The sequence below is a fragment of the Mycobacterium sp. 852002-40037_SCH5390672 genome, assembly GCF_001665875.1.
Taxonomy (GTDB): domain Bacteria; phylum Actinomycetota; class Actinomycetes; order Mycobacteriales; family Mycobacteriaceae; genus Mycobacterium.
Map to the genome: position 1 here is coordinate 1 of NZ_LZTA01000072.1, position 48,910 is coordinate 48,910.

56 protein-coding genes are annotated in these 48,910 nt (G+C 65.7%); 32 read left to right on the top strand and 24 right to left on the bottom strand.

Annotated features, from left to right (window positions below):
* Positions 1 to 393: 393 nt before the first annotated feature.
* The 8 genes from A5782_RS12555 (at position 394) to A5782_RS12590 (ending at position 5,607) form a co-directional block, all read left to right on the top strand.
* Positions 394 to 666: a WhiB family transcriptional regulator gene (locus A5782_RS12555; protein WP_067099980.1), complete on the top strand. Its 273-nt coding sequence runs from the start codon at positions 394 to 396 to the stop codon at positions 664 to 666.
* A complete protein-coding gene (locus A5782_RS12560) occupies positions 642 to 1,052 on the top strand; it encodes an NUMOD4 domain-containing protein (protein WP_067099983.1) in 411 nt (136 codons plus the stop codon). The genes A5782_RS12555 and A5782_RS12560 overlap by 25 nt, the downstream gene beginning before the upstream one ends.
* Positions 1,049 to 1,432, top strand: coding sequence for a helix-turn-helix domain-containing protein (locus tag A5782_RS12565; RefSeq protein WP_156623905.1), 384 nt, complete (start codon positions 1,049 to 1,051; stop codon positions 1,430 to 1,432). The genes A5782_RS12560 and A5782_RS12565 overlap by 4 nt, the downstream gene beginning before the upstream one ends.
* Positions 1,433 to 1,943: 511 nt before the next feature.
* On the top strand, positions 1,944 to 2,462 hold the full coding sequence (locus A5782_RS12570; protein WP_156623906.1) for a hypothetical protein: 519 nt from the start codon (positions 1,944 to 1,946) through the stop codon (positions 2,460 to 2,462).
* Between the two features lie 285 nt (positions 2,463 to 2,747).
* Entirely contained in the window at positions 2,748 to 3,269 is a 522-nt protein-coding gene (locus tag A5782_RS12575) for a P27 family phage terminase small subunit (RefSeq protein WP_082942901.1), read from the top strand.
* Between the two features lie 2 nt (positions 3,270 to 3,271).
* Positions 3,272 to 3,601 (top strand): hypothetical protein, encoded by a 330-nt coding sequence (locus tag A5782_RS12580; protein WP_067099993.1) that lies wholly within the window; start codon positions 3,272 to 3,274, stop codon positions 3,599 to 3,601.
* A 362-nt stretch (positions 3,602 to 3,963) separates the two neighbouring features.
* Complete coding sequence (locus A5782_RS12585) at positions 3,964 to 4,449, top strand: hypothetical protein (RefSeq protein ID WP_156623907.1); 486 nt, start codon at positions 3,964 to 3,966, stop codon at positions 4,447 to 4,449.
* An 84-nt stretch (positions 4,450 to 4,533) separates the two neighbouring features.
* A complete protein-coding gene (locus tag A5782_RS12590; protein WP_067099997.1) occupies positions 4,534 to 5,607 on the top strand; it encodes a hypothetical protein in 1,074 nt (357 codons plus the stop codon).
* A 1,545-nt stretch (positions 5,608 to 7,152) separates the two neighbouring features.
* On the opposite strand, the gene A5782_RS12600 is transcribed toward A5782_RS12590, so the two are convergent.
* The 10 genes from A5782_RS12600 to A5782_RS12640 all read right to left on the bottom strand — a co-directional run bounded on the left by A5782_RS12600 (position 7,153) and on the right by A5782_RS12640 (position 13,990).
* Entirely contained in the window at positions 7,153 to 7,644 is a 492-nt protein-coding gene (locus A5782_RS12600) for a hypothetical protein (protein WP_156623908.1), read from the bottom strand.
* A gap of 105 nt (positions 7,645 to 7,749) precedes the next feature.
* A complete protein-coding gene (locus A5782_RS12605) occupies positions 7,750 to 7,983 on the bottom strand; it encodes a hypothetical protein (RefSeq protein WP_156623909.1) in 234 nt (77 codons plus the stop codon).
* On the bottom strand, positions 7,983 to 8,408 hold the full coding sequence (locus tag A5782_RS12610; RefSeq protein ID WP_067100087.1) for a hypothetical protein: 426 nt from the start codon (positions 8,406 to 8,408) through the stop codon (positions 7,983 to 7,985). Before A5782_RS12610 ends, A5782_RS12605 begins: the two co-directional genes overlap by 1 nt.
* 31 nt (positions 8,409 to 8,439) lie before the next feature.
* Complete coding sequence (locus A5782_RS26815) at positions 8,440 to 9,648, bottom strand: hypothetical protein (RefSeq protein WP_231986671.1); 1,209 nt, start codon at positions 9,646 to 9,648, stop codon at positions 8,440 to 8,442.
* Complete coding sequence (locus tag A5782_RS12620; protein WP_067100004.1) at positions 9,649 to 9,945, bottom strand: hypothetical protein; 297 nt, start codon at positions 9,943 to 9,945, stop codon at positions 9,649 to 9,651.
* 77 nt (positions 9,946 to 10,022) lie between these two features.
* Entirely contained in the window at positions 10,023 to 10,691 is a 669-nt protein-coding gene (locus tag A5782_RS12625; RefSeq protein WP_156623910.1) for a hypothetical protein, read from the bottom strand.
* Between the two features lie 361 nt (positions 10,692 to 11,052).
* On the bottom strand, positions 11,053 to 11,688 hold the full coding sequence (locus A5782_RS12630) for a hypothetical protein (RefSeq protein ID WP_067100008.1): 636 nt from the start codon (positions 11,686 to 11,688) through the stop codon (positions 11,053 to 11,055).
* Positions 11,689 to 11,875: 187 nt separating this feature from the next.
* The gene (locus A5782_RS27270; protein ID WP_082942903.1) at positions 11,876 to 12,175 is read right to left on the bottom strand and encodes a DUF3761 domain-containing protein; all 300 of its coding nucleotides are present in this window, start codon (positions 12,173 to 12,175) and stop codon (positions 11,876 to 11,878) included.
* 270 nt (positions 12,176 to 12,445) lie between these two features.
* Positions 12,446 to 13,144, bottom strand: a complete 699-nt coding sequence (locus A5782_RS26175; RefSeq protein WP_156623911.1) for a hypothetical protein — start codon at positions 13,142 to 13,144, stop codon at positions 12,446 to 12,448.
* Between the two features lie 57 nt (positions 13,145 to 13,201).
* A complete protein-coding gene (locus tag A5782_RS12640; RefSeq protein WP_067100012.1) occupies positions 13,202 to 13,990 on the bottom strand; it encodes a TIR domain-containing protein in 789 nt (262 codons plus the stop codon).
* 153 nt (positions 13,991 to 14,143) lie between these two features.
* Between A5782_RS12640 and A5782_RS12645 the strand changes: the two genes are divergently transcribed.
* The gene (locus A5782_RS12645) at positions 14,144 to 14,383 is read left to right on the top strand and encodes a hypothetical protein (protein ID WP_067100013.1); all 240 of its coding nucleotides are present in this window, start codon (positions 14,144 to 14,146) and stop codon (positions 14,381 to 14,383) included.
* A gap of 117 nt (positions 14,384 to 14,500) precedes the next feature.
* Here A5782_RS12645 and A5782_RS12650 read toward each other — a convergent pair whose 3' ends face one another.
* Positions 14,501 to 14,770: a hypothetical protein gene (locus tag A5782_RS12650; RefSeq protein ID WP_156623912.1), complete on the bottom strand. Its 270-nt coding sequence runs from the start codon at positions 14,768 to 14,770 to the stop codon at positions 14,501 to 14,503.
* A gap of 306 nt (positions 14,771 to 15,076) precedes the next feature.
* Between A5782_RS12650 and A5782_RS12655 the strand changes: the two genes are divergently transcribed.
* A complete protein-coding gene (locus tag A5782_RS12655; RefSeq protein ID WP_156623913.1) occupies positions 15,077 to 15,472 on the top strand; it encodes a hypothetical protein in 396 nt (131 codons plus the stop codon).
* A 119-nt stretch (positions 15,473 to 15,591) separates the two neighbouring features.
* Here the strand turns inward: A5782_RS12655 and A5782_RS12660 are convergent, their stop codons facing one another.
* From A5782_RS12660 to A5782_RS12670, 3 genes are all read right to left on the bottom strand, one after another.
* The gene (locus A5782_RS12660; protein WP_067100019.1) at positions 15,592 to 16,110 is read right to left on the bottom strand and encodes a hypothetical protein; all 519 of its coding nucleotides are present in this window, start codon (positions 16,108 to 16,110) and stop codon (positions 15,592 to 15,594) included.
* A complete protein-coding gene (locus A5782_RS12665; protein ID WP_067100020.1) occupies positions 16,107 to 16,487 on the bottom strand; it encodes a hypothetical protein in 381 nt (126 codons plus the stop codon). Before A5782_RS12665 ends, A5782_RS12660 begins: the two co-directional genes overlap by 4 nt.
* Before the next feature lie 295 nt (positions 16,488 to 16,782).
* Positions 16,783 to 18,600 (bottom strand): hypothetical protein, encoded by a 1,818-nt coding sequence (locus tag A5782_RS12670; RefSeq protein WP_197694208.1) that lies wholly within the window; start codon positions 18,598 to 18,600, stop codon positions 16,783 to 16,785.
* Here A5782_RS12670 and A5782_RS12675 point away from each other — a divergent pair.
* Positions 18,566 to 19,510 (top strand): NAD-dependent epimerase/dehydratase family protein, encoded by a 945-nt coding sequence (locus A5782_RS12675; protein WP_156623914.1) that lies wholly within the window; start codon positions 18,566 to 18,568, stop codon positions 19,508 to 19,510. The genes A5782_RS12670 and A5782_RS12675 overlap by 35 nt on opposite strands.
* Here A5782_RS12675 and A5782_RS12680 read toward each other — a convergent pair.
* Genes A5782_RS12680 through A5782_RS12690 form a run of 3 tightly spaced genes read right to left on the bottom strand, consistent with a single transcriptional unit; the run spans position 19,507 to position 21,870 of the window.
* Positions 19,507 to 19,848, bottom strand: coding sequence for a DUF2304 domain-containing protein (locus tag A5782_RS12680; RefSeq protein WP_067100024.1), 342 nt, complete (start codon positions 19,846 to 19,848; stop codon positions 19,507 to 19,509). The genes A5782_RS12675 and A5782_RS12680 overlap by 4 nt on opposite strands.
* A gap of 13 nt (positions 19,849 to 19,861) precedes the next feature.
* The gene (locus A5782_RS12685) at positions 19,862 to 20,566 is read right to left on the bottom strand and encodes a glycosyltransferase family 2 protein (RefSeq protein ID WP_067100026.1); all 705 of its coding nucleotides are present in this window, start codon (positions 20,564 to 20,566) and stop codon (positions 19,862 to 19,864) included.
* A 35-nt stretch (positions 20,567 to 20,601) separates the two neighbouring features.
* Positions 20,602 to 21,870: a hypothetical protein gene (locus A5782_RS12690; RefSeq protein WP_067100028.1), complete on the bottom strand. Its 1,269-nt coding sequence runs from the start codon at positions 21,868 to 21,870 to the stop codon at positions 20,602 to 20,604.
* Positions 21,871 to 21,998: 128 nt separating this feature from the next.
* Here A5782_RS12690 and A5782_RS12695 point away from each other — a divergent pair, with 128 nt between their 5' ends.
* Complete coding sequence (locus A5782_RS12695; RefSeq protein ID WP_067100030.1) at positions 21,999 to 23,069, top strand: DUF475 domain-containing protein; 1,071 nt, start codon at positions 21,999 to 22,001, stop codon at positions 23,067 to 23,069.
* A 10-nt stretch (positions 23,070 to 23,079) separates the two neighbouring features.
* Here the strand turns inward: A5782_RS12695 and A5782_RS12700 are convergent, their stop codons facing one another.
* Entirely contained in the window at positions 23,080 to 23,772 is a 693-nt protein-coding gene (locus A5782_RS12700; RefSeq protein WP_067100032.1) for a hypothetical protein, read from the bottom strand.
* A gap of 89 nt (positions 23,773 to 23,861) precedes the next feature.
* Entirely contained in the window at positions 23,862 to 24,350 is a 489-nt protein-coding gene (locus tag A5782_RS12705) for an inorganic diphosphatase (RefSeq protein WP_067100034.1), read from the bottom strand.
* A gap of 122 nt (positions 24,351 to 24,472) precedes the next feature.
* Between A5782_RS12705 and dacB the strand changes: the two genes are divergently transcribed.
* Genes dacB through hpt form a run of 4 tightly spaced genes read left to right on the top strand, consistent with a single transcriptional unit; the run spans position 24,473 to position 28,531 of the window.
* Entirely contained in the window at positions 24,473 to 25,858 is a 1,386-nt protein-coding gene (gene dacB / locus A5782_RS12710; RefSeq protein WP_067100037.1) for a D-alanyl-D-alanine carboxypeptidase/D-alanyl-D-alanine-endopeptidase, read from the top strand.
* A complete protein-coding gene (locus A5782_RS12715; protein ID WP_067100040.1) occupies positions 25,855 to 26,916 on the top strand; it encodes a zinc-dependent metalloprotease in 1,062 nt (353 codons plus the stop codon). Before dacB ends, A5782_RS12715 begins: the two co-directional genes overlap by 4 nt.
* Positions 26,895 to 27,869 (top strand): tRNA lysidine(34) synthetase TilS, encoded by a 975-nt coding sequence (gene tilS / locus A5782_RS12720; protein WP_067100042.1) that lies wholly within the window; start codon positions 26,895 to 26,897, stop codon positions 27,867 to 27,869. Before A5782_RS12715 ends, tilS begins: the two co-directional genes overlap by 22 nt.
* Positions 27,870 to 27,919: 50 nt before the next feature.
* A complete protein-coding gene (hpt, locus tag A5782_RS12725; protein ID WP_067100044.1) occupies positions 27,920 to 28,531 on the top strand; it encodes a hypoxanthine phosphoribosyltransferase in 612 nt (203 codons plus the stop codon).
* A 22-nt stretch (positions 28,532 to 28,553) separates the two neighbouring features.
* Here the strand turns inward: hpt and A5782_RS12730 are convergent, their stop codons facing one another.
* Positions 28,554 to 29,291, bottom strand: coding sequence for an SIMPL domain-containing protein (locus A5782_RS12730; RefSeq protein WP_067100046.1), 738 nt, complete (start codon positions 29,289 to 29,291; stop codon positions 28,554 to 28,556).
* 343 nt (positions 29,292 to 29,634) lie between these two features.
* On the opposite strand from A5782_RS12730, the gene A5782_RS12735 reads away from it, so the two are divergent.
* Entirely contained in the window at positions 29,635 to 29,934 is a 300-nt protein-coding gene (locus tag A5782_RS12735) for a PE family protein (RefSeq protein WP_067100048.1), read from the top strand.
* Positions 29,935 to 29,942: 8 nt separating this feature from the next.
* The gene (locus A5782_RS12740; RefSeq protein WP_067100050.1) at positions 29,943 to 31,184 is read left to right on the top strand and encodes a PPE family protein; all 1,242 of its coding nucleotides are present in this window, start codon (positions 29,943 to 29,945) and stop codon (positions 31,182 to 31,184) included.
* A gap of 33 nt (positions 31,185 to 31,217) precedes the next feature.
* Here the strand turns inward: A5782_RS12740 and A5782_RS12745 are convergent, their stop codons facing one another.
* From A5782_RS12745 to A5782_RS12760, 4 genes are read right to left on the bottom strand one after another with little or no spacing between them, the layout of a single operon-like run.
* On the bottom strand, positions 31,218 to 32,801 hold the full coding sequence (locus A5782_RS12745) for an HNH endonuclease signature motif containing protein (protein WP_067100052.1): 1,584 nt from the start codon (positions 32,799 to 32,801) through the stop codon (positions 31,218 to 31,220).
* A 32-nt stretch (positions 32,802 to 32,833) separates the two neighbouring features.
* On the bottom strand, positions 32,834 to 33,847 hold the full coding sequence (locus A5782_RS12750) for a zinc-binding dehydrogenase (protein WP_067100054.1): 1,014 nt from the start codon (positions 33,845 to 33,847) through the stop codon (positions 32,834 to 32,836).
* Positions 33,847 to 35,034 carry an LLM class flavin-dependent oxidoreductase gene (locus A5782_RS12755; RefSeq protein ID WP_067100057.1) on the bottom strand — a complete coding sequence of 396 codons (1,188 nt, stop codon included), beginning with the start codon at positions 35,032 to 35,034 and terminating at the stop codon, positions 33,847 to 33,849. The genes A5782_RS12750 and A5782_RS12755 overlap by 1 nt, the downstream gene beginning before the upstream one ends.
* On the bottom strand, positions 35,031 to 35,996 hold the full coding sequence (locus A5782_RS12760; RefSeq protein ID WP_156623916.1) for an alpha/beta fold hydrolase: 966 nt from the start codon (positions 35,994 to 35,996) through the stop codon (positions 35,031 to 35,033). The genes A5782_RS12755 and A5782_RS12760 overlap by 4 nt, the downstream gene beginning before the upstream one ends.
* Positions 35,997 to 36,108: 112 nt before the next feature.
* On the opposite strand from A5782_RS12760, the gene A5782_RS12765 reads away from it, so the two are divergent.
* The 14 genes from A5782_RS12765 (at position 36,109) to A5782_RS27275 (ending at position 48,906) form a co-directional block, all read left to right on the top strand.
* A complete protein-coding gene (locus tag A5782_RS12765) occupies positions 36,109 to 36,522 on the top strand; it encodes a VOC family protein (RefSeq protein ID WP_067100060.1) in 414 nt (137 codons plus the stop codon).
* Between the two features lie 208 nt (positions 36,523 to 36,730).
* On the top strand, positions 36,731 to 39,157 hold the full coding sequence (ftsH, locus tag A5782_RS12770; RefSeq protein WP_067100061.1) for an ATP-dependent zinc metalloprotease FtsH: 2,427 nt from the start codon (positions 36,731 to 36,733) through the stop codon (positions 39,155 to 39,157).
* A gap of 16 nt (positions 39,158 to 39,173) precedes the next feature.
* Positions 39,174 to 39,776, top strand: a complete 603-nt coding sequence (gene folE / locus A5782_RS12775) for a GTP cyclohydrolase I FolE (protein ID WP_067100062.1) — start codon at positions 39,174 to 39,176, stop codon at positions 39,774 to 39,776.
* Positions 39,773 to 40,624 carry a dihydropteroate synthase gene (folP, locus tag A5782_RS12780; RefSeq protein ID WP_156623917.1) on the top strand — a complete coding sequence of 284 codons (852 nt, stop codon included), beginning with the start codon at positions 39,773 to 39,775 and terminating at the stop codon, positions 40,622 to 40,624. The genes folE and folP overlap by 4 nt, the downstream gene beginning before the upstream one ends.
* Positions 40,617 to 41,018, top strand: a complete 402-nt coding sequence (folB, locus tag A5782_RS12785; RefSeq protein WP_067100066.1) for a dihydroneopterin aldolase — start codon at positions 40,617 to 40,619, stop codon at positions 41,016 to 41,018. The genes folP and folB overlap by 8 nt, the downstream gene beginning before the upstream one ends.
* 64 nt (positions 41,019 to 41,082) lie before the next feature.
* Positions 41,083 to 41,631 carry a 2-amino-4-hydroxy-6-hydroxymethyldihydropteridine diphosphokinase gene (gene folK / locus A5782_RS12790; protein WP_067100068.1) on the top strand — a complete coding sequence of 183 codons (549 nt, stop codon included), beginning with the start codon at positions 41,083 to 41,085 and terminating at the stop codon, positions 41,629 to 41,631.
* A complete protein-coding gene (locus A5782_RS12795; RefSeq protein WP_067100070.1) occupies positions 41,631 to 42,107 on the top strand; it encodes a DUF3180 domain-containing protein in 477 nt (158 codons plus the stop codon). The genes folK and A5782_RS12795 overlap by 1 nt, the downstream gene beginning before the upstream one ends.
* Positions 42,108 to 42,230: 123 nt before the next feature.
* On the top strand, positions 42,231 to 43,727 hold the full coding sequence (locus A5782_RS12800; RefSeq protein WP_067100072.1) for a DUF6779 domain-containing protein: 1,497 nt from the start codon (positions 42,231 to 42,233) through the stop codon (positions 43,725 to 43,727).
* Between the two features lie 115 nt (positions 43,728 to 43,842).
* A complete protein-coding gene (locus A5782_RS12805; RefSeq protein WP_067100074.1) occupies positions 43,843 to 44,754 on the top strand; it encodes a Rossmann-like and DUF2520 domain-containing protein in 912 nt (303 codons plus the stop codon).
* On the top strand, positions 44,751 to 45,683 hold the full coding sequence (panC, locus tag A5782_RS12810) for a pantoate--beta-alanine ligase (protein WP_067100076.1): 933 nt from the start codon (positions 44,751 to 44,753) through the stop codon (positions 45,681 to 45,683). Before A5782_RS12805 ends, panC begins: the two co-directional genes overlap by 4 nt.
* The gene (panD, locus tag A5782_RS12815) at positions 45,683 to 46,102 is read left to right on the top strand and encodes an aspartate 1-decarboxylase (protein ID WP_067100078.1); all 420 of its coding nucleotides are present in this window, start codon (positions 45,683 to 45,685) and stop codon (positions 46,100 to 46,102) included. The genes panC and panD overlap by 1 nt, the downstream gene beginning before the upstream one ends.
* A gap of 2 nt (positions 46,103 to 46,104) precedes the next feature.
* A complete protein-coding gene (locus A5782_RS12820; protein ID WP_067100080.1) occupies positions 46,105 to 46,920 on the top strand; it encodes a type III pantothenate kinase in 816 nt (271 codons plus the stop codon).
* Positions 46,921 to 46,998: 78 nt separating this feature from the next.
* A complete protein-coding gene (lysS, locus tag A5782_RS12825; protein WP_067100082.1) occupies positions 46,999 to 48,495 on the top strand; it encodes a lysine--tRNA ligase in 1,497 nt (498 codons plus the stop codon).
* Positions 48,496 to 48,621: 126 nt separating this feature from the next.
* The gene (locus tag A5782_RS27275; RefSeq protein WP_067100084.1) at positions 48,622 to 48,906 is read left to right on the top strand and encodes an Lsr2 family protein; all 285 of its coding nucleotides are present in this window, start codon (positions 48,622 to 48,624) and stop codon (positions 48,904 to 48,906) included.
* Positions 48,907 to 48,910 lie beyond the last annotated feature (4 nt).

Here is a 48,910-nt window from a genome sequence, read left to right on the forward strand (position 1 = left end):
CTTTAAAGGAGGGGGGCACGCGCCGTGCCCTCACCAAAACCCCAGCTCAAGCTCCCGTGCCCCCGTGCCCCCCTCCTTTAAAGGAGGGGCACGGGGTCGGGCACGCAGGATGGGGGGTGCCCCGATGAGGCGGCCGGTAGCGATCTGGGAGGCCTACATCCAGACCGATGCGCTCGACATCCCGTGCATGCACTGCTCGGCCCCGGCCGGGACTTGGTGCAGCCTCCCCGACGGAAGGGTCAGAAGGGTCCCTTGTGTGTCCCGCGTGGCCGACGCCGCGCGGAGTGGTCAACACAATGTGGTGAGAAATTTGCAGAACTCGAATTCCTCACCACCCGACCCCAGCCGCGGTCGCGACTTCTCCGAACCATTGGTGGCCAGGGAGACCACCTCATGACCACCGCCGCCGATCTGATGGCGGATGTACAAGCCCAGCCGGATTTGAGCGCCGGGTTGTGCGTCGGCGACCCCGAGCTATGGTCTGCCCCTGACGATCCCGGCATGACCGAGCGCGCCATCGCATTGTGCTTGTCGTGCCCGGTCTTCCAGGCATGCTCGGACTGGGCCGCCACGTTGCCCGAGGGCGCCGTCCACGGCGTTGTTGGGGGCCGCGTGCACGAGTGGTTATCGCCCAACCAACGATGGCGCAGGCGGCGAGCAGCATGACCTTCCTGTCCATGGCCGCGGACGATACCGAGGTCTGGTTGCCGGTCTGCGGCTACGAGTCGCACTACGAAATCAGCAACCTTGGGCGGCACCGGGGCCTGCCGCGGCAAGTGCGCGCCTGCCCCAACGGCGTGGAGCGGACGCGCATTGTGCCCGGCGGCATCCTGGTCCCAATGCGCCGACGCGAGAGCGACAGGTGGCGCATCAAGTTGTATCGCAGCAACACTCCTCAGCACTTCGATTTGGCCGCGGTGGTTTTGGCAACATTTCGCAGCCCAGCACCCACGCCTGACCATTACGCGCAGCACATCGACGGCAACTTCGACAACTGTCGGCTGGAGAACTTGCGCTGGGCGCTCCGGGACGCGGCGGAAGCCGCCGTATGACGCCGACAGGAGTACGGCACCTGCCTGGCGTCACGGTGCTTAGCCCCGAGGTCGTCGCTGAACTCTGCGGTGTGCTCGCGTTTGTAGATACCGAATTGGGTGGGCGTAGTCGGGTGATCAGCGCGCGGCTCGTGGATCTGCATACGGCCCTGGCACCCGGTGTCGCGCCGCACGTGACGAATTTGGATGTAGAAACTCTGCGCGCGTTAATCTTTCGGAATGAATTCGATCCGAAGACGGTGGCGAAATTGATCGGCGTCGAACAGGACACTGTCCGAAAGTATCTGCGGCTCGGCACGATGCGTGGCCGCAAAGTCGGAGACCGTTGGCTCGTGCCGCTGTCGGAGATCGAGAACTATCACAGGAAGGCGGTTTCGTGAAATGTCCTATCGAGTCAGCGATTCCGCGGCTCTGGTCATAGTCAGAGGCCAAGATGGCGAGCTGCGGTACCACAGTGCCGGCGGCCCCGAAATACCCTGGCTTTCGGCGCAACAAGCGGCGAGTTACTTAGAGCTAGGCGTCGTCGAGCGCGTCGACGACGCCTAGCCACGTAGGAGCGGAGATGGGGCGTTCACGAGTTTGGAATGGAGTGAGTGAGATGGCCAACAAAGTTCAAAGGTGCCACCGGTGTGGCAAGAGGCTTCGGAATCCGCACAGCGCCCACGCCGATGGGTGGATCAGTGTGCTCCGCGAAGGCGTCATCGCCGAGACTTTCTGCCCCAGCTGCACCACGCCTGTGGAGCGGGCTGAGTCGGTGATGGCCGCGGCTACCACCGAGCTCGCGTTATCGGGAGAGTTTTTTATGCAGCGTACGAAGTTTGGGGCACCGGCATGAGTGATCGACATGAACGGGTTGACCGATGGCGGCAATTGACTGAGGTGAGCGCGCGGGTGCATGCCGAGATGATGGCGATCGCCCGAGCCAAAAACTTTGAGTCTCGGGGATTTACGCCGGAGGAGGCATCGCGGATTGACTGGCTGAACTCAGAAGGTAATCGTCTTTTGGCCGAGCGTGAGGCCATCGACCGGGAGATGCTGGCCGAGCTGCGTAGCGGGCCGTCCGATCCCGGCGCCGAGGCGGACCAGAAGTTGGCCGAGCTGCGGGCACTGCCGTACGCCCCCGTACCCCCGACAGTGCGCCAGAAGCAGCTGGAGCTGGCGCGGCAGCCCATCCGCGACCCTCAGCGGGCGCTGGAAATTTTGGAACGGAAGAAGCGCGAGGGTGACACCTACCGCCATATTCTTCGTGTCATAGCTGAACGCGCCCACGCCGACCGGCCGTACACCTCGTGGGCATCCTCTCGCCCTGGTGTGAACTGGCGGCCGCAGGTTCGCGACCGAAGCCGCGCCCAACGGGTACGGACGCCGTGGATAGCGGTCACCGCACGAAAAGCACGAAACAACACCTAAATTCCACCGAGCAGATGACAGCACATCCCCAAATCTCCGAGCGCGGCAATGGTCTGATCTTCGCCGGAGCCGCGTCGGACTGGCACTCTCGTACCCGCAGCGGAGGCGCGCGACTCCCTGGGTACGGGAGCCGCCGCCTCGCTCGCCAAAGGTCAAGGAAGGGCCCTGCGCGAGAGGGTAACTAAGTGCCTCCGGGGAGCTGCCTATCCCTCGTCCGGTCGCTCCCCGGAGGCCTAGGTAGGGCACAGACCGAACAAACGTGAGAAAACGACAGGGGGTAACGCCATGGGACATCGACCCGCACATCGTATTCGGGCGCTGCCTACGGTCCCACCGGAACCGCGGCTTGTGCCCGAACCACCGCCGGGCCTGGCTGACGCCGGCAAGGGGGCCTGGACCAGGATTTGGTCGCTGCATTGGATTGTGCCACAACGTCATTGGCAGACAGTGCAGCGATACTGTGAAATGACGGACATGCTCGCTGCATCTCTGGCTCAGGTCCGCGTCGATGGGTACATGATTGAGGGCAGTCACGGCCGGAAGCGCGCTCACCACGCCCTCACTGAAATCCGGCATTTGGCAACCGAATTGCGGCGCACCGAATCGGAACTCGGGATCACCCCAGCCAGCGAATCGAAGGCCGGTGTCACATCGCATGTAGATGAAGCAGAGCGGAACCGGCAGATCGCGCTCCGGAAGAACCCCGGCATCGTCCTCCAGGACAACGACGAAGAGGCTTACGATCCCCGACTATCTTGGGCCGAGGACTTCAAGCTGGCCGCGGCGCCCGATCCGAAAGGCGCGTGATTATGCAAGATTCCTTCGCCGTGCACGAGACAGGCGGCCAACCCCACGACCGCTACACCCCCGAGGAGACCAAGGAGGCGAACCGGATCGCCTGCGGATTCATCCGCTGTTTCCTCGACTCAATCGGCAAGGACGACGAGTTTGTCTGGGCCGTCGGCCACCACGCGCTTGCCAAAGCGTCATCTCTACTCGTCGGCGAAGACCTCGGACCCCGGTGGCGTGGCGTGCTCGCCGCCATCGCCGCCGAGGCCGCCAGGACCCGATTGATCGCGGCCGGAGGCATCGACCACGCGATTGCCGAGCTGGACCGAAAGATCGACGGCAGTAGCTGAACGCAGCACATCAGACCGTTCGCCTTCTCCGCACAGAAATGTTTGCTGGCGGTGCGCAAGCGCGGCGGCATGCTCCGTGTCGCCCGCACTCACGCCCGACTTGAAGCAGCCGGATACGTTCCAGTGCGCACCCAAGCCCGCCTATTTCCGCACGTCAAACAGGTAACGATTACCGGACCTGACCTATGGAAGTTTCCGGCCATTGGCGCGCGAGAGGGGTTACGCGGGTCGGCGCGCCTGAGCCGTTACAAAAAATCGGATTAGTGTAATGACAGATGGTTTGCCGGGGTGGGACGGCGCGGTTGCGAGGGCGGGGAGGGCGTCGGGCGCGGCGTGGTTAGCCGGGTAGGTGCGCGCGGTCGGTGGCCGCGGTTGCAGTCGTCGTGCTGGTCCACTTCATCGACTCCGGGCACCGTCGTCATGGCCCAGGTCCCAAGGCATTGGACGTTGAGAAGGCCCTGCCAGACGCCGGGGAGCCAGGAGCGGCGCCCGCCGATCCGGCAATGGTTAATAACGTCGTCACCTATATCTATGGCCATGGAAATGCTGTGGCCGTCGATAGCTCGAATGGTGTTCAGCTTGCTGGTGTCCATGATGGTGATCTCGATGGCTTGGTCCGAGCTGTGGCCGATGCGGGACTGGAGCCCAACGAAATTGCCGAACTCGAAGATGCGATCAAGGGTTATGAGGCCGACCGGGAAACCCCGCCGGGGCAGCCGGGGAGTCGCGTCCGGCAGTTCCTCGGCAAGGCGGCGCTTGGGAGCTTGAAGATGGTGGGAGAGGAAGCCGTCAGGGAGGGCGGCAAGTTAGTGGGCGATTTGGTTCGCGCCTACTACGGAATCCATTGACGCCTATCCCGCTTCGCCGTGCTCGCGGTGCGAGGGCCAGAAATTCGTTCGACGGCATCGCGTCGATGCCCGTAGCATCGCGGCGTGCTTCCAGCCGATGCTGAGGATTACGAGCGGCGCGTCTCTGTGGCGACGGACCCGCTCGACTCATTTTTCGTCCAGCTTGTCGGTGAGCTGGACGACCAGGCCGGCGGATTTAGTTGGTGGTCCGGCTACCTTGCCAACTGGAAGATGCGGACGCTGTTGTCCGACTACCTGATTCAATCAGTCCACGGAGTCTCGGAGGCGTTGATCTCGGCATCGTTCGGGGCTCGAAATCACCGCCAAATGACCGTTGCGGACACCGAAGCGGCGAAGAAGGCGCACAGCGAAGGCCGGATTCCGTTCCCGCTGGACGCCCAGGGGAGGCGCCGGCACCTCAACATCACGCAGTCCGCTGAATCCTGCTTCTACCACCTCGGCCAGGCGCTCGACCGGTTGTCCGCAACGATGATCGTCGTCGGCGGCTTTGGTATGGAGGTCGTCAGAGTCGACTGGGGTGACGTGGAGGATCTTGCCGAAGGCGTCACCAAGCAATCAACGAAGATCCGGCTGCAACCGCTGGGCACGCCCGGACGGGCGGCGCAGGATGCTCTCATGGACCCGGTGTTGAATTGGCATACATTCGGACCTGACGACTGGCTTCCCTGGATGCGCGACACCCGAAATGGCATGACCCATCGCGCTGGCGGCAAGAAAATTATCGCCATGACCACCGCCAACCGGCTAGCCCGGCTGTTCTACAGACAGCCACGGTGGAGCGAACTGCAGTCACTGGTCTTCGGTGCGCGCCCGCCGAAGACACCGTTCTACGACGCCTTCATCATGTCGGCCAGTGAGGATGTTCTCGAGGGCCTATGTGAGTCGGTTGCCACCCTGGTCGGAGAGTTGACCAAAGCGATAGTGACTTGCTGGGACGCCCGTGCTGCGAATCCACAACTGATTGCGCAACCCGATAAGCAGTGGCAGGTCGTCGAACCGGCCGAGTCAATATGGAATTTCCCAGGCTACGGCACCCCCGTCGTCATTCGACCTGGTGTCCTCAGACTCAGCCCACCAGACGGCAAGCGGTGGACCGCAGCCCGCGTGATGGACGACCGACGCAGTGCTTGGTACTAACCGGTTTCCCGGACCATCAACACGAGGTCAGCGGCAAGAGCAGCAAGGGCTGTTCGCGGAACGCGAAGCCCAGGTCGTTAATCAATGACCACCAGAGCGCTCCGCTTCCGCCTGCCGCAATCGGTTCTCCGCATCGTTGATGCGCGCATCCACGTTGGGCCGCCCGGCGTTGGTCATTCCGTTGACGGCGCTAATCGAGCGCGGGCGGTACGGAGGATGGCGGCAGTGATCATCGCAGCGCAGCTTAGCTGCCTGGGCACGCACAAAGGGTAGTTACTTGCTCGCTGGCATGCTTATAGGGATTAGTGAGTAGTGACTCATCTGACCCGCCCGGCATTGATCCGGGTGCGGGAATGAGGCGCTGAGAAGTGACGTGCGGCACCGCCGCACCACAGGTTCCACGCGACCCTGGAAGCCCACCGCCTGCAGCTAGCCGCGGGTAGTGACGTTACATCTTCCTCAGTCGGGCAGCTCGTGCTCGACTAACGAGTGGAGACCTGTTCGCTAACTCGACGGCGATGTCTTTAATCTGAGTTGTAGCGTCGCGCAACGTCGAGAGTGCTGTGGTAGGGCGTAGCACCCGAACCCGATAGGCCAACGGGGCGGATCGGCTGCGAGCGAACGCCTCGATGTGCAGACGCGACAGGTCAGAACCATCTTTCCAGTCGGGGTACTCCGCACTCGAGGCCACAGACAACTCGGAGAGCAACTTAGCTAGCTGCTCGTCTTCCGGTTCTAGCTGCTCGTCACCCGGTTCACGAGTAGTCATCGAGGATCACCTCCACATATCCCCTTCGCGGTAGCGCACAAGCTCTGGTGGGCGCGGCACCCTTTGCGACGGTCCTCTGCCTGGCCCAGAAGTCGTCCCAGTATCCGCGTGCGTGCAAATACCCCTCATCAGCTGGTCCGGGAGCCGTGTCTGGCCGCGCCCGCCAGGCCAGGATGTACACGTCAAGCTCCAAACCAAGCGTTCCTACGAGGGACCGCAGCCCAAGGGGAGTTACCAGCCTCCTCGCCCCTAAGTCAGTGAGCTGAATTAACTGATCCTCGTCCAACAACAAGACTACGTCAACGTCGCCCGGAGCCGCTTTATCGGTAAGGAAACTGCCCGATATCCACATTGCGCATATGGGCACCACCCGCCTGACGGCCGTAGTGAAGACATCCAGATGTTTAAGCAGATCTTTTCGACGCTGGTTAAACCCTGCGATGTGGTCAAGTTGCTCTAGCGTGACGCGATATCGACCGGGGTCGGGGTAGAGCGGCGTGTCGCCAAACGGTGAACTCACAGTAGACCCCCTGAAGTGTTCTCCAAAAGCAACAATAGACGGCTGCCGCGGGTACGCAGATAGAAAACTGTGAAAATTCCTGTAGCGAATTTGAGCCGCCACTGGCGGCTTCTGCGGAATCCAAGGCAACAAATATGAGACGAGCGTGGCTGCGCTGAATCATGCTCGTCATCTTCCGCGCCTCCAGTGGGCGATGGCCACCTCGACGGCCGCGCGATGGACGGTGCGGATCGTTTAGATCAAGCGGTCGGCAGCGTCACGCACCGTAGCGTCTCAGCTGCTGCCGCAGCTCTTCCGCTTCCGCCTCCAGTTTCTTGAGCCGGCGTTGCAGTGTGGCTTTTGACGGCTGCTTGGGCTGCTTGACCGGCTGTGACGGCTCCCCGCGAAGCCCTATGGGTTCGTAGGCCACGATATGCGCCGGGTCCATTGCGCACTGCGGACAGCGCATCGACACTGAGCCATGGTTAGTCGGCTTGTCATTTTCGCAATGACGACTTGTCTCGACGACGTGGCCGCAGTAGAGCCGAACACGCCAACGCATGATCTCGTAATCGGGTTGGGGTTGTAGAAGTTCACGCAGGCGGGCCGTTTGGTGGTCGCTCAGCGGTGGGGGCGGGTTCTCTTTGAACATCCGCTCGACAGCCTCATGGGTGTCCTCACACTGCTTCTGACGTCGATGATCCTCGCGGGTCAACTCGTAACTTTCCAGCGGAATGCCCTTGCTGCCGTGGGTCACCTCTTTCATCACGGGCACCGATCTTATTCACGGATCCATATCTGGGAGGCCCCCGGTGGGCGCAGAAAGTTCACAACTTGCACCCCGATGGATCCGAGTCCTAGTGGTGCGAGATGCTCAGTCTTCCGGTCGATAGCGGACGTGGTCGTCGTCGTATTCTCCACGTTCGCCCATGATGGTGTTGGGATAAATCAAGGGGCGCGGTGACGCCGGTCCGGTGACCGACGTCCATTCTGGGTCGGTGTACAGGTCGATTCGACGGTCTCGGATCCAGCGGCAATAGCAGTAGAAAAAGATGGTGAACAGAGCCATCAAGGCCACCATCGCGACCAATGCGAGAATCGCGGTCATCATGCGGGGCATGCCGCTTGCAGTGCTTGGCCGGCTTTTTGGCTCTGTGCGGCGTAGTCGGTGTAGGCGCGCTGGAAGTTCTGACTTGCTGCTGAGCTGTCGTCCGATCCGTTCTGTGACTGTCCCGGAATCGTCTGGTGCCACACGGCGAGCATCTTGTCATCGAGATTCACTAGAGCATAGGCCTTTTCACGCAAACCAGGATCGTGGATCTGGTCGGCGTACTGTCGCAGGCGGGTTTCGCGAGTTTGGTACGCGTCCACTAGTTTCTGCGGGTCGTCGATGCTGGTGGGGATGAGATCGCGCATTCGCGCGCTCTCGGATCTCGAGTACTTGAGCATGTCATTGACGGTGGTGCAATCCGAGTTCGGACTTGGCCTCAGATACAGCCACACCGAAACCCCGGCTATGGCCAAGACCAGCACGGCAGCGGCCGCCGCGGTGACAATGGTGCGCCTAGTTGCCACGGGTCATCACTGGAGGTGTTGGGATGCCCGTGGAGGGTAGGCCGCCGGCCCACCAGCCGTTCTTGATGTCGATGCTGCCGCCGTTGAGGTCGGGTAGGTGGATGGTCGCTTCGGGATAGACGGTAGACGTTTGCATGAGTTGTCCCAGGGTGACCGGCTTCCATGTGTGGGCTTGGCTCATGTCTGGCATTGTCAAATCGCCGAACGGTCCTCCGACCCCTTGAACGACCGGAATGGTGTTGAGTTCGTACTGGTATTCCTGCCATTGCGCCTGATACCAGCGGCCGTTGATCTGAACCGCCTTAGTGATGCCGTTGAATTCAGTACCACTGACCCGCACCTTTGATGTGCCCTGGAGATCTATTCCCCAGGCCTTCGCCTTCTGCGGATTGTCCGATCCGCCACCGATTGACGTCACGCCGGTCGATCCTCCGGTCAGCAGATCCGGGCGCACGCAGGGCGGACCCGATTGATACAGCGAGGGGTCTGGCAACCCGTTAGGGCTGTCCGCTGGGTGATCTGGGTCCAGCGTCCAGTAGCCGGTGCCGGGATGCCAGCCGGGCGGCGGCGGTCCGTCCCACCTGCCGGCGGGCGGATCGTGACGCGGCAGTTGCGGAATGCCACCGTTAGAGTCGCCGCCTTGGGTGTTGTCCACGAGTCGGATACCGCTGCCTTTGCCGTTGTGTGCAAAAGTGGCGTTCCCCAGACCGGTCGTGGCGGCGGTGAGTTGACCCGCGACCTTGACTTCGGTTCCGTCGAGTTGTTTCGCGCGAGACCAGATTTCACTAGCCATCGTTTCTGCTTGCGCTTGGAGAGCGGCCTGCTGTGCCGGTGTGCCGCCATGGTCGGTGTAAGAGACTGACAGGTCTTCTCCGACATCGAATCCCGCATTCTCGGCGTCCGAGACGGCGTTCAACACACTTCGCTGGGCTGCGCTGATGTCGCTCGCGCCGTTGCGTGCTATCCCGGCTGCCTGCCGGAGCTGGTCAGCTCTACTACTGACGGTGGATAGATCGGATGTGGTGCGTTGCCGCAACGCATCACCCCCGGCGCCTTTCCACGCGATGGAGTGGGACTGGTTACGCATCTGAAGAAAGGCATCGTCCCATTGGTCGGCCGTCTTGCTCCAATAGCCGGCAGCGTCGGTTAGATGCTGGGTGCTCCATGCTCGGATTTGTGAGAGGGTGGTGGCGGCCATCTAAACCACGGTCACCTTTGGTACGTCAGCCATTTCGTCGGCGGACGTAGCCTCTTGGTTGCCGTAGCCTGCGGCGGCATTGGTCACTTGGGTGGCAGTCTCCTGAGTCCGGGTTGCGAACGTTGCCGCATCCGTAGTGATCATCGCGTGAATGCTGCTGACGGCGGCGGTCGTGGGTTGAAATGGTTGCCCTGGCGACGGTGGCGTGGTCGCCGTGAGTTGGGCGCTCAATCCCTGCCATCGTCCCGCCATGGCACCTAACTGGTCCAGAACGACCTGCAATCCGTTCGATCCCATCCGGCGATCTTAAGCCGATCACCGGTTGGAGACTATTCAGTCCGAACAAGGGACGGCCAAGAAGGTGGTCGCAGCCTTTATTCACCTTGAGGGTTCTCGGTGATGGCGTCAAACAGAGCTTTGTTCCAACGCATCAAGACACCCAGCGCCAGCAAGCAGAGCCAATCGATCCCTAAGAACGTCAATTCCAACCCATGAAATTCGGCTCGAAAACTTCTCCACAATGGCAGACACGTCAGGACGACGGTCAAGATAATGCCCGGCATTGCCGGAGTGCTTGTCCCAATGGCTACCAGGAACCGCGGAACGACCGATCCCCGGTACAACCGCTGCGCGCGGAAATCTTCCCAGGTAAGAACCAAGTCGGTAGAGACTGCTCCACTCAGCGAGCGCAGGCGTGGAGCCACCCGTTGGTTCACGTACGCTGCCGCTACCGCGATCGACGACTCCTGCGCGAAATGAAGGAACGCCAGAACAAACGACAGAAGTGGGAGTCCGCAGAATAGGGCGAGCTTCGGGGTGGAGGACTGACCCAACAGGGTTGCCGCAGCACCCGTCAACGTCGCACTTGCAGTGACGAGGACGAACTCGTTCTTGACGCGATCCTGGATCTCAGAGCGAGCCGCTTTGTATTCTTCGAGTGCGATCGCGCCCGCCAACTCTGCGCTGGTGACGCCGGTTCGATCGGTGGGCGAATGCTCGATCGAAACGTTCGGACGAAGTAACTCCGCGACCCGTGTCCTCAACGACCTGTGCCTTCCAGCCCGTGGTGACATGTGCATAGATGAACTATCCGGCAACGTCGGATGTTGCCCAATCCCTCAAGCCGCCTCTGCCGGTCGAACGAGACTTCTTCACCCGACGCCTACACGGGTCATGTTACGGCCGGGGAGCATCTGAATTTTGATGTCATGTTGAGGTTCCTGCAAGCGCCCTTTCGGTGGCAGCGAAGCGTGCTACGTCATTCGCGAGTGCACGGCGATCGCTGGAAGGGCGGTCGTCCGATTCGGTCGCCATACATAGCGGCACCATACATCGGCGACAAATCTGTGGATTGCATGCAAACCTCGCGCGTCAACGACCTCGTTCTGCCTATCGCGTACCGCGTCAATTAATGTTGCCGATGCGAGGAATTGCTGCTTGGGCGAATTGCTTGAGCGTGTCGCATGATGCGCCCTCAATGCCCATCGCCTGATAGAGCCGATTGCCGCTCAGAAGTACCAACAACCTTGTCGACTTCTTGTGCTGTTCGTTCTCCGACTCGCTGCACGTCGCTCGGCCGGGAAGGCCACTCAACTCGCTCATATGCCCGCTCGCGGCGTCCATGTCTTGCTCGGTTCGCGCGTCCACAGGGAAGTCGGGAGGCAGCTGTAGTTCGGACGTGACCAAGTGAGAGTCATTGTGGTAGGAGCAAAAAGGAGTAGCGGAGCCAGGCTCGTCTCCGGTCGGTAATGCGGTCGTTGGCAAGCCGCCCAAAAGCCCGGCTGCCTCGTCGTTGGTGACCCAGCCACAGGGGAAGAAAGCCGGTTGAGCGGCGGGTAGAGGTTCGGGAACAACATGGGCCGTGATCACATCTTTGCGCCCAACCATGGTTCCCGGCACCGGCGAAATATCGGTGATCGGATATACGACGCCCTTGTCCCCATCGTTCGGATGGTTCAGCGGGTCGTGACCATCCGGCGCGATCGCCCTAACGTCATCCCAGCAGATAAGTGAAATTGCATCGCCGACTTCCACTCCCACGACGGCCGGGATCGGCCGCGGCCATGTCAGTCCATCGCAAAGCTGCGCCAGGTTAGCGGGCGGAAGTGGCCCCGTGGGCGAGGCCGCCGCAGGCACGTTTGGATGCGACGAGAACGAAGCCTGCTGGTCAGACCCACATCCAGCCAAAAACAATGCCACCGAAACTACCCAGGGAAGATGTCTCACTTTATTCCTCAACCCTTTTGAGCCACCTTGCTGTCCCAGCGGAACCGCAAGGGCACCACTGACTGACGCCACCATTTCCGGAGCATGTACCGCCGCGCGATTCACTATGCGAATACTTTCCGTCTCCGCACAGTGCCACCGCGCCAACTGGGTTATTGTCTGGCCTCTCCACGCAGACACCGTGAGCTTTGGACCAGTAGAAGCCTGTCGGGCATTCGTCAGCCGTGGCAGTGGGCGGCGCGGCAAGGGCAATGGTCGAGTAGCCTATTACAACGTTCACGACAGCAATGATTGACCGCATTCAGTCCCGCTCCTTTGTATTGCTCAGGAGAAGAAATTTAGCGTCGAGATCGCTTCCCGCGCGGCGGAATCGGTCCAACACGGTCTGGGAAAAATATGGCTGCGGAGACGCTTACCACCATCAAGCCGGTTGTGGTGCGGGCACTGAGGCCCTGCCATTGACCGGCCATAGCTCGCAGCTTATCGAGAACGACCTGCTGTTCAACGCCAAGATCACCACGGTCGCAACAGGTTCCGGAAGTATGCCCGTCGACAACACTTCGCAGGGTAACTAGCCGCGTCGAGAGGAGTGACGACGCCACAGTCGTGAGTGCAATGCTGGACCCTCGATTGGTCGATGCCTCTTCGGATCGTGCTCGTTCGACAAGACCCAACGTATTGCGTTGGCATCGATGCATTCAATCGTGATCTCGACGCGCATTGGCTTGTGTTCAGTGATGTGCGGTACCCACGTTTCGCCGGTCTCGTTCTTAAGTCCGATAAGAAAGTGGGCATCCATGCCGCCAGGCTGATCGAACCGAGGTACGTAGCGGAGAACCCGTTTTGGAATCGGATCAGCCAGCCGGAATTTTCCGGCGCCACGTGTAGCGACCTCAACGTCAACCAAAACGACCAACATGACCGCTTCGCGGCTCAAATTCGTAATGTTGACTCGGGCGCGGAGATGTTGGTTACCGGTAGCACCTGCGGCCGACCAATCAATCTGCACGAGACGTGCCTGCGCTAGCGCTTTTTCCGCGCTTTCCTGGTCGCGTCGTTGTCGATCTCGGGTGGCAATGTGCAGTGCTGTTGACGCGGCGAAGATCGTGCCGACGGCGGAAAACCAGTTCGCCAATACGCTGGACTGGACATGGAGGTAGCGGCTTACGAGTACAGCCCCCAGCGCAAGGATCGCAGCAAGCGCAGCCATCCGCACGGCTCGCAATCGCCAACCTGCGGTGATCGCAACTTTGACAAGTTGTCGCAGCACTGCATTCCACCTCATAAGCGTCACAGTTTTGCGAATGCTCCACTGCCCGGACAAGGATCAGCGAAGCGCGGTTCGGTCGACGTCGAACCCGGCGTTTTCGAGTTCGTTGGCGAGTCCGATCCGCCACCCCCTGCCCGCGTCGAGTTCGATGCGCATGATGCCGTCAGTGTCTGTCGGTCGGTCAATACCGTGCTCGAACAGGAGCAGAACGCTTCGGCGCCCGAGAAGCCCGAAGAAATAACCGAGTTCGAGGATGACGTTCTGCCGGGCTCGCGGACGATCCTGGTCGTGGTCCGCTTCCTTCAATCGGCCGACATCGTCGCCGGTGGCGATCACGATCGCGAAAGCGGCGGTGCCGCCGATTCTTTCGAGTTTCTCGATGACCGTGTCGCTACCACTGGCCTGTTCATGGAGGATGACAGGTTCACGTTTGGTGAGGCCTTGCACCAGGCGGGCGACTGCCTCTTTCTGGCCGTCGTCGCGGCCGTGGACTATGAAGATCTCCGATCGCTCTACGCTGATGCCGCCCATCCTTTCCTCGGTGGTCTCCTGGTCGTCAAGGATTTCCACCTTCGTCTTTGCGGCCTTCAGGATGGCAATACCTTCCCGAACACCATCTCGTTGAGCCTCTGCGAATGCTCCTGGTGGAGTCCGCTCCGTCCACACGGAAAGCCCGTAGTTGATATCACGAAAATCGGTGACAAGCTGATCGCCATCGCCAACCGCGAACCGCAACACGACCTCGGCGGTGGCCCTCCACGTGTCGAAGTCGGCGGGGTTACCATTCTGTGCCGCAGTGATTTGCTCCTCGATCCTGAGAAGCTTCTGCGCGGTGGTGATCTTCATAGCAGGAGCATTTCAGCACGGGCCGGACGCCGTACACCACCGGTACGCCCAGGCGTGTCCGCATGAGGGGCGCCCCGAGGGAGAGCGAACGGGGCGCCTAATTGTTCAGACGCGGACGATCGCGAGCTGGTTCCGTGGCGTTATCCTGCTCGCGTGGTAGATCCGACCGCCGACGAGATCAATGAGTGGCTGGATTCCGAGGAGATCAAACCCGCCGACGCGCGGGACGCGACGCATTGGCGGCGTATCCGTGCCGCCGTAACCAGCAACGCCGGCCACGCCGAACTAGAGGCCGCGGTCGCGGCGGCACGGGATGCAGGCGACTCGTGGGCGATGATCGGCGCCGCGTTGGGCATTAGCCGCCAGGCCGCGGAAAAGCGGTACGGCTGTTGACTCAGGGTGTGACAGCGGGGCGCCAGGTGCCGTCGTCGCGGCAGACGAATCCTGCGGCAGCCAGCAGATTTTCGGCATACCTCCGCCGGATGAAGCGCGCTGCGCCGCTGAAATTGTTCACACTTGATCGGGCTTCTGCGATTGCAGCCAGCCGATAGCGGCAGCGACAGCTTTACCGACTCCCGGCACCGTGGCATTCGGCGCGTGCCCGCGCTTGTGCGTGGCGAGCGTCGCGGTGTCGCTGTCGTCGTAGTACACCTCGACCTGGTGCATCCCCCGGTTGAACAAATCCTTCGGCTTATCGGGGTCGGCCATGAGTTGCCACTTGGGGTCCTGAGCGTCGGCGACGTCGCGAATCTCCTGGCGGTCGGTGCGCGTGGTGTTCACGGCGCCCACCCTATCGACCCGCGGTCGTGGCTGCCTTCAGCTCTGAGAGAACGAGAGCCGGGTCGCTCCGAGGACTCGCCCGTGTGCGACGGCCGTGGGTCGAAGCTTCCGTTCTAAGAACGGAATCTTAATCCCCCACGACCGTCAGCAAACTAAATAAGAGCCAGCTAGCAGGATCATAACTGCAGCTAAAATGGCGTATAGCTGCCGCCAAGATGTTGGCTACAGCAACCATCATGCGATAGGCTTTGGCCGCCGGGCGCAAGACCGCGCCACGGCGACTACGACCAGAGGATTGCAATGAAAGTGGACGAGTACGAGTGGGGCCCCGCTGAGGTTGGCTTCCCCGACTGGAGTGGCACCGCACAACTCGATCAGAAAATCACCGGAACCGAAAACGTCTACTCGCTCACCGGCATCGACTCTGAGAAGTGGCAAATCATCGGGCTCGACTTCGGGGCCGGTGAGTCGGGTCCGCATAACGTGCATATCATCGCTGTGCCGAGGTCGGAGTGGGGTCAAAGCCCCCCATCGGACCTATCGCATGTGAGAGCGGCAGACATTCAAATCCACAACGGCATCGACCCTTTTCACCTGCTTCGGCAGATCACGCACGTCCTGGACATGCGGTTCCGCATCCGCGCAGTCAAGGATTCGACTATCACCATCAACGAGCGTCTGGACGAGCCACCCCAGGATTAGATGAGGTGCGCCCCTCGTGAAGAGTCGAGGGGCGCACCCAATTTTCTTCGACGTAGACCTGTGCGGTCCGGTTCCGCTCAGTTTGGTGCCGCCGTGAAATCGTCATCCGGCGCGACTGCTCAGATCTCGTTGGCCTCGATCTCGCCGGGATCGATGACATATTCGTCCTCGCTTTGGCCCGACTCGTCCAGCCGTACCTTGTTGAAGTGCGCAAGGAGACGGTCAGGATGGACGGTGGTCGTCCAGAGCTTGCCGTTGGGCCATCGGTCGCGAAACCACTCGGCCACGAATCTGTTTGACGTCCACGCCATTCGATTGGGGTCCACACCGCCGCGGTAGAGGGTGACATGCGCGGGAGGTTCAGCCGGTTCGCCGTTCTCGATGTAGCCGACTTCCCGGAACCAGTCCACCCACTGCTCTCGTTCGAGGGCTTCTTCGGGGAACTCGCACATCACCCACGCGTCTGTCAGGGCGCGGGCAAGGTCATCGCGGTTAAGGGACCAGGCCACTTCGACCAAGACGCCCGGCAAGTGGTTCCGTGGCAGATTCTTTGTGAGCTGGTCCCAGTCCTCGACGCCGTCGTTGTAGATGGCGTCGAGCGCTTGGTCATACGTCAGAATGAGGTTAGCAGTGCTCACGGGCGCGACCAGAGGTCAAGCTCGTCGGCGGCGGCCTGGAGCGCATCGGCGAACACGAAGCCTTCCGCGGCCAACTCCGGGTCCGTGATGCTCTCGATCTCGGCGATGTTGTGCAGGCTGGGGGCGTGCCGCCGCGCGGCCGCCGCATCGAAACCGGCGCTCTCGGACAGGTCGTCGAGCGGCGCCACCGTCAGCCACCGGTGAGCCACCATCCCGTCGGCGCATTGCTGGCCGACGATGTCGACGCTGCAGCCGGCCGCGGTGCGGCTGGTGCCGTCGAACACCTGCACCAGGCGCCCGTCATTGCCAGGTAACCATTCGCCGACACGGGTCGCATCACGTGGCACAGGAACATTGAGGCCGAAACCAGCGGTCATTGCGTGGGGTGTCCTTCCCGGATTAAGGGGACGGTTGTTTATAGCCCGAAGGACCGGAACTTGTCCGCCGAACGGCGTCAACGGGCGGAGGCCGCGGCGAATGGTCATCACTTTCCTGATACAAACGCCCGCGGATGGACCTAGATTCACGGGGACGTCTATACACGTGATAAGTCGAACCAAATTGGGCGACAACACATTTGCGGACATTTATGGACGCGCGCGGATGGACGAATATATGAATAGGTCGGGGGTTCGATTCCCCCAGGCGGCTCCATCTTGTCAGCGGGCGCGTTCAGGCCGGGGTCAAAAAGCCCACCGGGCCCGACGCGATGCATAACGCCAGCGCGGCGGTGTTGGCCCGCACCGTGATTGCGTCCCCGGCACCCGGCAGCCGGGCGAAGACCCGGTTGAGTCCTGGATGCACCGGCACCTTGACGTCGGGTCCTTGCGTCATCGACAACGTCATCGAGCCGTCGCTGTTGGCCAGGTAGTTCAGTTCGACCGTCCAGTCGGCGGGTAGCAGCGGGCCGTCGAGGAGCAGGCGCGCCGGTTTGTCCGGCTGGGCGAAATAGCCGCACCGCGGCATCGGCCCGGGCGCGATGGTCCGAACCCAGGTCACCCGCGCGTTGATCAGCCGGCCCGAACTGTCGATCATACGCAATTGCGTTGTCGCAGGCGCGAATTCGGGTCTGTCCCGGAGCAGGGCGAACAGGTGGCCGGCCAGATTCTCCGGTGCGGCGACCCGCTGCAGCACGAACGGATCGACCTCCTGATCCAGCAGCGGCGCGTCCGAGGCCGCGTGGGCGGCGGCCAGCGAAGCCCGGGCGTTCTGCAGGTAGGGCTGGGCGGGGTTGTCGCGCCAGCTGGTCAGGAACGTCGCCGTCGAGTACAGGCTGCTGACCGCGAACAGCGTGGCCACCCCCACGGTCACCGCGGTGCGTTTCGCCGAAGCGTCGAGCCAGTGCGGTCCCGCCTGCCGGTTGGGGGCGCTCAATGCCACCGCGGCCAGCAGCGCCAGCACCACCACCAGATCCGGCAGGTAGCGCAGCGTCTGCGCGAGCTCCAGCGCGGTCTGCTTGGACGAGCGCATCAGATAGATCGGCACCTGACAGGCCACGGCATAGCCGACGGCGGTCAACCACACCGGCCCGATGCGCTCCTTGCGAACCAGCGACACCGCCAACGCCGCGGCCAGCACCAGCCAGCCCAACGCCATCACCGACGGCGGGGGCGTTGCCCACGGCGAGGCCGGCGCCCACCGGTCCCAGTGCCACGGCCCGCCGGCCAGCCCCGGCACGATGCCGTGGGTGACGGAGCGCACCAGCAGCTGACCCGTCATCGCCAGGTCGGAACTCCAGCGCTGCTGATTGACCACGGCCAGATACAGCGCAATCCAGGCGGCGGTGAGTGCCAGGGCGGCGATCCACAAGCGCAGCCCGGCCCGCCACACCGTCGCCAGTGCCGATCCCACACTTCGATCGCCGGTCACGTGGCAGAGCAGCGCGGCCACCGCGAACGCGACGAACGGAATCACCGCGGCCTTCTCGAAGAACAGCAGCCCGCCAAAGTAGACCAGCACCCCGGTCACCGCGTAGCGATGTTTGCCCGTGCGCACCAACAAGATGGCGTCGCCGCACACCCAGGCCAGCGCGGCCAGCATCGGCAGCGAGTTCAGCGCCGCGGCCCACCACGCGAATCCGGGCACGGCCAACGGCGTGAACAACGCGAACGTCAACGGGATCAGCAGCACCGGCCGCCAGCCCAGGATGACGTACAGCGCGCGCAACAGCGCGAGCGACGCCAGCAGTTGCAGCACCAGCAGGCTGACCGCCGGCCAGGTCCAGTCCAGTGGCGCCAACCGGATGATGGTGCCCGCGACCAGAAATGCCCCGGGCATGACATGTCCGTCGTGGTCGTCGAACAGGTACGACGGCGCCAGCAGGTTGTGGGTGCCGGCCTTGCCGATGAGGATCAGGTCGTCCCAGTAGAAGTAGCCACCGAACGCCAGCACCGCGCGCACCGCCAGCTGCACCGCGATGAGCGCGACGGCCACGGCCGCTATGTATGGTGGGCCGGTGCGTGCACTGGTTACCGGAGCAGCCGGATTCATCGGCTCGACGCTAGTCGACCGTCTGTTAGCCGACGGCCATGCGGTGGTGGGCCTGGACAACTTCGCCTCCGGCCGCGCGAGGAACCTCGAGCATCTGGCCGACAACCCGGCACACGTCTTCGTCGAGGCGGACATCGTGACCGCCGACCTGGAGGCCATTCTCGAAGAGCACCGGCCGGAGGTGGTGTTTCACCTGGCGGCGCAGATCGACGTGCGGCACTCGGTGGCCGACCCGCAGTTCGACGCCTCGGTCAACGTCATCGGCACGGTGCGGCTGGCCGAGGCCGCACGCCGGGCGCAGGTCCGCAAGATCGTGCACACCTCCTCGGGCGGATCCATCTACGGCACCCCACCGCGGTACCCCACTGCAGAGACCGTGCCCACCGACCCCGCATCGCCGTATGCGGCGGGCAAGGTGGCGGGCGAGATCTACCTGAACACCTTCCGCCACCTGTACGGCCTGGACTGCTCGCACATCGCCCCGGCCAATGTCTACGGCCCGCGCCAGGACCCGCACGGTGAAGCCGGCGTGGTGGCGATCTTCGCCCAGGCGCTGCTATCGGGTAAGCCCACCAAGGTTTTCGGCGACGGCAGCAACACCCGCGACTACGTCTTCGTCGACGACGTCGTGGACGCCTTCGTCAAGGCATCCGGGGACGCCGGCGGCGGGCAGCGCTTCAACGTCGGCACCGGTATCGAAACCTCGGACCGCCAACTGCATTCGGCGGTGGCGGCCGCCATCGGGGCGGCCGACGACCCGGAGTTCGCGCCGCCGCGTCTCGGCGACCTCAAGCGGTCCTGCCTCGACATTGGTTTGGCTGCAACGGTTTTGGGGTGGAAGCCGAAGGTCGAGCTCTCCGATGGGGTGGCCCGGACGGTGGAATACTTCCGCCAGGCGTCGAGGGCCTAGCCGGTTTCGGGTGCCTGGGCGGATTCCATCGCCACCGCCCGGGCCAGCCGCGCGTAGCGCAGCTCCAAGTCCTTGAACCGCATGTACGTGCTGAGCGTGGTGAAGCAGAACGCCATGATCAGGGCGTAGAGCATCAGGTCGGTGCCGCGACGCACCCCGAACCACTGCGCCACCACCGTGGTGTCATCGGGGCGCAGCACCGCATAGATGCCGCCCAGCACGAACACCACGTAGCCGACCTTGACCCAGGCCCGGGAGCGTGCGTTGCGGCGCGAGCGCAGCAGATAGAACAGCAGCGCGACGATCGATCCGATCAGCAGCACCTGAATCCAGTTCATCTTCCAACCTTTTTCATCTCGGAATCCTCCCTCGCAGGAACCCGTCGAAAATGATGTTGACACCGTTGAGCAGGGGTTGTCCCTTCGACCTGGAGTACTCGGTGTAGAGCACTTCGATCGGTTCTTCGGCGACGCGCCAATGGTTTTCGTCGATCAGCATGATGAATTCGTTGGCGTGGCTCATGCCGCTCATGGTGATGTTCAACCCGTCGGCGACCTTCTTATTGAATACCCGAAGCCCATTGTTGGTGTCGGTCAGGCCAAGCCGGCGGCCGCGCCGGCTCAACCGCGCGGCGGTCTGCAACACGATCCGTTTCACCAGCGGCGGCCGCGCACCCTGCTGCTGCGTGCCGAATCGGGTGCCGATGACGACGTCGACGTCACCGGCGCGCAACCGATCGACCATGGTCGCCAGGTCTTTGACGCGGTGCTGGCCGTCGGCGTCGAACGTGGCGAAGATCTGGGCCCCCGGCTGCCTGCGGGCGTACTCGACGCCGGTCTGGATGGCCGCACCCTGGCCGAGGTTGATCGGATGCCGCACCAGGTGAGCCCCGGCCCGCCGGGCGATCTCACCGGTGTCGTCGGAGCTGCCGTCGTCCACGCAGACGACATGGTCGAATACCGAGCGCACATCGGCGACCACCTCGCCGATGACAGCTGCTTCGTTGAAGGCGGGAATGACGACCCAGACGACCGAATAATGCGTTTCAGTACCCATCTAAGCCCACAAGGTACACGCCGGTGCAGGCCAGATCAGCCGGTAGAGCGCGCGGCGCGCGACAGCGCCACCAGATGGACCCCGATCCCCACCACCGGGCCGCACAGCAACCCGACCACGGTTCGGGTCTGCAGGGACAGCGGCAGCAACAGCAGCAATCCGGACGCGACTGTGGCGCTCACCCAGCCCAGCGAATAGGCCCGGTGCAGCGCCGCGGCCACCGCCGCCGCTCCGGTCAGCGTCAGCATGGCGATCGCCACCGCGGCCGCGGTCAGCCACGCCAGCAGGGCGCTGCTGGCGTGGTACTGCGGCCCGAAGGCAACTCGCAACAGCCACGGGCCCACCACGCCCGCGGCCAGTACCCCGACCGCGCCGACCGCCCCGACGATCCCGGCCGGGGCGAGCAGGGCGCGAACCCGATCGCTGCGCTCGTCGACGAAATGCGCAATCAGGTTGCCCTGCATGGCCGTCAGCGGCACCAGCAGTGGCGCGCGGGTCAGCGTGACGGCCAGGATGATCACCCCGCCCTGCGCGCCGAGCTCGGCGCTGGTCAGCTTCAGCAGCACCGGAAATCCCATCACCAGGATGGCGCTGGCGCCGGCCGCGGTGATCGAATGCGCCGCGCCCCGTAGGAAGGTCGCGGTGCCGCCCGGGGTCAGCAGGCGCGCGGTGGCCCTGGTCGCCGGGGAGGCCACCAGCAAGATCAGCCACGCGACCGCGCCCGCCACCGTCGCCCACAAGAAACCGACCAGGCGCCAGCCGAGCGCCACGGTGGCCGCGGCCACCAACACCCGGATAACGGCGTCGGTCACCATCAGCGCGCCGTAGCGGGTCCACTGGTTGGTGCCGGCCAGCATGCCCAGCAGGGTGGCGTGCACACAGAACCCGGCCAACCCGACGGACAGCAGTGCCACCGACAGCAGCCGCGCCTCGACGAACACCCGCCCGCTCCACAGCGGCGAGCTGCCCGCGATCAGGACGGCCGCTGCCACCCCGACCAGCATGGCGACCCGCATCGGATGGGTACGGGGCTCGCCGGGCACCGGCAGCGCGGCCAGGTCGCTGATATAAGGCGTCGAGCGGACTTCCCGGGTGGTTTCCTGCAGCAGGCCGTTGGCCGCGCCGGTGACCAGCCCGAAAGCCCCCCAGAACACCCCGAATATCGAAAAGCCGCTCGGCGCCAGGTCGCGAGCGGCCAGATAGATCACCGCGTAACCGCACAGCGCCGTCACTGCGGTGGCGGTGCCGACTCGGGCCATGCTGCCGCGCGCCACCGGCCCCTGCGAGGCACTGATCTCGGTCATCGGGGCGGCGGCGCTTTCGGCCGACTGCCCCGATCTATCGCCACAATTTGAAAATTCTATGCGGCCCGCAGCGATCGCTCGCCGCGACGATCCGGTTCGCTAGTGTGGGCGGCTGTCGGAAAGGATCCATGTCCGCTTTGCGCACCTTCGGGATCTCGCTGTTGGTCACCGCGGCGGCCCTCGGCCTCGGATATGCCTACGGCGGCTTCAAAGCTCTTTATCTGCTGCTGGTGCTCGCCGCCCTCGAGGTGTCGTTGTCGTTCGACAACGCCATCATCAACGCCTCGATCCTGAAACGGATGACCCGCTTCTGGCAGCGGATGTTCCTGACGATCGGGATCCTCGTCGCCGTGTTCGGCATGCGGCTGCTCTTCCCGCTGCTCATCGTGTGGGCGACCGCGGGACTCGACCCGGTGCGCGCGATGGAGTTGGCGCTGCATCCACCGCCGCACGGCGCGCTGGAGTTTCCGGACGGCTCGGCCAGCTACGAAAAGCTCGTCATCGCGGCCCACCCGCAGATCGCGGCGTTCGGTGGAATCTTCCTCTTGATGCTTTTCCTGGATTTCGTCTTCCATGACCGGGATATCAAGTGGCTCAAGTGGATTGAGATCCCGTTCGCACGCATCGGCCGGTTGGGGCAGGTGTCTCTGGTGGTGACCGGTCTGGTGCTGGTGCTGGTGGGCACGCGGTTGACGCATTCCGGCGACGAGGCGGCGACGGTCATGACCGCCGGGCTGCTGGGCATGGTGACCTACCTGGTGGTCAACGGGTTGAGCCGGGCGTTTAGGCCAGACACCGATACCGGCACGGCCGGTGCGGCGACCGGCTGGGCCGGCCTGACGCTGTTCCTCTACCTGGAAGTCCTGGACGCCGCCTTCTCATTCGACGGCGTCACCGGCGCGTTCGCCATCACCTCGGACCCCGTCGTCATCGCGCTGGGTCTGGGACTGGTGGGCTCGATGTTCGTCCGGTCGATCACCATCTACCTGGTCCGCCAGGAAGCGTTGGGCCGCTACGTGTACCTCGAACACGGCGCGCACTGGGCGATCGGTGCGCTGGCCGTGATCATGCTGGGCTCCATCGAGCCGCGGTTCGAGGTCCCCGAGGCGGTGACCGCCTCGGTGGGTGTGGTCTTCATCGCGGCGGCGCTGGGCTGGAGCATCCTGCGCAACCGCCGCGACGCCCGCGCTGAGGCCTGACGGGACGTCGCTAGGCCTCGATCTGCCCGGCGATGCGCCGTTCGATGGCCGCCAGGGTGGGTGCGGGAAGCACGATCAGGCCGTCGAGCTCTTTGGTCGCCCGCGCGTAGGCGTTCTGGCGTTCCTCACGCGTCGCCGCATCGTCGCGCGCCAGATGGAGCAGGTTCTGGGCGCGCGCCAGCCGCTGCTGGTCGTCCGCCGAGAAGTCGCTGCGCCGCCGGCGGGTGGCTTCGGCCTCGGCGATCTCGAACGCACTGAGGTACTCGTGGACGGCATCGCGGTAGTCCAGCAGCGCATCCCGGTTGCCCACCAGGGCGTCGGGCGGTTCTGGGCGCAGCAGGTCGGCACGCCGCTTCGCCTTGTGGAACGCGATGGTGAGGGGGTCGCGCATGTTGGTCATCATCGGGAAGTCCAGCAGCTTCGCGATGTCGACTTCATAGTCGAACCATCGGGCGTCGGTACGGTCGTGCGCGGCAACAAGCTTGGTGAGTTCTCGGCGGTCGTTTTCCTCGTTGGTCCGTCCCCGCCCGGTCGCCTCGGCCACCGCGATCTTGGTCTGCTGCTTCAACCGGTACCGCTCCATCCGGCGCTCGGCGCGACGCTCGTTGGCTGCGGCGATGGCCCGCAGCCCGCCGCCGATCGCGCCGCCCAGCGGAAAGACCAGCCACCAGAAATTCGCGGCGAAATGCAGCACCGGGGTCACATCGCCAGGATGCCACCGAGAATCCCGCGACGGCGCGGGCGCGGTTACGCCGAAAGCATCAACGCGCTCCTAATGCGCGCCGATGCGCGTTAGTGCCCTTGGGCCTTGAATCGCTCGACCGAACGCTGGATCTCCGCCTCGGCATCTTCACGGCCAACCCAGTCCGCGGCCTTGACGAACTTGCCCGGCTCCAGGTCCTTGTAGTGCACGAAGAAGTGCTTGATCACGTCCAGCTCGAACTCCGGAACATCCCCGATGTCCTGGATGTGGTCCCAGCGGTGATCACCGGCCGGCACGCACAAAACCTTGTCGTCGCCGCCCTTTTCGTCGGTCATCCGGAACATGCCCACCGGACGGGCCTCCACGATCACGCCGGGAAACACCGATTGCGGCAACAGCACCATGGCGTCCAGCGGGTCGCCGTCCTCGCCCAGGGTGTCCTCGATGAAGCCGTAGTCGGCGGGGTAGGCCATCGCGGTGTACAGGTAGCGGTCCAGACGTAGCCGTCCAGTCTCGTGGTCGACCTCGTACTTGTTCCGCTGGCCCTTTTGAATCTCGATGGTCACGTCGAATTCCACCGGGTCGGCTCCTTATCTGTGAGGAAGGCGTCTGTTTGGGCAGGCCAAATTTGCTCTGCTACACCCTAGTCGAGCGCATCGGCGCCGATTCGGCAGAATGGGTTCAGACAGTCAGGAGAGTCATGGCCCGTACTCGCTGGCAAAAATCCACCCCAGTGCTCATCGGGTTGGGCGTGCTGGCGTTTGTCGCCGCCGTCGTGGTGGCGGCAACGTTTTTCACAACCGCCGGACACGGCGCCAACGGCGCGCACGCCCCCATCCCGCCCCCGCACGCACCGGCGGTGAAGCCGGGCATGATCCCGGCGAGCGACACCGCCGAGCTACCCAGCGGACCCGGCGTGGCCGCCATGCTGGCCCCGGTGGCGGCCGACCCCAACCTGGGCCGGTTGGGTGGCCGGATCACCGACGCCATCACCGGAAAAGAGCTGTGGCAGGTGGCGGACGACATGCCGCTGGTGCCGGCGTCGACCAACAAGGTGCTGACGGCGGCCGCGGCATTGCTGACGCTGGACCGTCAGGCCCGGATCAGCACCCGCGTGGTGGCCGGCAGCCAAAACGCCCAGGGGCCCGTCGTGCTCGTGGGTGCGGGTGATCCTGCACTTTCGGCGGCACCGCCGGGCGTGGACACCTGGTATCGGGGGTCGGCACGGATCGGCGACCTCGTCGAACAGATCCGCCGCAGCGGCGTGACGCCGACCGCGGTGCAGGTGGACACCTCGGCGTTCAGCGGGCCGACGATGGCGCAGGGCTGGGACCTCGCTGACGTCGACAACGGCGACATCGCGCCGATCGAGTCGGTGATGATCGACGCCGGCCGCATCCAGCCCAGCACGGTCAACTCGCGGCGGTCCCGTACCCCGGCGCTGGATGCCGGCCGGGAGCTGGCGAAGGCGCTGGGACTGGACCCCAACGCGGTGACGATCGCCACCGCACCGTCGGGAGCGCGGCAGTTGGCGGTCGTGCAATCGGCACCGCTGGTGCAGCGCCTCTCCGAGATGATGGACCACTCCGACAACGTGCTGGCCGAAAGCATTGCCCGCGAGGTGGCGGCCGCGATCAACCGGCCGCGCAGCTTCGCCGGGGCCGCCGACGCGGTGACCAACCGCTTGACCACCGCCCACGTCGACACCGGGGGCGTGGCGCTGCTGGATTCCAGTGGGCTCTCGGTCGACGACCGGCTGACGGCCAAGACGCTCGACGGTGTGCTGCAGGCCGCCGCCGGGCCCGACCAGCCGTCGCTACGGGCGCTGCTGGATCTGCTCCCGATCGCGGCCGGCAGCGGGACGCTGGGCGATCGCTTCATCGACGCCTCCACGGCGCAGGGCCCCGCGGGCTGGCTGCGGGCCAAAACGGGCTCGCTGACCGGCACCAATGCGTTGGCCGGCGTACTCACCGACCGCAGTGGCCGGGTGCTCACCTTCGCGTTCATTTCCAACGATGCCGGCCCGAACGGCCGCAACGTGATGGACGCGTTGGCGACCCGGCTCTGGTCCTGCGGGTGCTCATGACGCCGGCGCCGGACCTGACGCTGGGCACCGCCGTCGACTGGCGGTTCGCGGCCACGGTCGGTCGGCGGCTGGCCCGGCCGGGGCCGCCGTCCAGCGACTACACCCGCCGCCAGGTGATCGACGAGCTCGCCACCGCGTCCGTCAAAGCCGAACCCTTGGTGCGTGACGTCACCGGACTGATCACCAACGGCACGGTGCCCGCCGCCCGCATCGTGGACCGCCCGGATTGGATTGGCGCGGCCACCGAGTCGATGCGGGTGATGATGAACGGCACCGAGAAACCGCGCGGGTTTTTCACCGGTCGCGTCACCGGTGCGCAGACGGGCGCCGTCCTGGCCTACGTGTCCTCGGGGATTCTCGGCCAATACGACCCGTTCGCCGCCAATCAGGGGGCCAAAACCGGCTGCCTGCTGCTGGTGTATCCGAACGTGATCGCCGTCGAGCGGCAGCTTCGGATCGAGCCGTCCGATTTCCGGCTGTGGGTGTGCCTGCATGAGGTCACTCATCGAGTGCAGTTCACCGCCAACCCGTGGCTGCCCGATTACATGTCGCAGGCGCTGGGGCTGTTGACCCGCGACACCGGCGAGGACTTGGGTCGGGTGATCGGCCGGCTCGCCGATTACGCGCGCAACCGGGGCAACGGGGCGTCGGAGCCCGACGCCAACTCGTCGGGGATTCTCGGTCTGGTGCGTGCGGTGCAGTCCGAACCCCAGCGGCAGGCGCTGGACCAGTTGCTGGTGCTGGGCACCCTGCTGGAGGGACACGCCGACCACGTCATGGATGCCGTCGGACCGATGGCCGTGCCGTCGGTGGCCACCATCCGCCGCCGGTTCGACGAGCGGCGCCACCGCAAGCAGCCGCCACTGCAGCGGTTGTTGCGCGCACTGCTTGGGCTCGACGCCAAGCTCAGCCAGTACACCCGCGGCAAGGCGTTCGTCGACCACGTGGTCGGCCAGGTGGGCATGGCGCGGTTCAACGCCATCTGGACCGGCCCCGAAACGCTGCCGCTGCCCATCGAGATCGAAGAACCCCAGCGGTGGATCGACAGAGTGCTGTAGGCCAGCTGCGCGCGGCGGTCGAGGCGTTCATCAAGACCCACCTCGCCGCCGTCGAACAGTGGTGCGTGGCGCTGTCCGGCGGCCCGGATTCCTTGGCGCTCACCGCGGTGGCGGCCCAGCTGCGGCCCACCACGGCGGTGGTCGTCGACCATGGCCTGCAACCCAACTCGGCAGCCGTCGCCGACACCGCCCGGACCCAGGCCATCGCGTTGGGATGCGTTGGGGCTCAAGTGGTCCGGGTGCAGGTGGGCAACCAGGGCGGTCCCGAGGCGGCGGCGCGCTCCGCTCGCTACGCCGCGTTGAGCGCCTATCACGCCGGGCCGGTGCTGCTGGGCCACACGCTCGACGACCAGGCCGAGACGGTGTTGCTGGGGCTGGGCCGCGGATCCGGGGTGCGCTCGATCGCCGGGATGCGTCCCTACGATCCGCCGTGGTGCCGGCCGTTGCTGGAGGTGCGGCGGGCCGTGACGCACGCCGCGTGCCGGGAGCTGAGCCTGACCCCCTGGCAGGATCCGCACAACACCGACCACCGCTTCACCCGGCCCCGGCTGCGCACCGAGGTGCTGCCGCTGCTGGAAGACGCGCTCGGTGGCGGCGTGGCCGAGGCGCTGGCCCGCACCGCGACGGCGTTGCGCGAGGACTCCGAGCTGATCGACACGCTGGCCGCGCGGGCGCTGCCCGAGGCCAAGGCGGACACCGGGCTACGCGTGCAGGCATTGGCGACGCTGGACGCCCCGGTCCGGCGTCGGGTGATCCGGGCCTGGCTGTTGGCGGGCGGCGCGACGGGCCTGACCGACAAGCAAATCCGGTCGGTGGACATCCTGGTCACCGACTGGCATGGGCAGGGCGGCGTGGCGGTGGGGTCGTCGGCGCCGGACGAGCGGTTGTTCGCGGGCCGCCGCGACGGCGTGTTGACGCTGTGGCGCGAGCCGGTCGGCAAGCCGAGCCGTTAGCCGCAATATCGGGGCTGCCGTTGGTTATTCGCCCGCCGTCGTGGCACGCTGTGGGCGTGGCCCAGATCTCCTCGGCGATCACCCCCGCTCAGCCCGCGGAGCTCTACCCCGGGGATATCAAGTCTGTCCTGCTTACGTCGGCGCAAATTCAGGCGCGAATCGCCGAACTCGGCGCCGAAATCGGGGAGAACTACCGCGACGCGGCGACCGAGACCGGTCAGGACCTGCTGCTGATCACCGTGCTGAAGGGCGCTGTGATCTTTGTCACCGACCTGGCCCGCGCAATCCCGTTGCCCACCCAGTTCGAATTCATGGCCGTCAGCTCCTACGGTTCGTCGACGTCGTCCTCGGGCGTGGTGCGGATTCTCAAGGACCTGGACCGCGATATCGAGGGCCGCGACGTGCTGATCGTCGAGGACGTCGTCGACTCGGGCCTGACCCTGTCTTGGCTGCTGCGCAACCTCAAAACGCGGCACCCCCGCTCGCTGCGGGTGTGCACGCTGCTGCGCAAGCCCGACGCGCAGGGAGCCCACGTCGACATCGCCTACGTGGGCTTCGACATCCCCAACGACTTCGTCGTCGGCTACGGCCTCGATTACGACGAGCGCTACCGCGACCTGTCCTACATCGGCACCCTGGACCCCAGGGTCTACCAGCAGTAGAACCGGCCCGGGTTCGTCGGGCTCAGTCCAACTCCCACACCGCGTTCACCGAGAAGTTCACGGTTTGCTGGCCGGGCTCCAGCGGGACCATGGACGGCATGGCCCGCGGCGCCCCGGCCGGCGGGGTGTTGCCGGTGGCCTCCGAGATGGACAGCACCCGGCCCAGCCGTAGCCCGGACAGCTGGGCGTACTGCTCGGCGCGACTCTTGGCGTCGTTGAACGCTCGCGACCGGGCATCCTTCACCAGCTGGGAATCGTCGGCGATGGAATAGCGGACGGACTTGATCCGGGTGGCGTCGCCGCCGGTGCCGACGATGAGGGCCAGCAGCCGCGACGCGGCATCCGTCGGGTGGATCTTGACCGCGATGGCGTTGGTGGCGCGGTATCCGGTGATGGCGGCCGTGCCGCTGGGCCCGGGACTGTTGTATTCCGGCGACAGCGTGACCTCGGTGGTGCTGATGTCCTTGTGGTCGATGCCGGCGCCGGTCACTGCGTTGATGACCGCCTGTTGACGGTCGTTGGTCTGGTTCATCGCGGTGGTGACGTCGGGTGCGCTGAATTCGATGCCGACGTCGGCGGTCAGGGTGTCCGGGACGCCCTGAACCTGGCCGGTGCCCACCACCGTGACCTGCCGGGGGTTGGCCCCGGGCTGCGGCGCATTGTGCTTGTCGCACGCCGACATTGCGGCGATCGTCAGCCCGGCCGCGGCCACGGCGATCGATCGGCGGACAAACCTCGAGGCATTCGGTGCGACCGGCATGCCTGGCACCCTAGCGTCTGGGCCGTCGGTTGGCGCGAGTTCGAGCCGGCGCGTACTCATCCGCGGGTGATCCCGAGAGGTGATGCGCCATGGGAAAGGCTCAACCGCTACCACTGAAATGGCATATAAGTTCATATATGTCTCTAATCATATTGGTTTGCAATATCTTTCATTTAAAACCCATATCTTGCCAGGATTTCAGTAAATACTTTGCGACTCGGTCATGAATTAGCGACTGTGGGCCTGTCTTCGCTGAACATGACTGACTTAACGTATCCAGTCGTCTGACTCGGCACGGCAAATTGTGCTGAGAGCTGTTGATTGTGAAGGAGTTTGAAAAATCATGTCTTTCTTGATGGCGCGGCCCGAACTACTAGATGCGGCTTCCCGCGAGTTGCAGAGCATCAATAACGCAGTGCGCGAGAGTAATTCGGGCACGGCGGCCGCGACAACAGCAGTAGCCCCCGCCGCTGCCGATGTGGTGTCGATCTTGACCGCTGCACAGTTTTCCCGGCACGGGCAGCTCTTCCAGGAGATCAGTGCGCAGGCTGCGGCGGTTCGCGAGCAGCTGGCCACAATGCTCGGGATCAGCGCCGGTTCGTACGTCGACACCGAGACCGCCAACGCCGCCGCGGTCGGTTAGGGGGAAACATGCTGGACTTTGCGCAACTACCGCCGGAGATCAACTCGGCACTGATCTATTCGGGACCCGGCTCAGGGCCGCTGCTGGCCGCCGCGACGGCATGGGACGGTCTGGCCGCTGCGCTGCAATCCGCAGCCAGCTCCTACGGGTCGGTAATTGCCGGCTTCAGCGGGGGAGCATGGCAAGGGCCGGCCGCGTCGTCGATGCTGACGGCGGCTGCGCCGCAAGTGGCGTGGCTGACCGGCACGGCGGGGCAGGTGGAACACGCAGCCGCCCAAGCGATGGCCGCAGCCGGTGCTTATGAGGTGGCGTTCGTCGAGACGGTGCCCCCACCGGTGATCGCGGCGAACCGGGCGTTGTTGATGGAGTTGCTGGCCACGAACCTCCTTGGTCAGAACACCCCGGCCATCGCCGCCACCGAAGCCCAATACGGCGAGATGTGGGCTCAAGACGCGGCCGCGATGTACGGGTATGCCGGTACGTCGGCAGCGGCCTCGACGTTGCCGCCGTTCGAGTCTGCGGCACCCATGACCAACACCGGGGCCGCCAGTCAGGCCGCCGCGGTGGCCCAAGCGGTCGGCGCCAACGCGAGCAACGCTAAGCAGGGGCTCGACATGGTGCCCCAAACGCTGTCTGCGCTAGGTGGATTGACGAATAACCCACAATCCTCCGCCAATCCCATGCTTTCCCTTGGTGGAATCAGCCTCAACCCCGAAGGCGATGGGCTTGTCGTGGGGGGCCCATTGGGTGACCTGTTGGAGGGTTTGACGGGGTCGCAAACGTTGGATGCCAGCACACCCTTCGACGCGTTCATTCGATTGATCTCGCCGACGCGGCTCTTCACCACCTCGTTCAAAGACATCCAAAGTATCGCTCAGGGCATGATGCCCGCCGCGAAGGCCGCCGGCGAGGGCGTCGCCAAAGCCGCAGAATCCGTTGTTCCCTCGGCTATTTCCGGCGCAGGCCTGGGCTCGATGGGCGCGATTGGCGGAGCCGTCGGCAAGGCGGCATCGATCGGTGGCTTATCGGTCCCGGCGGGCTGGGCCAGCGCGGCCCCGGCGGCACCTTCAGTCGCCGTTGCGCTCAATGGCGCCACTTCTGCAGGCGCCGTTGAACGCGCCACCAACGCGGTGGGTGGGGTGCCCATGATGCCGGCCGGTGGGGTGGGGCGCGCCGCCGCAGCACACTTTGCGGTGCCGCGGTACGGTGTCAAACCCACGGTCATCGCTCAACCCCCGGCGGGGGGATGACTCGAAGGCCGAGGCGGCGGGTTCGGCGACGCATCAAAACGGCGGGTCGTCCGGCAAGGGCTGCAGCACCGGCTCGTCGGGCATCCAATCTGACGGCAATTCTTCCGGTTCTCTGGGATCGTTCACCCAGGTGCAATAAGGGCTGGTGCTCGGCGCACCCTTGAACAGGAAGAGCATGTCTCGCATGTGGTTTCGGAATTTGCGCGACGCGATCTCGTCTTTTCGCGCCTGCTCCAGCCGCATGCGGGCTTGGTTGATCGGCCGCTGATCGCGATTAAGCTTGCGGGCGTGCGCGATTCGTGTGCTTCGCTGCTGTGAGCGACTGCGTCGCCTCGGTGCGGGCGTCGCGCATGCCGGACTGCGCGGCTGTGGGAACAGGTCGGCGCCGGCAGGAGAGGTCGGGTAGGCCCGTCCGCTCGGCGACGTCCACACCACGGTGCCGTCGGCAAGTTGCTTGTCGCGCCATCCGCCGAAAGTTTTGAGCCGATGATGTTGACGGCAAAGGCATTTGAGGTTGTCCAGGGTGGTTCGCCCGCCCGCCGCCGGATCCTGATGGTTGAACGGAACGGTGTGGTCGAGGTCGCACACCACCGCCGGCCGGCTGCACCCCGGGAAGCGGCAGGTCAGATCCCGGCACCGGACGGCCCGCTCGAGTGCGGCGGACGGTTGATATCTAAGCGCCTCGACCGGGCTCGTCACCGGATTGGTGATGAGTATGGATGCGGCGGTCGCCAATTGGCGCACCTGCTCGGCATCGATGACGCCATAGCCCTCCAGATACCCGGGCTCAGCGCCTTCGGCGCCGACGGTCTGCTCGCTGGCCACCACGTTGATGATGACCCTCGCCCCGGTCCGATCACTATCGGGATCGTGGGCGCCCGCGCGGGCGGGGCACTCCGGTTGTCCGCAAGCGCAGCCCAATCCACGGCCCTCGGTCAACGCGGCCAGCGCGTCGGCCCGGCGTTGATCGAATGTCCGGGGGTCGGCCGGGCATACCTGCTTGGCGAGCTGCGAGAGGCGGCGGTCGAAGGCCGTTGCGGCGGCTGCCGCGACTGAGCCGTAAATCTCCGACATCCCGTCATTTTTCGCACGCATCGTGATGTGGCGGTCATCCTCGGCGGCATGGCGGCGCTCACGGGCGGCGTCGGGATCGGCGGATCGCACGGCCGCGTCGACCGCGTTGACGATCCGTTGCCTTGACCAGCCGTGCCAGTTGCCGATGCGCGCCGCCAGCGACCGATCGAGCGTGGCGATCAGCTCAGCGTCGGTGACGAGGTCGGTGCGGCTGATGATCAAGCGCACCGTGCGCCAGTCCGTTCGCCCTTGGGCCAGCAGGGCCGCGACCTCGGGCAGGCGGGTGTCCAGCGCCTCCGCATGCGACACCAGATAGCTGGCTCCCATGGGCGAGAGGTTCATCGCGGCGGCGACCTCGGCGGCGGTCTGCTCGAAGCCGTCGATCTCCGCGTAATCCCGCTCGGGCCGCTCGGCAGTGGCAACCCGATGCCGAAGCAACGCCGCCACCGCTGCCAGCCGACGGGCCACCAGCATCGATTCGTCCCGATGCGTGGACTCGATCACCGCCACCAGCGCGGCGGGATTCAGCGGCGACTCGAACATAGGTTCGATTGTAGGGATGCCCTCCGACAACCTCAGGGCGTGACGAGAATCTTGCAGTGCCGCTCGGGGTCGGCGAGATCATCGAACGCCGCGCCGACGCCGTCGAGCCCGACCGCGCCGGTAATCAGTGGGCTGACGTCGATGTCGCCCTCGGCCAGAGCGCGCAGCGAATCGCCGAACTCATCGGGGGTGTAGGCGAGCACGAACTGCACATTGATCTCTTTGGCGATCGCGAAGAACGGATGCACAGTGTCGGGTTGCATGCACACGCCGGCAACCACCAGGCGGGTGCCGGGCCGCGCCCGGAGCAGTACGTCGTCGATGATCCCCGGCACGCCGACCGCCTCGAATACCACCGCGGGCTTGACGATGTCGAACGGTGAACCCTGCGCCGGATCCAGCGTCTGGTGGGCACCCATCGCGGTGGCCAGCTCCCGTCGCTTGGTCGAAAAGTCCGACGCCACAACGGTTTCAACGCCTTTCGCGCACAGGGAGGCGATGATGGCGATGCCGATCGGGCCGCAGCCGAGCACCAGGGCCGTCTCGCCGGGCGCAATGTTGGACTTGTTGACCGCGTGCAGCCCCACCGCCATGGGCTCGGTGAGAGAGGCGTGCCTGAAGTCCAGGCCGTTGGGGATGGGCAACAGCAGCGCGGCCGAGAGCAGCATCCGTTCGGCGTATCCGCCGACGGTGCTGTTGCTGTAGACGATCGGTTCGACGCCCTTGGCGGACAACAGCACCGGCAACGACGTGACCAGGGTGCCCGGTGGATGGGTCTCGGTGTCGGGCCCGGCTTCCAGTATCTCGGCGCTGAACTCGTGACCCATGAAGATGTCGTGGTCCAGGTCGACGTGCATGCCGCCCGCACCACCGGCTACCCGGTCGCTCATTTCCAGCACCTGCGCTCCGTGAGCGGCGAAATGCAGGTCGGAGCCGCAGATCCCGCATGCCCGCACGCCCACCAGCACCTGGCCGGGTTCGGGTATCGGGTCGGGCACGTCGTCCCGGCAGACCATGCGACCACCCCGCAACACTGCCGCGCGCATCAGTGCACCGCGTCTTTCTGCTCGTCGACGTGCTCGGTGATGGCTTTGACGACAGCCTCACCGGCCCGGCCGATCAGCTGGTCGCGCTTGCCTTTCGCCCAGTCATGCGACGATCGGGACGCTTCGAGCTGTCGTTTGAAGTGCGGAATCACCTTGCGCGCCATCAGGTCATAGCTGTGGTAAGTCGCTTGCGGCGAGGCCCAGTCGTGGCCGAGCATCACCAAGGTGCCGAAGCCGCCGGAGCGGTCGAGCAGCTCCTCGATGTGGGCGATGGCGTCCTCGGGCGTGCCGATGCAGCAGTTTCCCTTGGCCGCATAGTCCGCGACGAACTCGTGTGGCGTCTGGGTGCCTTCCACGCTGTTGGCCAACGGCACAAATCCGGCGGCGCCGAAGTAATTCGCGAAATCCTGTAGTCCGTAAGTGCAGTCGTCGATGGCCTGCTCACGGCTGTCGGCGATGTGCATGATGCTCAAGACGCGCCAGTCGGCCCGGTCCGGCTCATCCCGGCCCGCCTTCGCGGCCTGTTCGCGGACCACGTCCCAGGTCGTTTCCAGCGCCGCGTAGCCGCCGGGCACCGACATCGACAGCGACAGCAGCGAGGTGCCAAGCGCGCCGGCCAATCGCGGTCCCGACGGTGAAATCATTGCCGCCGTGGAGATTTCGGGGTAGGGCCAGGTATAGGGACGGATGTGCAATTGCGCGTCGCGCAAGGTGAACCAGTCGGAGTGACGGTCTATGCGTTCGCTGGGTGCGGCGCGGAACAGCGCCAGGATCGCCTCGAGCGATTCCTGCATCATCCGGCGCTGCTCGATCGGGTCGATGCCCATCATGTACGCGTCCGAGGGCAGCGCGCCGGGCCCGGCACCGAACATCACCCGGCCGCGGGTCAGATGGTCCAGCAGCACCCAGCGATCGGCCACCATGAGCGGATGGTGGTAGGGCAGTGACACCACGCCGGTGCCCAGCCGGATGTGTTTGGTCCGCTCGGCCGCCGCTGCGATGAACACCTCCGGACAGGCGATCAGCTCGTAGCCACCGGAGTGGTGTTCGCCGAACCACGCCTCGTCGAATCCGAGCCGATCCAGCGCGACGACGCGTTCCATGTCGTATTCCAGTGCCACCGTTGGGGATTGGCCAATGGGGTGAAACGGGGTGATAAAGACACCGAAACGCAGGGGCGCGCTCATTGCAGCTCCAATCCGTTGAGGAATTCCAGTAAGGCCGCATTCACTTCGTCGGGGCGCTCCTGTTGCAGCCAATGTCCGGCGCCGTCGATCATCACCTGGCGGTACGGGCCGGAGATCACGTCCGAGGCGCGGTCGGTGCGGGTGAACGACAGGACGGGATCGGCCGTCCCGCCGATGAACAAACACGGGACCGAGATCTTCGCGCCGTCGAGCTCGGGGGTGGTCTCCCAGTTGCGGTCGAAATTGCGATACCAGTTCAGGCCGCCGGTGAAGCCGGTGCGGGTGAACTCGGCGATGTAGTGGTCGAGCTCGTCCTGGCTTATCCACTCCGGTAACCCGTCGGGTTCGGGCAGCCGGTCGATGAAGCCTTCCGGGCCGGGGGCCACCATCCGCAGCGCCGCGGCCTTGTCACCGGACGTCCGCAACCCGCCCACCATGCGCCGCATCACCCGGGCGGGATCGGCGTTCAATTCGGCGTCGGCGACGCCGGGTTCCTGGAAGTACAGGATGTAGAAGAAGTTTTCGCCGAAGGTCTTGCGCCACGCCGTCGTGGGTGCCACGCGCGGGCGGGGTGTCACCGGCACGCTCATCGCGGCGACGGCAGCGACCCGGTCCGGGTGCAGCAGCGGCGCGTTCCACACCACGGCGGCACCCCAGTCGTGCCCGACCCACACCGCGCGCTGCGCGCCGACGTCGTCGAGCAGGCCGACCAAGTCCGCGGTCAACTGATGAATGTCGTACGCATCGACCGCTTCCGGACAGTCCGAACCGCCGTAGCCGCGCTGGTCGGGCGCCAGCACGTGGTAGCCGGCTTCGGCGAGGACGGGTATCTGATGGCGCCAGGAGTAGGCCAGCTCGGGAAAGCCGTGGGCCAGGATCACCACCGGTGCGCCGCGGTCGCCCGCTTCGGTCACCCGTAGCCGCGCACCATTGGTATCTACTAACCGTTGGGTTGGGGGCACCGTCTCACCAAAGCACAACGGTTGCTGGCTGAGAAGGCCCCGAACCGGTTGGGCTTATCCGAATAGGGTTTGGTTGGCCCCGAAACGTCGTAAGGCGGGAATACTCGAATTGATGCGGCTGGACCATGTGGTGCTCTGGACGACAAGTCCGCGGATCTCGATGGACTTCTACACGCGCGTCGTGGGCCTGGAGCCGGTCCGGTTCGCGGAATTCGAAGCCGGCGACGCGCCGTTTCCGAGTGTGCGGGTTTGTGCGGACTCCATCATCGACTTGATGCCCTCCGAAGGTATTTCGGCGACCGAAACTTTGACCCGGATCGAGGGCAGTGCCGGCCACCCGGTCAATCACATCTGCCTGGCACTGTCGAAGGCCGAATACGACGCGCTGGACCGGCGGCTGCAGGCCGAGGGGGTGGATACCAGCGCGCGGCTCAACCACAGCTTCGGCGCGCGGGGACGGGCGCCGCAGGGGTACTACTTCGCCGATCCGGACGGCAACGTGGTCGAGGCCCGCTACTACGAGTAGGCGGGAACTCGCCGTCGTTAACTGAGCAGGACGGCGGCGACCCGCTGCGCCCCGGCTCTGCCGGAGCTGGCGATCGCCGCCGGACACCATGGCGGCGACCCGCTGCGCCCCGGCTCTGCCGGAGCTGGCGATCGCCGCTAGCGGTAGCCTGGACTTTTCCAGCTGCGTGTACATCGGGGAAGGACCTGGCCGGCAAGGCCGATGATTGATGAACCGGAAAAACGTTATTCGCACCGTCGCGGCAATTGCTGTCGTGGTGCTGCTCGGTTGGTCGTTCTTCTACTTCAGCGACGACACCCGCGGCTATAAGCCCGTCGACACGTCCGTGGCGATGTCCCAGATCAACGGCGACAACGTCAAGAGCGCACAAATCGACGACCGCGAACAGCAACTGCGATTGACCCTGAAGAAGGGCAACGGTGACACCGACAATTCCGACAAGGTCATCACCAAGTTTCCCAGTGGCTACGCGGTCGACCTGTTCAATGCGCTGAGCGCCAAGAACGCGAAGGTCAGCACCGTCGTCAACCAGGGCAGCATCCTGGGCGAGTTGCTGGTCTACGTCCTGCCGCTGCTGCTCCTGGTGGGGCTGTTCGTGATGTTCTCCCGCATGCAGGGCGGTGCCCGGATGGGCTTCGGCTTCGGCAAATCGCGCGCCAAGCAGCTGAACAAGGACATGCCCAAGACCACGTTCGCCGACGTCGCGGGCGTCGACGAGGCGGTCGAGGAACTCTACGAGATCAAGGACTTCCTGCAGAACCCCGGCCGCTATCAAGCGCTGGGCGCCAAGATCCCCAAGGGCGTGCTGCTCTACGGGCCGCCGGGAACCGGTAAGACGCTGCTGGCCCGCGCGGTTGCCGGGGAGGCCGGGGTTCCGTTCTTCACGATCTCGGGCTCCGACTTCGTCGAGATGTTCGTCGGCGTCGGTGCGTCGCGGGTACGCGACCTGTTCGATCAGGCCAAGCAGAACAACCCGTGCATCATCTTCGTGGACGAGATCGACGCGGTGGGCCGCCAGCGCGGGGCCGGCCTGGGTGGCGGTCACGACGAGCGCGAGCAGACGCTGAACCAGTTGCTGGTCGAAATGGACGGCTTCGACCCGCGGGCCGGCGTCATCCTGATCGCCGCCACCAACCGGCCCGACATCCTGGACCCGGCGCTGCTGCGGCCCGGCCGCTTCGACCGGCAGATCCCGGTGTCCAACCCGGACCTGGCGGGCCGCCGCGCGGTGCTGCAGGTGCATTCCAAGGGCAAGCCCATCGGCCCCGACGCCGACCTGGACGGGTTGGCCAAGCGCACCGTCGGTATGACCGGCGCCGACCTTGCCAACGTCATCAACGAGGCCGCGCTGCTCACCGCCCGCGAGAACGGCACCGTCATCACCAGCGCGGCGCTGGAGGAAGCGGTGGACCGGGTGATCGGCGGGCCGCGCCGTAAGGGCCGCATCATCAGCGAGCAGGAAAAGAAGATCACCGCCTATCACGAAGGCGGGCACACCCTGGCGGCCTGGGCGATGCCCGATATCGAGCCGATCTACAAGGTGACGATCCTGGCGCGTGGGCGCACCGGCGGGCACGCGGTGGCGGTGCCGGAGGAAGACAAGGGCCTGCGGACCCGCTCGGAGATGATCGCGCAGTTGGTGTTTGCCATGGGTGGACGCGCCGCCGAGGAGCTGGTGTTCCGGGAGCCGACGACCGGCGCGGTATCCGACATCGAGCAGGCGACCAAAATCGCCCGCGCGATGGTCACCGAATTCGGGATGAGCTCCAAACTCGGTGCGGTCAAATACGGTTCGGAGCACGGCGACCCGTTCCTGGGCCGCACCATGGGAACGCAGGCGGACTATTCACACGAGGTCGCGCGCGACATCGATGACGAGATCCGCAAATTGATCGAGGCCGCGCACACCGAAGCGTGGGAGATCCTCACCGAATACCGCGACATTCTCGACATTTTGGCGGGCGAGCTGCTGGAAAAGGAAACCCTGCACCGGGCCGAGCTGGAGGGCATCTTCTCCGGTGTCGAAAAACGGCCCCGGCTCACGGTGTTCGACGATTTCGGCGGCCGTATCCCGTCGGACAAACCGCCGATAAAGACGCCCGGCGAGTTGGCCATCGAGCGCGGCGAGCCGTGGCCGCCGCCCACCCCCGAGCCGGCCTTCAAGGCGGCCATCGCACGGGCCAGCGAAGCCGCTGCCGCCGCACGCCTGGAGGCCGACCGAAACGCCAACGGCGGCAACGGTTCTCATGGCTCGCAGGGCGGCGGTAATCGTCAGGGAGAGCCACCGGGGGGCACCCAACCCGACTACGGTGCGCCCGCCGGCTGGCGGGCGCCGGGATGGCCGCCGCAACAACAGCCGAATTACTGGCATCCGCCCGCGCAACCTGGACAGCAGCCGCCCTATTGGCAGCAACCGGCGCGCGGTTACCCGGGCCCGCAGGGCTATCCCGGACAGCAGGGCGGTCAGCAAAGTTATCCCGGTCAGCCGGCCGGAGCGGGTCACCCGGGTCAGGCGCACCCGTCGTATCCGCCGTATCCGCCGTATCCGCCGCCCGGTCAGCCCGCCCCGGAGGGTGGGTCGCCCGACCGCCACGATGACGACGTAAGCCGGTCCAACCCGCCGGCTCACGGCTGAGCAGACGGAGGATTCGATGGCGCTGCCGGACATCGCGATGCCGACCACGCGCGCGTTCGATCAGGAGCGTGCCGAGGCCGCGGTCCGCGAGTTGCTGCACGCGATCGGCGAAGACCCCGACCGGGACGGCTTGCGGGAAACGCCGGCTCGCGTCGCGCGCGCCTACCGCGAGATGTTCGCCGGGCTCTACACCGATCCCGACAGCGTGTTGAACACCATGTTCGACGAGGAACACGACGAGCTGGTGCTGGTCAAGGAAATCCCGCTGTACTCCACCTGTGAGCACCACCTGGTGGCGTTCCACGGCGTCGCCCATGTCGGCTACATCCCGGGCAACGACGGCAGGGTCACCGGCCTGTCGAAGATCGCCCGGCTGGTCGACCTGTACTCCAAGCGGCCCCAGGTGCAGGAGCGGCTCACCACCCAGATCGCCGACGCCCTGGTGAAGAAGCTCAATCCGCGCGGCGTGATCGTCGTGGTCGAGGCCGAACACCTGTGCATGGCGATGCGCGGTGTGCGTAAGCCTGGAGCGGTCACCACCACCTCGGCGGTCCGCGGCCTGTTCAAAACCAACGCGGCTTCTCGAGCCGAGGCGCTCGACCTGATCCTGCGTAAGTGAGTCTGGCGCCTGTGCAGGTAATGGGAGTCCTGAACGTCACTGACGATTCGTTCTCCGACGGCGGCCGTTATCTCGACCCCGACAAGGCCGTGGCGCAGGGTTTGACCCTGGTCGCCGATGGCGCCGACATCGTTGACGTCGGGGGAGAGTCGACCCGGCCCGGCGCCACGCGGATCGATCCCCAGGTCGAGACGTCCCGGGTCATCCCCGTCGTCAAAGAGCTTGCGGCAGAAGGAATTACCGTCAGCATCGACACCATGCACGCCGAAGTCGCGCGGGCGGCGCTGTGCGGCGGAGCGCGGATAGTCAACGATGTGTCCGGCGGCCGCGCCGATCCTGCGATGGCGCCGCTGCTGGCCGATGCCAAAGTGCCCTGGGTGCTTATGCATTGGCGGTCGGTGTCGGCGCAGCGTCCGCACGCGGCGCCGCACTACCGCGACGTGGTCGCCGAGGTGCGCGCCGAACTCTTGGCCAGCGTCGACGCCGCGGTGTCCGCCGGTGTCGACCCCGGCCAGCTGATGATCGATCCCGGACTGGGATTCGCCAAGACGGGACAACACAATTGGGCGCTGCTGCATGCCCTGCCGCAGTTGGTCGCCACCGGCATCCCGGTGCTACTGGGCGCATCGCGCAAACGGTTCCTCGGTACGTTGTTAGCCGGGGACGACGGTTCGCCGCGCCCACCCGACGGACGTGAGACGGCCACCGCGGTGGTTTCCGCGCTGGCCGCCTTGCACGGGGCCTGGGGGGTGCGGGTGCACGATGTGCGGGCCACGGTCGATGCCCTCAAGGTCGTGGCGGCCTGGACCGCCGGGTCGCACACGGAGCTGGCTGGAGACAATGGCTGATCGAATCGAGTTGCGCGGGTTGAGGGTTCGCGGGCAACACGGCGTTTTCGACCACGAGCGCGCCAACGGTCAGGACTTCGTCGTCGACATCACCGTGTGGATCGACCTCGCCGACGCCACCGCCAGCGACGAACTCGCCGACACGTACGACTACGCTGCGCTGGCGCAGCTGGCCGCCGACGTGGTGGCCGGGCCCGCGCGCAATCTGATCGAAACCGTCGGAGGCCAGATCGCCGACCAGGTGATGCACGACGAACGCGTGCACGCCGTCGAGGTGGCGGTGCACAAGCCGCAGGCTCCGATCCCCCAGCAGTTCGCCGACGTCGCGGTGGTGGTGCGGCGGTCGCGCCGCGGCGGCCGCGGTTCGGTGATCCCGGCGGGCGGCACGCTATGACGCCCGACGGCAACGATGATGCCGGCTCGTACCGGTTTCAAGCCGGGACCGAGGAGCGGCGCCAATGACGCGGGTGGTGCTGTCCATCGGCTCCAACCTGGGTGACCGGCTGGCGCGGTTGCAGTCGGTCGTCGACGGGCTGGGGGAGGCGGTGCTCGCGGTGTCACCGGTGTACGAGACCGACCCCTGGGGACGGGTGGATCAGGCGCCGTTCCTCAACGCGGTGCTGATCGCCGACGACCCGGCCCGCGACGGGCAGGGCTGGCTGCGCCGCGCGCAAGAGTTCGAGCGGGCGGCGGGCAGGGTTCGCGGCGAGCGCTGGGGCCCGCGCACCCTCGACGTCGACCTGATCGCCTGCTACGGCCCGACCCAGTTGATCTCCCGGGAGAACAACCTGACGCTGCCGCATCCGCTGGCCCACCTGCGGGCGTTCGTGCTCATTCCATGGCTGGATGTCGACCCGGATGCGCGGCTGACCCTGGCCGACGGGCCCCAGCAGGTCGCCGGTCTGCTCGCCCAGCTGGAAGCGGCCGACCGGGACGGCGTCCGGCCGACCAGCCTTACTCTTCGGCCCAACCGGCAGCCGCCGGCGGATCGGGGGCCGACTACCTGATGGGACCCACCCGCAAGCGTGACCTGACCGCCGCCGTGGTCGGCGCCGCCGTGGTGGGGTATCTGCTGGTCACAGGCCTGTACCGGTGGTTTCCGCCGATCACGGTGTGGACCGGCCTATCGCTGCTGGCCGTGGCCATCGTCGAAGCGCTGTGGGCGCGCTACGTGCGGGCCAAGATCAGCGAGGGCGAAATCGGGTCCGGACCCGGTTGGCTGCATCCGCTTGCGGTGGCGCGCAGCCTGATGATCGCCAAGGCCTCGGCCTGGGTGGGCGCGTTGATGCTGGGCTGGTGGGTCGGGGTCCTGGTGTATTTCCTGCCACGCAAGTCCTGGTTGCGGGCCGCCGCCGAGGACACCTCGGGGACCGTGGTGGCGGCCGTCAGTGCGCTGGCCCTGCTCGTTGCCGCACTGTGGCTGCAACATTGCTGCAAGTCACCGCAGGATCCGGGTGAGCACGGCGAGGGCGCCGAAAACTAGCCCGCCGCGGGGGTTGCCGCCGGCCGACGGCCGATTAACTCTCCCGGCCGCCCGGATAACCGGCGCGAGAATCGCCGGAGCCGCGCGACACGCGGATTGACCTCGCACAGGTACTCTCAGGCCATGACCGTTCTGTCCCGCGGCGCCCGGGTGCGGCGCGGCGGCCGCAGGCCGGGGTGGGTGCTCTTGACCGCGTTGCTGGTCCTCGCGATAGGGGCCAGTTCCGCATTGGTTTTCACCAATCGGGTGGAACTTCTCAAGCTCGCTGTAATCCTGGCGCTGTGGGCCGCAGTCGCCGGCGCCTTCGTTTCCGTGCTGTATCGCCGCCAAAGCGACGCCGATCAATCCCGCGTCCGCGACCTCAAGCTGGTCTACGACCTACAGCTGGACCGGGAGATCTCGGCCCGGCGTGAATACGAACTGACCGTCGAATCCCAGCTGCGCCGCGAGCTGGCATCCGAGCTGCGCGCCCAGGCCGCCGACGATCTGGCCGAGCTGCGCGCGGAACTTTCGGCCTTGCGGACCAGCCTGGAAATCCTCTTCGACACCGACCTGGCGCACCGCCCGGCCCTCGGGGGGACATCCGAGTCCGAGCCGCAGCCCGAACGCGCGTACAGCGAGTGGGAGCGCAACGGCGAGAACCCCCGCGACACCCCCGTCGACTGGGTGTCCAGCGACCGGGTGACGTCGGTGCCGCGGGACAACGCCGGCCGCGCCGACGACGGCATCATCGACGTGCCCGAGGAACCGCTGATTCCCCCTCGCCAGCAACCGCCACCCCGGCGGGAGCGGGTCCGCCACCAGTACGAACCGGCCCGGGATCCGGCGTACGCCGAGGAGCCCCTGTACGCCGAGGAGCCCGGGTACGCCGAGGAGTCCGCGTACGCCGAGGAGTCCGCGTACGCACGACCGGCGGAGCCACGGTTCGAGCCTCGCCAGCAACCGCCGGCGTCGCACGCGGCGGCTCAGTTCCCACCGGAGCCGGCGTCCGAACCTCGGCCCGAACCAGAACCAGCGCCAGAACCTCAGCGTGAGCCCCAGGCGCACTGGCCAGGCCACGGTTGGCAGCCGGCCGCCGCGGAAGGGCAGTGGTTGCCGCCCGGAGCCCCGGGCAGCAATTGGGCCAGCGCCGATTCTCCCGGCGGACCGGCCGGTGAACGGCGGCGTGCAAGGCATTCGGGCGTCGACGAAGCCTGGGACGGCCAGCCCGTCGAGCCGGTGCCGCCCCCGCCGTCCGGCGACGCCGGCCGCCGGGCGCGGTCGCGCCACTCGGCGGAGTACCGCGACTACGGTGTGCGCAATTTCTCGCCCGGCAACGAGCCCCCGGCCGCATCTCCACCGGCCGGGGCGGCGCCCCCGCCGGCCGCCGCGACGCCGCCACCCCCACCGCCGGTCCCCCCGATGCACCCGGGACCGTCCGCCGGCGCGCCCCCGCCGCCACGGCTGGCACCGCCCCCGGTGCCGGAGCAGGCGCCCCGGCACGGCGGTGAACCGCAGCAGGAGGACCCCGACGGCGCGGGTGAAGGCACGTCGACGGGCGGCCAGTCGGTGGCCGATCTGTTGGCCCGGCTGCAGGTTCAGCCCTCCGAAGGCGGCCGGCGCCGTCGCCGCGAAGGCTGAGCTGGGAGCTTCCTCACATTGGGTAGCGCCTGGTAATCGACTACAGTCGTAGTGACCGAACGGTACCCACCATGTGGGACCGGAACGAAACAAGATATTTGTGAGGTCGTCTGCGATGGTGCAGTTCGACGGTCTGCGCCCGGCTCGGCTCAAGGTGGGAGTCATCTCGGCCGGCCGGGTGGGCACCGCGCTCGGTGTCGCGCTGGAGCGCGCGGATCATGTCGTGGTGGCGTGTAGCGCCATCTCCCATGCGTCGCTGCAGCGGGCACAACGCCGGCTGCCCGATACTCCGGTGACAACGCCCCAGGACGTGGCCGCCGGCGCCGAGCTGTTGCTGCTCGCGGTTCCCGACGGCGAACTCGCCGCTCTGGTGTCCGGATTGGCGGCGACGTCGGCGGTGCGCCCCGGCACCATCGTGGTGCACGTGTCCGGCGCGAACGGGGTGGGCATTCTCGAGCCGCTGGCTCGACAGGGTTGCATACCGCTGGCGATTCACCCGGTGATGACCTTCACCGGCTCCGATGAAGACATCAGCCGCCTGCCCGATACCTGCTTCGGCATCACCGCGGCCGACGAAGTCGGATACGCGATCGGACAATCGCTGGTCTTGGAGATGGGCGGGGAACCGTTCTGTGTGGCCGAGGACGCCCGCGTCCTGTACCACGCCGCACTGGCCCACGCCGGCAACCACATCGTGACCGTGCTCGCCGACGCGCTCGAGGCGTTGCGCGCCGCGCTGCGCGGCAGCGAACTGCTCGGCCAGCAGTCCGTCGACGACCAGCCGGGCGGCATCGCCGAGCGCATCATCGGGCCGCTGGCCAGGGCCGCGCTGGAGAACACCCTGCAACGCGGGCAGGCCGCGCTGACCGGTCCCGTCGCACGTGGCGACGCGGCCGCGGTCGCGGGCCATCTGGCCGCGCTGAGTCAGGTCGGACCGGAGCTGGCGCAGGCCTACCGGGTGAACGCGTTGCGGACCGCCCAGCGCGCGCACGCCACCGAGGACGTCATGGAGGTTCTGGCGCCATGAGACCCGGCAAGCCACCGGCCTTCACGGCGGGCGAACTCAACGTCTACTCCGTCCCGCGCGACGTCACCGACGTCAGCCGCGCACTGCGCCAAACCGGGCGCCGCGTGATGTTGGTACCCACCATGGGCGCACTGCACGACGGGCACCTGGCGTTGGTGCGCGCGGCGAAGCGGGTGCCCGGCGCGGTGGTCGTGGTGTCGATCTTCGTCAACCCGCTGCAATTCGGGGCCGGTGAGGACCTCGACGCCTATCCCCGGACGCTGGACGGCGACGTCGCCCTGCTGCGCTCCGAAGGCGTCGAAATCGTCTTCGCCCCAACGGCCGCCGCGATGTATCCCGACGGATTGCGCACCACCGTGCAGCCCGGTCCGCTGGCCGGCGAACTCGAGGGCGGCGCCCGGCCGACCCATTTCGCCGGCGTGCTGACCGTGGTGTGCAAGCTGCTGCAGATCGTGCGGCCGGATCGAATCTTCTTCGGCGAGAAGGACTATCAGCAGCTGGTGATGATCCGGCAGATGGTCGCCGATCTCAACATCGACGTGCAGGTCGTCGGGGTGCCGACTGTCCGGGAATCCGACGGCTTGGCGATGTCGTCGCGCAACCGCTATCTGGACCCCACGCAACGCGAACTGGCCGTGACACTTTCGGCGGCGCTGACGGCCGGTGCGCACGCCGCGCACCTCGGCGCGGCCGCCGCGCTGAACGCGGCGCGTGCGGTGCTCGACGCCGTGTCCGACCTCACCGTCGACTACCTCGAGTTGCGCGGCGCCGGCCTGGGCCCGGCGCCCGCCCGTGGTTCGGCCCGACTGCTGGTCGCGGCGCGGCTGGGCACCACCAGGCTGCTGGACAACATCGAAATGCAGATCGAAACACCCGCCGGCACCGCTGGGCCGGACGGACAATACGCCCAATCACCTTGGAGGAATTGATGCTACGGACGATGCTCAAGTCTAAGATCCACCGGGCCACCGTCACGCAGGCCGACCTGCACTACGTCGGCTCGGTAACCATCGACGCCGATCTGATGGACGCCGCGGACCTGCTCGAGGGCGAACAGGTGACGATCGTCGACATCGACAATGGCGCCCGGCTCGTCACCTACGCGATCACCGGCGAACGCGGCAGTGGTGTGATCGGAATCAACGGTGCGGCAGCGCATCTCGTCCATCCGGGTGACCTGGTGATCCTGATCGCCTATGGGACCATGGAAGAGGCGGAGGCGCGGGCATACCAGCCGCGGATCGTCTTCGTCGACGCCGACAACGTGCCGATCGACCTCGGCCACGATCCGGCATTCGTGCCCGCCGACGCGGCCGAGCTGCTGGATCCCCGGATCGTTGCGCGGTAGCCGTGCTGCTGGCGATCGACGTCCGTAACACCCACACCGTCGTCGGGCTGATATCCGGATCCAAAGAGCACGCAAATGTCGTGCAGCAATGGCGGATTCGCACCGAGGCGGAAATCACCGCCGACGAATTGGCGCTGACCATCGACGGTCTCATCGGCGACGACTCCGAGCGGCTCACCGGCGCCGCGGCGCTGTCGACCGTCCCCTCGGTGCTGCACGAGGTGCGGCTGATGCTCGACCAGTACTGGCCGTCGGTGCCCCACGTGCTGATCGAGCCCGGGGTGCGCACCGGCATCCCGCTGCTCGTCGACAACCCCAAGGAAGTCGGCGCCGACCGAATCGTCAACTGCCTGGCGGCTTTTCACCGTTTCAACAGCCCCGCCATCGTCATCGACTTCGGGTCCTCGATCTGTGTGGACGTCGTGTCGGGCAAGGGTGAATTCCTCGGCGGTGCGATCGCGCCCGGATTGCAGGTGTCCTCCGATGCCGCCGCGGCCCGCTCGGCCGCCCTGCGCCGGGTGGAGTTGACCCGTCCCCGTTCGGTGGTCGGCAAGAACACCGTCGAGTGCATGCAGGCGGGTGCGGTGTTCGGTTTCGCCGGACTGGTCGACGGCTTGGTCGGACGCATCCGCGAGGACGTGGACGGGTTTGCCGGCGACGACGTCGCCATCGTCGCCACCGGCCACACCGCGCCGCTGCTGCTGCCCGAGTTGCAGACCGTCAGCCACTACGACCAGCACCTGACCCTGCACGGCCTGCGGCTGATCTTCGAACGCAACCGCGACGCCCAGCGCGGCCGGCTGAAGACGGCGCGCTGACGCACCGGCTTCGCACCGGGGCGCGCAGGCAAAGCCGTCGGCGCGTCCTCGAAGCCCAGTCCTTTAAGCTGGCACGTCGTGAGTGCCGACGATCTAGATATTCCCGAGCAGTACCGAATTCGCCGGGATAAGCGCGCTCGGTTGCTCGCCGAGGGGCATGATCCCTATCCGGTCGCCGTCGAACGCACCCACACGCTGGCGCAGGTCCGTGCCGCCCATCCCGACCTGCCGGTCGACACCGCGACCGATGACCTCGTCGGCGTGGCCGGCCGGGTGATCTTTGCCCGCAACTCCGGCAAACTCTGTTTCGCCACGCTGCAGGAGGGTGACGGCACCAGCCTGCAGGTGATGATCAGCCTCGACAAGGTCGGCCGGCAATCTCTGGACGCGTGGAAGGCCGACGTCGACCTCGGTGACATCGTCTATGTGCACGGCAACGTGATCAGTTCGCGGCGCGGCGAATTGTCCGTGCTGGCCGACTCCTGGCAGATGGCGTCCAAGTCGTTGCGTCCGCTGCCGGTCGCGCACAAGGAAATGAGTGAAGAGGCGCGGGTGCGGCAGCGCTACGTCGACCTGATCGTGCGCCCGCAGGCACGCACGGTGGCCCGCCAGCGGATCGCCGTCATCCGCGCGATACGCAACGCATTGGAACGGCGCGGGTTTCTCGAAGTCGAAACCCCAATGTTGCAGACGCTGGCCGGTGGCGCGGCGGCGCGGCCCTTCATCACACATTCCAATGCACTGGACATCGATCTCTACTTGAGGATCGCACCCGAACTGTTCCTCAAGCGCTGCGTCGTCGGTGGTTTCGACAGGGTTTTCGAACTAAATCGAGTGTTCCGAAACGAAGGTGCGGATTCCACCCATTCTCCGGAATTTTCCATGCTCGAGACCTACCAGGCGTACGGAACGTATGACGATTCAGCAGTAGTGACGCGTGAGCTTATTCAAGAGGTGGCCGATGACGCGATCGGAACCCGACAACTACCGCTGCCCGACGGCAGTGTCTACGACATAGACGGAGAATGGGCTTCCATACAAATGTACCCATCACTGTCTGCGGCACTCGGTGAAGAGATCACGCCTGCGACGTCGGTAGAGCAACTGCTCAGCATCGCCGATCGGCTCGGTGTCGAGATTCCCGGAGACCGGGGCTACGGGCACGGAAAGATCGTCGAGGAACTGTGGGAGCACACGGTGGGCAACGCGCTCGTCGCTCCCACCTTCGTGCGGGATTTCCCGGTCGAGACAACGCCTTTGACGCGCCAGCATCGCAGTCTCGCGGGCGTCACCGAGAAGTGGGACCTGTATGTGCGCGGAGTTGAACTGGCCACCGGGTACTCCGAATTGAACGATCCCGTCGTGCAGCGTGAGAGGTTCGCCGCGCAAGCCCGCGCGGCCGCCGCGGGCGACGACGAAGCCATGGTGCTCGACGAAGACTTTCTTGCCGCACTGGAGTATGCGATGCCGCCATGTACCGGAACGGGAATGGGTATCGACCGGTTGTTGATGACATTGACTGGACTGTCAATTCGAGAGACAGTTTTGTTCCCGATTGTTCGGCCACAAGCGTAGTTGAAAGTTCAACTGTGCGGCTTCCGTACAGATTGAGTATGCTGCGCTGTTATGGCACATTGGTGACCGGGGAGGTCGATCCAATCTGCTCAGTAACCGCTCAGGACGAAATGCGAGGGTAAGCCAATGGCAAAAAAAGTGACCGTCACCTTGGTCGATGATTTCGACGGTGCCGGCGCGGCCGACGAAACGGTGGAATTCGGGCTTGACGGGGTGACGTACGAGATTGATCTTTCGTCCAAGAATGCCGCGAAACTGCGCGGGGATCTGAAGCAATGGGTGGAAGCCGGCCGCCGCGGGGGGGGGGGCCCCCCCCCGGCGGGCGGGGGGGGGGGGGGCCGGGGGGGGGGGGCGGGGCGGGCGCCCGCCGCCCGCCCCGCCGCCGGGGGCCCCGCCCCCCGGGGCGGTTAGGACC

Coding starts and splice junctions, on each gene's coding strand:
- A5782_RS12555 (WP_067099980.1), top strand. CDS start 394: ATGACCACCGCCGCCGATCTGATGGCGGATGTACAAGCCCAGCCGGAT.
- A5782_RS12560 (WP_067099983.1), top strand. CDS start 642: ATGGCGCAGGCGGCGAGCAGCATGACCTTCCTGTCCATGGCCGCGGAC.
- A5782_RS12565 (WP_156623905.1), top strand. CDS start 1,049: ATGACGCCGACAGGAGTACGGCACCTGCCTGGCGTCACGGTGCTTAGC.
- A5782_RS12575 (WP_082942901.1), top strand. CDS start 2,748: ATGGGACATCGACCCGCACATCGTATTCGGGCGCTGCCTACGGTCCCA.
- A5782_RS12580 (WP_067099993.1), top strand. CDS start 3,272: ATGCAAGATTCCTTCGCCGTGCACGAGACAGGCGGCCAACCCCACGAC.
- A5782_RS12605 (WP_156623909.1), bottom strand. CDS start 7,983: ATGACCGCGATTCTCGCATTGGTCGCGATGGTGGCCTTGATGGCTCTG.
- A5782_RS26815 (WP_231986671.1), bottom strand. CDS start 9,648: ATGGCCGCCACCACCCTCTCACAAATCCGAGCATGGAGCACCCAGCAT.
- A5782_RS12620 (WP_067100004.1), bottom strand. CDS start 9,945: ATGGGATCGAACGGATTGCAGGTCGTTCTGGACCAGTTAGGTGCCATG.
- A5782_RS27270 (WP_082942903.1), bottom strand. CDS start 12,175: ATGCGGTCAATCATTGCTGTCGTGAACGTTGTAATAGGCTACTCGACC.
- A5782_RS12640 (WP_067100012.1), bottom strand. CDS start 13,990: ATGAAGATCACCACCGCGCAGAAGCTTCTCAGGATCGAGGAGCAAATC.
- A5782_RS12665 (WP_067100020.1), bottom strand. CDS start 16,487: ATGACCGCTGGTTTCGGCCTCAATGTTCCTGTGCCACGTGATGCGACC.
- A5782_RS12670 (WP_197694208.1), bottom strand. CDS start 18,600: ATGAATCCGGCTGCTCCGGTAACCAGTGCACGCACCGGCCCACCATAC.
- A5782_RS12680 (WP_067100024.1), bottom strand. CDS start 19,848: ATGAACTGGATTCAGGTGCTGCTGATCGGATCGATCGTCGCGCTGCTG.
- A5782_RS12685 (WP_067100026.1), bottom strand. CDS start 20,566: ATGGGTACTGAAACGCATTATTCGGTCGTCTGGGTCGTCATTCCCGCC.
- A5782_RS12690 (WP_067100028.1), bottom strand. CDS start 21,870: ATGACCGAGATCAGTGCCTCGCAGGGGCCGGTGGCGCGCGGCAGCATG.
- A5782_RS12695 (WP_067100030.1), top strand. CDS start 21,999: ATGTCCGCTTTGCGCACCTTCGGGATCTCGCTGTTGGTCACCGCGGCG.
- dacB (WP_067100037.1), top strand. CDS start 24,473: ATGGCCCGTACTCGCTGGCAAAAATCCACCCCAGTGCTCATCGGGTTG.
- A5782_RS12715 (WP_067100040.1), top strand. CDS start 25,855: ATGACGCCGGCGCCGGACCTGACGCTGGGCACCGCCGTCGACTGGCGG.
- A5782_RS12730 (WP_067100046.1), bottom strand. CDS start 29,291: ATGCCGGTCGCACCGAATGCCTCGAGGTTTGTCCGCCGATCGATCGCC.
- A5782_RS12735 (WP_067100048.1), top strand. CDS start 29,635: ATGTCTTTCTTGATGGCGCGGCCCGAACTACTAGATGCGGCTTCCCGC.
- A5782_RS12740 (WP_067100050.1), top strand. CDS start 29,943: ATGCTGGACTTTGCGCAACTACCGCCGGAGATCAACTCGGCACTGATC.
- A5782_RS12745 (WP_067100052.1), bottom strand. CDS start 32,801: ATGTTCGAGTCGCCGCTGAATCCCGCCGCGCTGGTGGCGGTGATCGAG.
- A5782_RS12750 (WP_067100054.1), bottom strand. CDS start 33,847: ATGCGCGCGGCAGTGTTGCGGGGTGGTCGCATGGTCTGCCGGGACGAC.
- A5782_RS12755 (WP_067100057.1), bottom strand. CDS start 35,034: ATGAGCGCGCCCCTGCGTTTCGGTGTCTTTATCACCCCGTTTCACCCC.
- A5782_RS12765 (WP_067100060.1), top strand. CDS start 36,109: ATGCGGCTGGACCATGTGGTGCTCTGGACGACAAGTCCGCGGATCTCG.
- ftsH (WP_067100061.1), top strand. CDS start 36,731: ATGAACCGGAAAAACGTTATTCGCACCGTCGCGGCAATTGCTGTCGTG.
- folE (WP_067100062.1), top strand. CDS start 39,174: ATGGCGCTGCCGGACATCGCGATGCCGACCACGCGCGCGTTCGATCAG.
- folB (WP_067100066.1), top strand. CDS start 40,617: ATGGCTGATCGAATCGAGTTGCGCGGGTTGAGGGTTCGCGGGCAACAC.
- folK (WP_067100068.1), top strand. CDS start 41,083: ATGACGCGGGTGGTGCTGTCCATCGGCTCCAACCTGGGTGACCGGCTG.
- A5782_RS12795 (WP_067100070.1), top strand. CDS start 41,631: ATGGGACCCACCCGCAAGCGTGACCTGACCGCCGCCGTGGTCGGCGCC.
- A5782_RS12800 (WP_067100072.1), top strand. CDS start 42,231: ATGACCGTTCTGTCCCGCGGCGCCCGGGTGCGGCGCGGCGGCCGCAGG.
- A5782_RS12805 (WP_067100074.1), top strand. CDS start 43,843: ATGGTGCAGTTCGACGGTCTGCGCCCGGCTCGGCTCAAGGTGGGAGTC.
- panC (WP_067100076.1), top strand. CDS start 44,751: ATGAGACCCGGCAAGCCACCGGCCTTCACGGCGGGCGAACTCAACGTC.
- panD (WP_067100078.1), top strand. CDS start 45,683: ATGCTACGGACGATGCTCAAGTCTAAGATCCACCGGGCCACCGTCACG.
- A5782_RS27275 (WP_067100084.1), top strand. CDS start 48,622: ATGGCAAAAAAAGTGACCGTCACCTTGGTCGATGATTTCGACGGTGCC.